General features: G+C 63.2%; 41 protein-coding genes, 3 tRNA genes and 1 pseudogene. 24 read left to right on the forward strand and 21 right to left on the reverse strand.

Features of this window, described 5'->3' with window-relative positions:
- Nucleotides 1–422: 422 nt before the first annotated feature.
- The 9 genes from ACXDF8_RS22760 to ACXDF8_RS22800 all read left to right on the forward strand — a co-directional run bounded on the left by ACXDF8_RS22760 (nucleotide 423) and on the right by ACXDF8_RS22800 (nucleotide 10,960).
- Nucleotides 423–908, forward strand: coding sequence for a hypothetical protein (locus ACXDF8_RS22760; protein ID WP_457225542.1), 486 nt, complete (start codon nucleotides 423–425; stop codon nucleotides 906–908).
- Nucleotides 909–1,166: 258 nt separating this feature from the next.
- Entirely contained in the window at nucleotides 1,167–2,879 is a 1,713-nt protein-coding gene (locus tag ACXDF8_RS22765; protein ID WP_457225543.1) for a DUF4012 domain-containing protein, read from the forward strand.
- Nucleotides 2,880–3,117: 238 nt separating this feature from the next.
- Nucleotides 3,118–4,647: a tyrosine-protein kinase domain-containing protein gene (locus ACXDF8_RS22770; protein ID WP_457225578.1), complete on the forward strand. Its 1,530-nt coding sequence runs from the start codon at nucleotides 3,118–3,120 to the stop codon at nucleotides 4,645–4,647.
- Between the two features lie 17 nt (nucleotides 4,648–4,664).
- The gene (locus ACXDF8_RS22775) at nucleotides 4,665–5,621 is read left to right on the forward strand and encodes a glycosyltransferase family 2 protein (RefSeq protein WP_457225544.1); all 957 of its coding nucleotides are present in this window, start codon (nucleotides 4,665–4,667) and stop codon (nucleotides 5,619–5,621) included.
- A 19-nt stretch (nucleotides 5,622–5,640) separates the two neighbouring features.
- A complete protein-coding gene (locus tag ACXDF8_RS22780) occupies nucleotides 5,641–6,315 on the forward strand; it encodes an acylneuraminate cytidylyltransferase family protein (RefSeq protein ID WP_457225545.1) in 675 nt (224 codons plus the stop codon).
- Entirely contained in the window at nucleotides 6,312–7,244 is a 933-nt protein-coding gene (locus ACXDF8_RS22785; protein WP_457225546.1) for a phosphoglycerate dehydrogenase, read from the forward strand. The genes ACXDF8_RS22780 and ACXDF8_RS22785 overlap by 4 nt, the downstream gene beginning before the upstream one ends.
- The gene (locus ACXDF8_RS22790) at nucleotides 7,241–7,966 is read left to right on the forward strand and encodes an SDR family NAD(P)-dependent oxidoreductase (RefSeq protein WP_457225547.1); all 726 of its coding nucleotides are present in this window, start codon (nucleotides 7,241–7,243) and stop codon (nucleotides 7,964–7,966) included. Before ACXDF8_RS22785 ends, ACXDF8_RS22790 begins: the two co-directional genes overlap by 4 nt.
- A gap of 64 nt (nucleotides 7,967–8,030) precedes the next feature.
- The gene (locus tag ACXDF8_RS22795) at nucleotides 8,031–9,437 is read left to right on the forward strand and encodes a lipopolysaccharide biosynthesis protein (protein ID WP_457225548.1); all 1,407 of its coding nucleotides are present in this window, start codon (nucleotides 8,031–8,033) and stop codon (nucleotides 9,435–9,437) included.
- A 29-nt stretch (nucleotides 9,438–9,466) separates the two neighbouring features.
- Nucleotides 9,467–10,960, forward strand: a complete 1,494-nt coding sequence (locus ACXDF8_RS22800; protein ID WP_457225549.1) for an O-antigen ligase family protein — start codon at nucleotides 9,467–9,469, stop codon at nucleotides 10,958–10,960.
- A gap of 35 nt (nucleotides 10,961–10,995) precedes the next feature.
- On the opposite strand, the gene ACXDF8_RS22805 is transcribed toward ACXDF8_RS22800, so the two are convergent.
- Both ACXDF8_RS22805 and ACXDF8_RS22810 read right to left on the reverse strand, forming a co-directional pair.
- Nucleotides 10,996–12,198, reverse strand: coding sequence for a hypothetical protein (locus ACXDF8_RS22805; protein ID WP_457225550.1), 1,203 nt, complete (start codon nucleotides 12,196–12,198; stop codon nucleotides 10,996–10,998).
- An 82-nt stretch (nucleotides 12,199–12,280) separates the two neighbouring features.
- Complete coding sequence (locus tag ACXDF8_RS22810) at nucleotides 12,281–13,054, reverse strand: FkbM family methyltransferase (protein WP_457225551.1); 774 nt, start codon at nucleotides 13,052–13,054, stop codon at nucleotides 12,281–12,283.
- A gap of 303 nt (nucleotides 13,055–13,357) precedes the next feature.
- Here ACXDF8_RS22810 and ACXDF8_RS22815 point away from each other — a divergent pair, with 303 nt between their 5' ends.
- On the forward strand, nucleotides 13,358–14,233 hold the full coding sequence (locus ACXDF8_RS22815; protein WP_457225579.1) for an SMP-30/gluconolactonase/LRE family protein: 876 nt from the start codon (nucleotides 13,358–13,360) through the stop codon (nucleotides 14,231–14,233).
- 57 nt (nucleotides 14,234–14,290) lie between these two features.
- On the opposite strand, the gene ACXDF8_RS22820 is transcribed toward ACXDF8_RS22815, so the two are convergent.
- The 4 genes from ACXDF8_RS22820 to ACXDF8_RS22835 all read right to left on the reverse strand — a co-directional run bounded on the left by ACXDF8_RS22820 (nucleotide 14,291) and on the right by ACXDF8_RS22835 (nucleotide 19,166).
- Nucleotides 14,291–15,667 (reverse strand): right-handed parallel beta-helix repeat-containing protein, encoded by a 1,377-nt coding sequence (locus tag ACXDF8_RS22820; protein ID WP_457225552.1) that lies wholly within the window; start codon nucleotides 15,665–15,667, stop codon nucleotides 14,291–14,293.
- A 320-nt stretch (nucleotides 15,668–15,987) separates the two neighbouring features.
- Nucleotides 15,988–17,139 carry a glycosyltransferase family 4 protein gene (locus ACXDF8_RS22825; RefSeq protein WP_457225553.1) on the reverse strand — a complete coding sequence of 384 codons (1,152 nt, stop codon included), beginning with the start codon at nucleotides 17,137–17,139 and terminating at the stop codon, nucleotides 15,988–15,990.
- 51 nt (nucleotides 17,140–17,190) lie between these two features.
- Nucleotides 17,191–18,144: a glycosyltransferase family 2 protein gene (locus ACXDF8_RS22830; RefSeq protein ID WP_457225554.1), complete on the reverse strand. Its 954-nt coding sequence runs from the start codon at nucleotides 18,142–18,144 to the stop codon at nucleotides 17,191–17,193.
- Between the two features lie 23 nt (nucleotides 18,145–18,167).
- On the reverse strand, nucleotides 18,168–19,166 hold the full coding sequence (locus ACXDF8_RS22835) for a glycosyltransferase (RefSeq protein WP_457225555.1): 999 nt from the start codon (nucleotides 19,164–19,166) through the stop codon (nucleotides 18,168–18,170).
- Nucleotides 19,167–19,321: 155 nt separating this feature from the next.
- Between ACXDF8_RS22835 and ACXDF8_RS22840 the strand changes: the two genes are divergently transcribed.
- From ACXDF8_RS22840 to ACXDF8_RS22875, 8 genes are all read left to right on the forward strand, one after another.
- Nucleotides 19,322–19,903, forward strand: coding sequence for a D-sedoheptulose 7-phosphate isomerase (locus tag ACXDF8_RS22840; protein WP_457225556.1), 582 nt, complete (start codon nucleotides 19,322–19,324; stop codon nucleotides 19,901–19,903).
- Nucleotides 19,904–19,906: 3 nt separating this feature from the next.
- Nucleotides 19,907–20,512 carry an HAD family hydrolase gene (locus ACXDF8_RS22845; protein WP_457225557.1) on the forward strand — a complete coding sequence of 202 codons (606 nt, stop codon included), beginning with the start codon at nucleotides 19,907–19,909 and terminating at the stop codon, nucleotides 20,510–20,512.
- On the forward strand, nucleotides 20,509–21,579 hold the full coding sequence (locus ACXDF8_RS22850) for a GHMP family kinase ATP-binding protein (protein WP_457225558.1): 1,071 nt from the start codon (nucleotides 20,509–20,511) through the stop codon (nucleotides 21,577–21,579). Before ACXDF8_RS22845 ends, ACXDF8_RS22850 begins: the two co-directional genes overlap by 4 nt.
- A gap of 38 nt (nucleotides 21,580–21,617) precedes the next feature.
- Nucleotides 21,618–22,304 (forward strand): sugar phosphate nucleotidyltransferase, encoded by a 687-nt coding sequence (locus ACXDF8_RS22855; protein ID WP_457225559.1) that lies wholly within the window; start codon nucleotides 21,618–21,620, stop codon nucleotides 22,302–22,304.
- 238 nt (nucleotides 22,305–22,542) lie between these two features.
- Complete coding sequence (locus ACXDF8_RS22860) at nucleotides 22,543–23,658, forward strand: DUF1972 domain-containing protein (protein WP_457225560.1); 1,116 nt, start codon at nucleotides 22,543–22,545, stop codon at nucleotides 23,656–23,658.
- A gap of 123 nt (nucleotides 23,659–23,781) precedes the next feature.
- The gene (locus ACXDF8_RS22865; RefSeq protein ID WP_457225580.1) at nucleotides 23,782–24,312 is read left to right on the forward strand and encodes an arsenate reductase/protein-tyrosine-phosphatase family protein; all 531 of its coding nucleotides are present in this window, start codon (nucleotides 23,782–23,784) and stop codon (nucleotides 24,310–24,312) included.
- 137 nt (nucleotides 24,313–24,449) lie between these two features.
- Entirely contained in the window at nucleotides 24,450–25,943 is a 1,494-nt protein-coding gene (locus tag ACXDF8_RS22870; RefSeq protein WP_457225581.1) for a sugar transferase, read from the forward strand.
- Nucleotides 25,944–26,094: 151 nt separating this feature from the next.
- Complete coding sequence (locus tag ACXDF8_RS22875; protein WP_457225561.1) at nucleotides 26,095–27,090, forward strand: endonuclease/exonuclease/phosphatase family protein; 996 nt, start codon at nucleotides 26,095–26,097, stop codon at nucleotides 27,088–27,090.
- Nucleotides 27,091–27,140: 50 nt separating this feature from the next.
- Here the strand turns inward: ACXDF8_RS22875 and rplA are convergent, their stop codons facing one another.
- From rplA to ACXDF8_RS22930, 11 genes are all read right to left on the reverse strand, one after another.
- Complete coding sequence (gene rplA / locus ACXDF8_RS22880) at nucleotides 27,141–27,851, reverse strand: 50S ribosomal protein L1 (RefSeq protein WP_457225562.1); 711 nt, start codon at nucleotides 27,849–27,851, stop codon at nucleotides 27,141–27,143.
- Nucleotides 27,852–27,949: 98 nt separating this feature from the next.
- Nucleotides 27,950–28,378, reverse strand: coding sequence for a 50S ribosomal protein L11 (gene rplK, locus ACXDF8_RS22885; RefSeq protein WP_457225563.1), 429 nt, complete (start codon nucleotides 28,376–28,378; stop codon nucleotides 27,950–27,952).
- A 37-nt stretch (nucleotides 28,379–28,415) separates the two neighbouring features.
- The gene (gene nusG / locus ACXDF8_RS22890; protein WP_457225564.1) at nucleotides 28,416–29,210 is read right to left on the reverse strand and encodes a transcription termination/antitermination protein NusG; all 795 of its coding nucleotides are present in this window, start codon (nucleotides 29,208–29,210) and stop codon (nucleotides 28,416–28,418) included.
- Between the two features lie 33 nt (nucleotides 29,211–29,243).
- The gene (secE, locus tag ACXDF8_RS22895) at nucleotides 29,244–29,675 is read right to left on the reverse strand and encodes a preprotein translocase subunit SecE (protein ID WP_457225565.1); all 432 of its coding nucleotides are present in this window, start codon (nucleotides 29,673–29,675) and stop codon (nucleotides 29,244–29,246) included.
- An 88-nt stretch (nucleotides 29,676–29,763) separates the two neighbouring features.
- Nucleotides 29,764–29,836: transfer RNA gene (locus tag ACXDF8_RS22900), tRNA-Trp, on the reverse strand.
- 143 nt (nucleotides 29,837–29,979) lie between these two features.
- Nucleotides 29,980–30,498 carry a (3R)-hydroxyacyl-ACP dehydratase subunit HadC gene (gene hadC, locus ACXDF8_RS22905; protein ID WP_457225566.1) on the reverse strand — a complete coding sequence of 173 codons (519 nt, stop codon included), beginning with the start codon at nucleotides 30,496–30,498 and terminating at the stop codon, nucleotides 29,980–29,982.
- A 2-nt stretch (nucleotides 30,499–30,500) separates the two neighbouring features.
- Complete coding sequence (gene hadB / locus ACXDF8_RS22910; protein ID WP_457225582.1) at nucleotides 30,501–30,929, reverse strand: (3R)-hydroxyacyl-ACP dehydratase subunit HadB; 429 nt, start codon at nucleotides 30,927–30,929, stop codon at nucleotides 30,501–30,503.
- Nucleotides 30,916–31,395, reverse strand: a complete 480-nt coding sequence (gene hadA / locus ACXDF8_RS22915) for a (3R)-hydroxyacyl-ACP dehydratase subunit HadA (protein WP_457225567.1) — start codon at nucleotides 31,393–31,395, stop codon at nucleotides 30,916–30,918. Before hadA ends, hadB begins: the two co-directional genes overlap by 14 nt.
- A gap of 66 nt (nucleotides 31,396–31,461) precedes the next feature.
- The gene (rpmG, locus tag ACXDF8_RS22920; protein WP_023985310.1) at nucleotides 31,462–31,629 is read right to left on the reverse strand and encodes a 50S ribosomal protein L33; all 168 of its coding nucleotides are present in this window, start codon (nucleotides 31,627–31,629) and stop codon (nucleotides 31,462–31,464) included.
- Nucleotides 31,630–31,669: 40 nt separating this feature from the next.
- A tRNA-Met gene (locus tag ACXDF8_RS22925) sits at nucleotides 31,670–31,743 on the reverse strand.
- 62 nt (nucleotides 31,744–31,805) lie between these two features.
- Nucleotides 31,806–31,878, reverse strand: a tRNA-Thr gene (locus tag ACXDF8_RS22930).
- A 121-nt stretch (nucleotides 31,879–31,999) separates the two neighbouring features.
- Between ACXDF8_RS22930 and ACXDF8_RS22935 the strand changes: the two genes are divergently transcribed.
- The 3 genes from ACXDF8_RS22935 to ACXDF8_RS22945 all read left to right on the forward strand — a co-directional run bounded on the left by ACXDF8_RS22935 (nucleotide 32,000) and on the right by ACXDF8_RS22945 (nucleotide 34,147).
- Entirely contained in the window at nucleotides 32,000–32,716 is a 717-nt protein-coding gene (locus ACXDF8_RS22935) for an MBL fold metallo-hydrolase (protein WP_457225568.1), read from the forward strand.
- Nucleotides 32,717–32,854: 138 nt separating this feature from the next.
- On the forward strand, nucleotides 32,855–33,553 hold the full coding sequence (locus tag ACXDF8_RS22940; protein ID WP_457225569.1) for a crotonase/enoyl-CoA hydratase family protein: 699 nt from the start codon (nucleotides 32,855–32,857) through the stop codon (nucleotides 33,551–33,553).
- 3 nt (nucleotides 33,554–33,556) lie between these two features.
- Nucleotides 33,557–34,147: a TetR/AcrR family transcriptional regulator gene (locus ACXDF8_RS22945; protein WP_457225570.1), complete on the forward strand. Its 591-nt coding sequence runs from the start codon at nucleotides 33,557–33,559 to the stop codon at nucleotides 34,145–34,147.
- A 9-nt stretch (nucleotides 34,148–34,156) separates the two neighbouring features.
- Here ACXDF8_RS22945 and ACXDF8_RS22950 read toward each other — a convergent pair whose 3' ends face one another.
- Nucleotides 34,157–34,387: a deoxyribodipyrimidine photolyase gene (locus tag ACXDF8_RS22950; RefSeq protein ID WP_457225571.1), complete on the reverse strand. Its 231-nt coding sequence runs from the start codon at nucleotides 34,385–34,387 to the stop codon at nucleotides 34,157–34,159.
- A gap of 337 nt (nucleotides 34,388–34,724) precedes the next feature.
- Between ACXDF8_RS22950 and ACXDF8_RS22955 the strand changes: the two genes are divergently transcribed.
- Nucleotides 34,725–35,465, forward strand: a complete 741-nt coding sequence (locus ACXDF8_RS22955) for a glucose 1-dehydrogenase (protein WP_457225583.1) — start codon at nucleotides 34,725–34,727, stop codon at nucleotides 35,463–35,465.
- A gap of 77 nt (nucleotides 35,466–35,542) precedes the next feature.
- Here the strand turns inward: ACXDF8_RS22955 and ACXDF8_RS22960 are convergent, their stop codons facing one another.
- From ACXDF8_RS22960 to ACXDF8_RS22970, 3 genes are all read right to left on the reverse strand, one after another.
- On the reverse strand, nucleotides 35,543–38,173 hold the full coding sequence (locus ACXDF8_RS22960) for an IniB N-terminal domain-containing protein (RefSeq protein ID WP_457225572.1): 2,631 nt from the start codon (nucleotides 38,171–38,173) through the stop codon (nucleotides 35,543–35,545).
- A 391-nt stretch (nucleotides 38,174–38,564) separates the two neighbouring features.
- Nucleotides 38,565–39,833 carry a L,D-transpeptidase gene (locus tag ACXDF8_RS22965; RefSeq protein ID WP_457225573.1) on the reverse strand — a complete coding sequence of 423 codons (1,269 nt, stop codon included), beginning with the start codon at nucleotides 39,831–39,833 and terminating at the stop codon, nucleotides 38,565–38,567.
- Between the two features lie 265 nt (nucleotides 39,834–40,098).
- Complete coding sequence (locus tag ACXDF8_RS22970) at nucleotides 40,099–41,355, reverse strand: L,D-transpeptidase (RefSeq protein ID WP_457225574.1); 1,257 nt, start codon at nucleotides 41,353–41,355, stop codon at nucleotides 40,099–40,101.
- A gap of 148 nt (nucleotides 41,356–41,503) precedes the next feature.
- Between ACXDF8_RS22970 and ACXDF8_RS22975 the strand changes: the two are divergent.
- Nucleotides 41,504–41,782 (forward strand): annotated as a pseudogene (locus ACXDF8_RS22975) (NYN domain-containing protein); the annotation flags it as partial.
- A gap of 47 nt (nucleotides 41,783–41,829) precedes the next feature.
- Nucleotides 41,830–42,727, forward strand: a protein-coding gene (locus ACXDF8_RS22980) for an IS5 family transposase (protein WP_457225575.1) whose coding sequence is annotated in 2 segments (ribosomal slippage) — nucleotides 41,830–42,170 and nucleotides 42,169–42,727 — 900 coding nt in all. Because the reading frame shifts where the segments join, the coding sequence is not laid out codon by codon here.
- Nucleotide 42,728: the final 1 nt, after the last annotated feature.

Raw genomic sequence — 42,728 nt, forward strand, 5'->3', positions numbered from 1 at the left:
CGCCCAGCGCTGGCAACGAATTGTCGCTGCTCATCGGCTGACCGGACGAGGCCCAAGGCCCGCTGCCAGCAGTGATCCGCTTCCACGGCGGCACAATGGGCGGTGACCTGTTGTTTCCGGTCGTGATGCCGTAGGTATTCGGGGCCGCGGTCCGCGATGTCGGCTGGTTCGCGTGGTCGCCGGGACGGTGGGGCGCGGCGAAGGTTGTCGCGGTAACGCCGTCCACAGCAAATTCGCGACAAACGACTCAGGGTGACTACCGTTTCGTTACCGCCGCGTTTCCTTCGCATGCGCAACAAAAAGCCAGGCCGCGGGGTGTTTTTGGTGTTGACAAGCACTTGGGGCTGTGGGACTCTTATCACAATTCTCAGGCAGTGCCCAGGAACCGTTAGGCTCCGAAGCACGAACTAATAGGGGGTAAAGTGACCGCAGGAATCGCGCCGACCAGACTTTCGATGATGTCCACCAAGTTCCAGGTGGGCACTGCAGCGGTCGCGGTCGCGGCTGCGGCCAGCCTCACACCGGTGATCGCCCACGCGGCACCGAGCATCGCTTCCTTCACCGAGGGCCTCGGCAACTCTGCCGAGCAGCTGCTCCAGCCGGTCGTCGTGTCGGCTGCTGCCAGCGCGACGCCGGTCTGCACAACCTCTGACATCCCCTGCGTTCTGGCGCAGACACTGCAGGGCGTCGGCCAGGGGCTGACTTCCGTAGTCGTCGGTTTCGTCACCGTCGGCGGATCGGTCGTCTACGCCACCCTGGCCATCACGGGTGGTGTCATCAAGGCGGTGGGCGACGCACTTCCCGGGCCGATCGGTGACGCCATCTCGGCGGCCGGACAGGCCTTCATCACCGGTGCCGACAACGTCGCCAGAGTCATCCACATCGGGCCCTACTCGACGGCCTCCTAAGCCGCGATCTTCTGAGACGACTCGTCGGTTGTTGTCATCCAACAGCTGGCGGGTCGTTTCTTTTGCCCAGTCGTTGTCGCTGCCCTTGCCGCGCAGCCAGCAACCGAGTACGGGGATACCGACTAAGTGAGATTTTTTCCACGCCGGCAGTCGAATGATGACTTCGACGACGATGGTCTAGACGACCAAGACAACGAGTGGGACACCCCCTGGTACAGGCGACGCAGCGTCGCTTGGACCGCTATTGCGTTGCTCGTAATGGTCGTCGTCTTCGGCGGTTGGCTTGGCTGGCGCGCGCAAACGGCAAAGACGAACCTTGAGCAGGCGCGCACCAGTGCCCAGCAGGCCAAAGATGCCTTACTGCAAGGCAAGACCGCCGACGCCTCGCGTTTCGCGGCGACGGCCCAGTCTCATGCGCAGGCCGCTCGCGACGCCACGCATTCACTACCCTGGAATATCGCATCCGTCGTTCCTTGGGTGGGAAGCCCCTTCAAGACGGGTCAACAGATCTCAAACGTCGTGCTCGGACTAACCGCAGACGTGCTGAAGCCGACCGCAGAGGCTGGCACTAGCGTCGCGCCGAATCAGCTACTCGCCAACGGCAGGCTCGATGTGGCGGCGCTGCGCAAGGAAGAACCGGCGCTAAGCAAGATCGCGTCCGACGCTGCACGCCTCAACGCCGAAGCGAAAGCGATTCCGGATCCTGGGTATCTCACCTCGCTGGGTGATGCCCGGGCCCAACTGCAAGCGCAGACGTCCGATATTGCCCAGCTGATGGGCAACACGGCGCTCGCGGCCAGGTTGGCGCCATCGCTGATGGGTGCAGACGGTCCGCGCACCTACTTTATGGGCTTCCAGACCAACGCCGAAGCCCGCGGCACCGGCGGGCTGCTCGGTGGATTCGGCATTCTGCGGTTCGACAACGGTAAGCCGAGTGTGGACACGCTCGGGCCAAACACCGAACTCGACAAGAAGTTCACGCCGATCAGCCTCGGTCCGGAATTCGACGACCAGTACGGCTTCACCAATCCCACCACTGATTTCCGCAACAGCAATCAGAGTCCGCACTTCCCCTATGCGGCGCAGATCTGGAAGTCGCTGTGGGCACAGCAGACCGGCATGAATGTCGACGGAGCGATCGCGATCGACCCGATCGCGTTGAGCTACATCCTCGGAGCCACCGGCCCGGTCGTGATGCCCGACGGCGAGACGGTCACGGAGAAGAACGTCGTCGAGCTCACCGAATCGACTCTGTACATCCGCTTTCCCACCGATCAAGTGGCCCGCAAGCGCTATCTGCAGGACATCGCCACCGAGGTGGTCAAGAAGATCACCAAGCCGGTGGAGTCGCCACGCAAGCTGCTCGACGCGTTGGGCAGAGCGGTAAGCGAGCGGCGAATCTCGGTGTGGAGCACCTCGCCCGAAGACCAAAAGCTTCTGGAGCAGACGCCGCTGGCCCATGTTGTTCCCGACGATCCGGCACCGTACGCCGAGGTGATCGTCAACAACCTGGGCGGCAACAAGATCGACTACTACCTGGACCGCCAGATCGAGTACGTCGCCGACGGTTGTGACGGTGATACGCGCATGTCGACGGTCACGGTTCGGTTGACCAATACCCTGACCGATCCGGGCCCGTTGCCCGACTACGTCGCGGGGCGATTGGGGTTCTTCCCGAACCTCCTCTCCGATACCCCTAGAGGCACGATGATCACGTCGGTCCGTCTAATCGCCACCAAGGACGCGAAGGTGATCAGCGTTGTGTCCAACGGACAGCGGACCCGAGTATTCCAAGCCGCGGAGCGCGGCCATCCGAGCTGGGAAGCGCAGGTGGCCATACCACCGGGCCAGACGGCTGAATTGACCTTCCGGCTCTCCGAGCCGACGGCCCCAGGCAAGGCACGAGTTCCGATTCAGCCGCTGATCGGAAACGTCACTCCGAAGATTTCGGTGCCCGAGTGCACTCGTTGAACCGCACACATCGCGGTCAGGCTCCCGAAGGCAACCGTTCCTGCCGTCAGACCGTCGCGACAGCTCATGCGTTGATAGGCTGCAGCCCTGACAACGAGGTCGACCAGGCTGAGTTCTTGCACCGCGCGCGACAACTGCGGCCGGCGGAGACGTCGGCCCGGGCAAGTCTGCTTCCGGGGGGCCGCAGCGGCTGGCAGCGGGGTCGTAGCCGGTTGATGTCGGTGCCAAGGGGGTCATGGTGAATCTTCAAGACTTTGTGAGACTGCTTCGCACCCGGTGGATCACCGTGTGCGCCACCATGCTCGTGACTGTCTTGGGTGCCCTGGCTTACACATTGGTGACCACGCCGCAGTACCAGGCCTCGACCAGACTGTTCGTCTCCACGAACTCGGGCTCGTCACTGAGTGACCTCTACCAGGGCAACCGGCTTTCCCAGGAACGCGTGCTCTCCTACACCGAATTGCTCATGGGCGAGACCTTGGCGCAGCGCACGATCGACAAGCTCGACCTCGACATGTCCGCAGAACAGCTGAAAGAAAAGGTCAAGGCGACGGCCAAGCCCGACACCGTCCTCATTGACGTCGCGGTGCTCGATCCCTCGCCGGTGCGAGCACGCGATATCGCGAATGCGCTGTCTGACGAGTTCGTCGTGCTGGTCGGCGAGCTGGAGACGCCCCCCAAGCCCGGGGTTCAGCCGGACGCACGCGTCGTCGTCGAACAGCGTGCGTCGATCCCGAAGGCCCCGGTGGTCCCGAATCGGCGCCGCAACATCGCGCTGGGCCTGGCGGCGGGACTGATGCTCGGAGTGGGGTTGGCGATATTGCGCGACCGGCTGGACAACACCGTCAAGGATCGGGAGAACCTCGAAGAGATCACCGGTGTGGGCGTGGTCGGCAGCATTCCGCTGGATAAGGATCGCCGCAAGGAACCGGCCATCTCATTCGAGAACGACAACTCGAGCATCGCTGAGGCGTTCCGCAAGCTACGGACAAACCTGCAGTTCCTGGCCGTGGACAACCCGCCTCGCGTCATCCTGGTCACGAGCTCGGCCCCCAACGAAGGCAAATCCACCACGGCGATCAACATCGCGTTGGCTCTGGCGGAGGCCGAGCACAATGTCGTACTGGTTGACGGCGACATGCGCAGGCCCTCCGTCGACAGATACCTCGGCTTGGTGGGAACCGTAGGTTTCAGCACGGTGCTCAGCGGCGGAGCCGCCCTCTCCGAGGTCCTGCAGCCCACGAAGTTCTCGCGGTTGACCGCACTCACCTCCGGTGCCACGCCGCCGAACCCCAGCGAGCTCCTCGGATCGTTGGCCGCCAAGAACGTGCTCGCCGAGCTGCGTCAGAAATTCGACTACGTCATCGTAGATTCATCTCCGCTGCTCGCGGTCACCGACGGCGCGATTCTGGCAGCCAACGCCGACGGTGCACTCGTCATGGCGCGATTCGGGCACACCAAGCGCGAGCTCCTTGCTCACGCGATCGGAAGCCTGCGCGACGTGGGGGCCACGGTGCTGGGCGCGGTGTTCACCATGGCTCCCGCCCGCGGTGGATCCAGTTACAGCTACAACTACGGCTACTACGGCGAAGACCGGCGTGAGGCGGTCAGTGATCCCGAGGCCGGGGCTACCTCCCCTGCCATGGATGTAGGCGCCGAGGTGGCCGATCACGGTTCGGTCAATGGCAACGGCGTCGCTGATCCGAAAAGCGTTGGCTCCGTGAGTGTTGCGGAGCCGGCGGGTAGGAAGTCAGAGTCCTCCGACTAACCCAGGGCCATCCACGCATGAGCGAGAGCAAGCCACGCCGGGTATCCGCGGTCATCCGCGCGTACAACGAAAGCAAGCACATCGGACGGTTGCTGAAGGGGTTGGAACAGCAGACCGTCGCACCCGACGAGATCGTCCTCGTCGACTCCGGCTCCACCGACGACACCGTTGCCATCGCCGAGGCTGCCGGTTGCCGGATCGTGCACATCGCCAAGGAGGAATTCTCCTTCGGCCGTGCATTGAACCGCGGTTGCGCCGCGGCCAGCGGTGAAGTCTTGCTGTTCGCGTCGGCCCACGTCTACCCGGTCTACAACACCTACGTCGAGCACATCGTGAAAGCGTTCGATCGGCGCGGTGTCGCGATCGCCTACGGCCGTCAGGTCGGTGACGAGCGCACGAAGTTCTCCGAATCGCGGGTCATGTTGAAGTGGTTCCCGAACCAGAACATCTGGGATCAGGGACACCCGTTCAGCAACAATGCCAATGCTGCGGTTCTCAAATCGGTCTGGGAAGAGTCGCCCTACGACGAGTCGCTCACCGGCCTGGAAGACCTTGACTTCGCGAAGAAGGCATTGGGTCGCGGTTACAAGATCTCCTACGTCGCCGACGCTCCGGTGGTGCACGTGCACGAAGAGAGCTGGAGCATCATCCGAAACCGTTACCGTCGAGAAGCCATGGCGTATGCCCGCATTATGGAGGGTGCCAAGATGTCCCTTCCTGATGCCGTGGGACTGGCCGTGACGAACATCGCCAGCGACTACAAGGAGGCGGTCAAACTGAATCGGCTGCGCGGCAACGTCTTGAGCATCCCCCAGTTCCGTTTGGCCCAGTTCGTCGGCGCGTGGGAAGGGTTTCGTTCCCCGGACCATGTGTCGGCCCGGCTGCGGGAACGCTTCTACTATCCGGCTGATTCACGGAACGCCGACATCCCGGCGGAGCCAGGGCTGAAAATTCAGTACTCCGAAGACGTCTGACTCAGACCGGTAGGAAGTAATGACCACGACCGTCGCGATCATCCCCATGCGCCACAACAGTGAGCGGGTGCCGGGGAAGAACTACCGCCTACTGGCGGGCATCCCGCTCTATCACCACGTGGTGCGGACGTTGAGCGCTGTCAAGGAGATCGACTCGATCGTGATCGACACTGACAGCGACTTCATCATCGAGGACTGCGCGTCGCACTTTTCGCAAGTACAGGTACTGCTGCGACCTGAGCACCTTCGTGACGGCAACATCGCCATGAACGACGTCCTGCTCAACACGCTGGACCAGATCGATGCCGACACTGTGTTGCAGACGCACTCCACGAACCCGTTCCTCAAAGCGGACACGGTCGCTGCCGCGCTCCGGATGTTCGGTAGCGCGGACAGTGAGTTCGACTCCGTCTTCAGCGTCACCCGTCTGCAGGCTCGACTGTGGGATGCCGACACCCACCCGGTCAACCACGACCCGGCTGTCCTGCTGCGGACCCAGGACCTTGCGCCGCTGTTCATCGAGAATTCCTGTTTCTTCATCTTCACCCCGGAGTTGTTGCGCGAGCGCGGAAATCGCATCGGTAGCAAGCCGCTGATGTTCGAGATGTCGGCTGTGGAGGCGGTCGACATCGACACCGAAGACGACTTCGCGCTGGCATCGGCCATCGCCGAACGCAACCCGGTCACCACGTGAGCACGCCGTTGGTGCTTGTCACCTGCCGACAGATGCAGGTCGAACTTCCTCGCCACCGCGAACGCATCGAGAAGTTGGGTTATGAGGTCGTCGCGCCCGATCTCGGCGGTCGGCAACAGTTCACCGCCGCAGAACTTCTCGAGTACCGCTCCCGGCTGGTGGGCATCATCGCCGGCGACGACGAGCTGAGCCGGGACTTCTTCGCGGGCGCGCCCAACCTCCAGACCGTCATCCGCTGGGGAATCGGCATGGACTCCGTCGATCACGAGGCAGCACGCGAGCACAAGGTGAGCGTGCGCAACACTCCTGGAGTCTTCGGCCAGGAAGTCGCTGACTCGGCCTTCGGTTACATCCTGAACCTCGCCCGCGGCTACATCACGGTGGACAGCGCGGTCCGACGCGGTGAATGGCCCAAATGGGAGGGCATCACGCTGGCCGGCACGCGACTCGGAATCGTCGGGTTCGGAGCGATCGGTCGCGAAATCGCCAAGCGCGGCCACGGTTTCGACATGGATGTGGTTGCCTACGACCCCTTCGTGACGGCGGGACCGGCCGACGTCGCCATCATGGACCTCGACACCGTGTTGCGCACCAGTCGCTTCATCGTCTTGGCCTGTCCGCTGACGCCGGAGACAACTCACCTGATCAACGAAGAACGGTTGGCGCTCGTCCAACCCGACGCGTACCTGGTCAACGTCGCACGAGGCCCGGTCGTCGCCGAAGCTGCCCTGATCAACGCACTCACGACGAACCGCCTTGCCGGGGCAGCACTCGACGTGTTCGAAATTGAGCCGCTACCCATGGACAGCGCACTGCGGTCGCTTCCCAACGTCGTGCTGGGAGCCCACAACGGATCGAACACCCGCCAAGGCGTCGAGCGGGCCAGCGCGACCGCGGTCGATTTCCTTATTGAGGAATTGACACGGTGACCCAGGCCGTCATCATCACCGGCGCCGCGGGCGGAATCGGGGCTGCCCTGTGTGAACGCATGCGCGCCGACGGCTATCTTGCGATCGGCATTGACCGCAACCCCGCCCCGACGGCCGATATCGACCTCCAGCTCGACATGCGCGAGTCGGAAGAGCTTGTGGCGCTGGGACGCCGGCTGTCCTCCGAGTACCAGGTGAAAGCCGTCGTGCACAATGCGGCCGCCCAACCGATCGCACCGGCGGGCGAGACCTCTCTCGACACGTGGGTGGATACCCTACGTGTCAACGTGATCGCCGTCGATGCGTTGATTTCGGGAACCCGCGCCAGCCTGGCCACCAACGACGGCTCAGTGGTCGCTATCAGCAGTGCGCACGCCCGCGCCACCACGGGCGGGGTGACGGCGTACGCCACTACCAAAGCCGCGCTCGAAGGCTGGGTCCGCTCCGCCGCATTGGATCTCGGACCGGAGATCCGTGTCAATGCCGTCGCCCCCGGAGCGATCGACACGGCGAAACTTCGTGAAGGATTCGCCCGATGGGGCGATGAGTCGGCCGAGGAACGCAAGGCGATCCTGCGGCAGCGCACCGCGTTGCGTCGTATCGGCGAGCCGAGCGAAATTGCCGCAGCGGTCTCATTCCTCATCGGGGATGACGCCCGCTTCATCACGGGGACCGTTCTTGTTGTCGACGGCGGAGCGACGGCGCGGTTGGGGTCGGAATGACGCGTCCGAAGTCTGCTCGACTGGCGGGGTATCCGGTCACCGGCCAGTCGCGGATGCCGTAGCCATGGTCAAATTCGGCACGACGGGCCGTGCTGCTGCAACGTACGTCGTGCTCGCGGGTCTGCAACGCGGAATAGGGCTGATGATTCTGCCCTTCGTCACCCACGCCATGTTGCCCGACGAATACGGCGCCGCGTCGATGCTGTCGGCAGCCTCACTGTTGTTGACGGCGATCATCGCCGCCCCGCTCATCCAGTTGATCGTCCGGGCGGCGGCCAGGGGGGAAGACAATGGACCCCCATTGCTTCGGCTCATCGGGACGTATTGCTATGTCATTCTTCCGGTCGGCATCGGTCTCATCGCGGGAGCCTTCGCACTCTTCGTTCCGAGCTTGCTCGGTGTGAGCGGCCGCATCTGGGCTATAGAGCTTCTGGCGATCGGGTTCCAACCGGCCTCCTCGACATTCGCAATGTGGGTGGCCCAAGCACGCGAAGACCTCCGCCGGTTCGTTTGGCTTTCGGCATCGTCTGTTTTCGTCGCAGCGGCTTCGAAGATCGCCCTCGTCGTGGTGTTGAAGTTGGGCGTCCTCGGCTGGGTGGTCACCGACCTACTCGCCGCGGTGTTCTCCGCGGCACTCGCCCTCGCCCTCGTCCGACTGCCGCGGGCACGTGTCACGTCGGATCACGTTCGCTACGCACTCCAGTTCACTTTGCCCCTGGTCCCCCACAGCGCTTCCTTGTGGGCCCTGACATCGCTGAGCCGACCCGTTATGGCTGCTGTGTCAACGCTTGACCAGGTAGGCATGTTGTCGTTCGGGCTGAATCTCGCGATGGTCGCCAGCCTGGTTCTCGCCGAAACGAACCGAGCCGTCCTCCCCCGCTACTCACGCGAGGTTTTTCCGGCGCCGACCACTGAGACTCTTGGGCCGGTGAGGTGGCAGATATTGACCGCTTTCGCGATCCCCGCGCTAGTCGGCTGCGGAGTTGCCGTGGCGGGCCCTTGGCTCTTCGCCCAGGACTACTGGCCCGCGTTCTTTTTGACCGGAATACTGCTGGTCGGCCAAGCCGCCTACGGTCTGTACCTGATTCCGATGAATTACTTGACACAGTCTGCGGGATTGCCGCGATACAGCGCCTTGGCGTCGGGCGGCGGGTCCGCGGTGATTCTGCTGTCCATCCTTGCGTTAGGTCGCAGATTTGGTGCCGTTGGCGTGGCCTACGCAACGTCGATCGGATATCTGACGATGGCGATCGTGGCGATCGTCCTGACTCGCGCACTCACGGTAGATGTGGCATGGCGTTCCTGGGTCCGATACTGGCCCGAGGTCTCTTTGGCCGGCGCTGCACTTGCGTCGAGTGTCGCCGCCCTGGCCTCTGCGGTGCATTCGCCCGCGTCGTGGTTCTTCGCGTTTGCTTCGGTCGTGCTGCTGCTCTCATCGTTGTTCCGCACCACCCGCCGAGAGAGGTTGTGAGGCTTAAACGGCCACGAGGATCACGTCACATGCTGTTACAGTCAGGAATTGCACGAATTCAGGGAAGGGCACCGATGGCAGATCGTTGGGTCACCATCGCATGGCTTCCAATTGCCTTTCTGGCCGGCTTCGCAGTCGCAATCGACAACCGCGCTGGAATTGCCGCGTTGGCGATCGCAGTAATCGCGCTTCTCGTGCGATTTCGCCTTAGGCCTATCAACTTCGCAACTGTTCGCCCCACAAATAGCCTGCGCCCAGACTGGATTCTCGTGCTTGTTCCCACGGTCCTGGCGTTCCGGACGTTCAGCGAAAAATTCACTTTGGCCATGATGGCATTTCTCGTGGCGGCAGCGTTCTTACGCAAATCGGAATTCAAGTATACTTTGCATTTCGGCCCCATGCTCTGCCTACTTGCCGCATCCGCGATTGTTTACTCAAGGCCGGCCAATTACATACCCATCATAATTTTCGCGCTCGTCGTTTTATTGATTTTAAGGGTAGCTTCGACCGTCGATGGTCGCGCGATTGTTTCGTCGTTGATCGATGGATGTGGTCTCTATCTGGTCGCCAATGTGGTGGGTGTAGCGGCCGGCCTGCAGTCACCTGCGGCAGAGATGCGCATCGGCGGCCTCGTCGAGTCGACCGGCTTCGTTCGTACGATCTACCCGTTCACAACGACCCTCAACGCGCCACCGACGATTGCATCAATCTATGTGGTTGCGTTCGCTTTCGTGATCCTGGAACCCGGCCTGCTGCGGCGTATCGGACGATCTACATTTCTCATCGCCGCGTTGATCGTGCTCGCCGGGGCAGGCAGCAGGACACCGATCACCATCTCTGCGATCCTCTCGATCACGGTCATCTGCTTTCCCAAGATCATTAGGTGGCTGGGCCAGGCCACGACCATCTTCGCGGCCGTTTCGGTTTTACTGTTGCCCTGGATAGTCAATGCAATCTACTTTGTCATAGCACCAGCCCTGACATCATTGGCCCGCGGGCGCGTGAGTGACGCGGAATCCATCACCTCCATCGAGGGCCGCGAGATCATATGGCGCCGCTCTCTGGATTATTGGGGAAACTGGGTGAACGACCCGATGTCAATACTGCTCGGCTACGGCGTAAACGGGCAGTATCGCTCTGGAGCATCACTCGGCTATAAAGAATTCATCTCCTCTATTGTCCGCAATCCGGAACTGGCTTCAGTTCACAATTCCTTTCTTCAACAATTATTTGATGGCGGCATCATAGGGTGGCTACTGCTCACCGTTGCGATAGTCTGGGCTTCTACCCGACTGGCCCGTCAGCGCGCATGGGGTACGTGGGCTCTGGCCGGCACCGTCGGCCTGACTGTCTTGACGTTCAGCGGAATGACTGAAGTGTCGGTGTCGCCAGGACCATCGCAGGACACCTTCTGGATCCTGACAATGCTCGTCGGGATCAGCTGCCAGGCTGCAGGCAAGCTTCTGCAATCAAAACCGACCGCCGATGTGCAAAACCAAGGTGACTTATCACCAGCGAGGTGAATCACCTGCTCGCTATCGAGGGGGACCGACCGGCGCTAGCTGGCTCCGTCGTGTCGCTTCTGCAGTGTCGGAGTCCACGACTGGTGCAGCATCCGAAAAGTGAAGCCTCGACCCTCTGCTTCGCTGAGACGTTCATCGAGAAGGTCTCCGTGTACTGAATTCACATACTTGATTTCGTTGCCCGCAGGAATCGAATCCGAGAAGAACGCCGGATGCGCATCTCGGATGGACTGCATGAGTTCGGGGTAACTGTGCCGGTCAGAGTTCGCCCAGAAGCCGGTGTCCTGGGGCGCCCGGCCATCGAAGCCCCACAGCCTCACATCTCTGCTCAGAGTGCACCCGAGCGGTAGTAGCGAATTGTTCAACACGTTTCCCAAATGAGGCAGTTCGAAATTTTCCGTGAGATTTACGCTGATATCCGTGTGCTCCCCGTACGGGATAGGAATGAGCAGCTGTCGGACATCACGGAATTCCGACCGCACGATGACATCAAACTGAGCGGGATAGACGAACAACGTTCGGCCGTTCGATTCTTCGAGCCGACGTAGGGCGTCAGCGCGGAAAGCGCGGGCATGCGCATTGTGGCCGAAATGGTAGATCGCATCACCGGCTGTCAGGAAATGAGGGTTCAGGTGGTTCCACAGATCGACGTCGCGGACGATCGTGTTGCACACGACGACAGTTCCATCGGAGAACGAGCGGTCAGCGGCCAGTTGCAATGACGGGCCAGTGCCGAAGAGATAGACCGGCCGCGAGCCCTCGGCTCGGATCTTCTCGACACGGTCGCTAAAGGTGCGGCGCGCTGCGCTTGCCCACCTTCGACGGGCCCGTCGGCGCGTCAAAGAAACGCCAAGGTCCATGAGATCCCATCCGTCGGTTGGATTTGTCTCGTAGTCGAGATCGACGACCCAATTCAACCGATGGTGCGCGAAGGTTGCGAGTGCCTTGGAGTCAGCGCTCGCGACGGCAGCGCTTCGGACATAGTCTGCCGCGGGTGCCACCGCCACGTGCCGGACGTCGAGGCCGCGATCGAGGTGATCGAGCAAGAACCGGATACGTGCTTCAACTTCGGCACTCTTTGCGGCCGAGGCCCCACCAGTGACGAGTAGGACTTCAGGTCGGCGAAGGGGCACTCGGAGGACGTCTACAGCCTCGTTGAAGCCTCGCCAGAACGCCGACTTCAACCGTCGATCCAACAAGGGAAACCGACTACGCGCAGAACTGGTGGCGGAAGCCATCCAGCGTCACCCCCAAGGCCAGCAGCAGACCGTGATCTGCACGTCCGATAGAGCCTGATCCACTTGGCGGCGAACCGACGGCTCAGCCATCCACGAACGAGCCGAGGACGCGCCGCAGCCTCGAACCATAGCGGCGGAGGCACCGGGTTGCGTCGTCGCGCTCGCGGAAAGCGAGCACATTGCCCCAACACTTGTCGACGTCTGCCGGAGGGGCGGTGTACAACCCCCGCCACCGATGTGCCGTGCCGTACTCGACGATGGGTTCCCAAACCGAGTAGACAAGGTGATACCCGAGCGCTTCGACATACGAACTGCTGTCGGTCAGAGAGTAACCCAAGGGCACCGTCTTGCGGTCTTCGAATTCGTAGAGAACGAAGCGTGGAGAGTAACTCCAATCAAATCCCTTGAGCGCAAAGTAATCGAATCCCTCTATATCAACCTTGAGGAAATCGACGTTCTCGACTTTCCGGGCGCGCAGATCCTCCGCAAGGGTCACCAGATCGACGTGTGCCGTGGCCTCATGTGAATCGTGAAACGGCGACAGCGTACTCACCCCAGTCGATACCGATGACGTGAACAGCGACACCTGATTGGCAGGCTTGTCTGACACGCCGGAGGTAGACAGCTGAACGCGAGGATTGTCGCCGATTCGACGTTCGAATTCTCGGCGGTTCGAAGGGTCGGGTTCGTACGCCACGACCGACCAGCCTTTGTCGAGAAACTCCGCCGTCACCGTGCCGACATGTGCGCCGACATCAACTAGGACGCATCGTGAGGAATCCGAGCGGGTCGACGCCAGGTTCGCGATCATCTCCGGCTCATCGATCCAGTTCCAGTGAGCCAGTTCTCGCTTCACAGCCCGGAGCCGTCGGGCCAACGGCGCTGGAAGCCGCCCGACAATAGCTGATCTCGTCTTCCCCACGCACGAAACCTAACACGGCGCGTGCCGACCTGAGATGTTCAGAGAAGCCGCACATCAACCAATACGCGGGGACCTCGCAGGCAGTGTTGGCTGGTCTTGACCCATCCCGACCCTCCGATGTTCACCGTCCGAACCGGGGGCCTGCATTCGCCCACCTGTCCAAACCTCTGTCGCCCACGACCGCCGCGGGCAGATACTAGTTACGATTACAACGATGCCGACGCTCGAGACACGCCGATGACAGTCTCCTCCCGGCTGACACCGCCGGTGACACACCATGGGGAAGGTCCATTCTGGGATCTGCGCCGCAACCGACTGATGTGCATGGATGTGTTGGCGGCCGCTGTCGTGACGATCGAAACAGACGGCAGCATCGATCGGCACCCGGTACCAAGCCGAGCGGCAACGGCGATCAGAGCCTGCCGCGACCACGGATTCGTCATATCGACCGAGCGGGGGGTGGTCCTTGCTGACGACGACCTGGTTACTTTCGAGCACTTTGCGACGGTGACCGACGACCCGACCGTGCGCACCAACGACGGCGGATGTGACCCACTCGGGGCCTTCATCATCGGCACGATGCCCTACGACGAAAGTCCCGGACGCGGCGCCGTCTACCGCGTCACTCCCGACCGGAAAGTGACCGAAATCCTTGCACCGGTTTCCATTTCAAACGGTGTGCAGTGGCCGGAAGACGACCGCGCACGCGTCTATTACGTAGATACGCCAACCCGACGAGTCGATACTTTCGATGTCGACCTCGACACCGGCGCGTGGTCGGGCCGGCGAACCCACATAGCTGTCGAAGACGTGCCGGGTGTACCGGATGGCATGGCCATCGACGAGGAAGGCGGCTTATGGGTAGCTTTCTGGGGCGGCGGAGCCGTCAACCACTACGACAGCTCCGGCCGGCTGGTCGAGACGGTCGAAGTACCCGGTGTCAGCCAGGTGAGCTCCTGCACCTTCGGCGGGGAGGACCACAGTGTCCTCTACATAACGACATCGAGGCAGGGACTGGCCCCGGACCAAGAACCCGATGCCGGCGCTGTGTTCGTGTGGCACACGACAGTTCGCGGCGCCAACCAGCACGAGTTCGCCTACACGCGATCATGAGCGATCAGGGTTCGGCGATCGATGCCGCCCGCTGCTGCCAGTGACGGGACCGGTGAATTAGACGATCTCGAAAACGGAGCCGGCTTCGCGGCCCGTTTCAGCTTGCCAGTCCACGTAGTCCTCGACAGTCTCGGGGCGTTGAAACTCGATCTTCTGCCCAGCCTTCAACCGGATCGAATTGTCGTAGGTCGCATAACCCACCGGCTCGTGGGAATGGTAACTGTAGGCGACATACGCGTTATCGAAAACATTGTTTCGTATGGTGATGTCGGCGGGTGTATCCCACACATAGGTGAGCAGATGGACACGCACATTCTGATCCGGGCGAACGTCTGAAAATGCGGAATAGCCCGCACGCTCGCAGTTATTTCCCTCGATCAGGATGCGCTGAAACCCCGAAGCGGACTCACTGCCCTTCGACCAGAATTCGAAAGACTGGCTGCAATCGTGGATGTAGTTGCCCCGAACAGTGATGTCTTCCCAACCACTCGCAGACCCGGCGTCGCCCTGGGCGCTCCACGCGACGTCGTAGACCTGCGCGATCTCATTGTTCTCGACGTTCCAGCGCTTGGCTCCCACCCAGGACTGAATCCCATTTCCGTAGCGCCGATTTGTCCCATCCTGCAGGAGCGAACCGCCAATATAGTCAACCGTGCAGTCCTTAATGTTCACGTCTTCTGCGGAGCCATGGATACCGCAGCCTCCCGTGCCGGTGATGTGCACATCGTGAATATTGTTCGACCCCGCCATACAAGAGATGACGCAGCCAGTTGCACCACCTGCATTACCGTTCGGCGCCGCCTTGATGTCCGCTGCCAACGTCGTGGGGTTCGCCGGAGCCGCGACAAACAAGGTGTGGCCGGGAATATCGCAATAAAAGTCCCAGGGCTCACTCAGTTCGGAGTAGTCCAGCTTCAATGCGGGCTTCACAGTTCCGTCGACGACCAGATAGCCGATATTGGCGTCATTGGACCATGTATAACCGTCGTGCGTATTGGGCGCACCGAGGTCGATTTTCCAGACGTTGTCAGTGTCTTTGACCCACCCATCGGGACGATTCAGTAGCTTCTCCATCGTCAGGACCGGTCGCTCACCGGCCCCGTACGCCCCGACTTCGCATCCGAACGGCAGCTTCAGTTCACCGTAGAAGGTATCGCCCCGGCGGAAGAGCACTGTCGACCCTTTGTCGGGCAGGGCCGCATTCACCTTCTGAATGGTTGCCCAGGCCGTCTCGGGAGTCAGGCCGTCCGCATCATCGCTGCCGGTCTTCGCGACGAAGAACGTCGGCCGCGAAGGGGCGTCACCGGCCGTCGAGGCTGCGGCAAACGGAGCCTCGGTCAGTTCCAGAATCGGCAACGCTGCGGCCGCAGTGGTGATCCAGACTGCGTTTCGCAGTAACACACGACGGGAAAGAGACCGGCCCATCTGCGGCACAACCCTCTCGCTTGCGTCATCAGTTCGACATCCTGCTCGGCTCTTGCCGAGCGGCCCCCTTTGATCACAGTCTACGAACGCCGCGAAGTGGTCGCAGCTGCGACACAAATGGGTATCAGGTCGCCAGCCCGTGCGGCAGCCTGTCGAATACCTCGGACACTACGCGGCTCAATCCCCTGCGACCTGGCACGACGGCCCATATCGCGGACTAGGAGAGGGTTGCGGAATCCACGCTCCGACGAGTGCTCGTCCACATTGTTGCGTTGGTCACTGCGGCGCCGCTTACGCCTACGGGAGGCGCCACATGACCACACGCTGCCTCACGTTGATCGCTTGAGTAGCTGATCCCATACACTCAGGTAAGTATCGACCGTGCGGTCCCAGCTGAAGTGCGAGCGGATTAGCTCCTTCGCTGCTTGGCCGAGGTCGCTAGCGCGTGCGGGGTCACGCATCAGCTCGATCACGCGAACAGCCAGTTCTGCGGGGTTCTCTCCGATCAGCGCATGCTCACCGTTTTGCAGCCCGACGATCGGTTCGGCACTCTGCGGGTTCAGCACGACAGGGCACCCCATGGCCATCGCTCGGATCGCCTTCATGAGGATTCCGGCTTCCACCATCGCCGGCGCCAGCGTGACCGCCGCATGCCGGAACTCATCGTCATAGTCGGCAACCTCGCCGATAACCGTCACGCCCGGGCTGGACTCCAGGTCGAGCACACGGGGACCGGGTCGTGCACCGAAGATACGGAGCGAGGCGTCGGGTAACTCAGCGCGCACCAGCGGCCAGACCTCCCTGGCCAGATAGAGCGCGGTCATCTCGTTCTCCAAGCGCCACATGGCGCCGCCGAAGCACGCAACGTACGCCCGATCCCCCGCCCACCCTGCCGGCGGTGGATCGACTCCCAGCGGTGCAACCTCGACGATTCGGCCCGCTCCGGCGATCTTCCGTCGGTCGCGATCGTTGAAAACGAACAGCGCGTCGATCTGCTCGAGAATCGCGTCTCTCAAGCGCAGGGTCTTCGCCCGCTCCAGCCGCTGCAACCAGAAACGCAGCATGGAGAGTTCCGATCTCGGCTGCACAGCGACCTCGCCTGGCAGATCATGCAGCGTCAGGCTGGTCGGTGCGAGCCGACTGGCTCGCAGCAGGGGTTCGGCAGTCTGGACGTATTCGGCATGCAGTATGTCGGGGTTGACGACCTCGGCGATCGCGATCGCTTCGTCGGTCGACGTTCGCGACCACGAACCGCGCGCCGCATAGGGATAACGGTGCAACCGGTCGATCTGTCGCGGACACACCTTCGAGCCCGCGTGGTACGTAACCCCGTCCATACGCCAGCTTTCCTTGCCACTGCACTGTTGACCAGGTGCATAAACGTGTAGATCCGTGTGTCGGGCGAGGGCAGTCACCAGCGGCAGCGCAATGTCATTCGCCGCATGATCGTGAGGTATCAACGGCGAATAAGGCGTGAGCATAAGAACTCTCATCGCGCACTCACGCACCCTCGGTGTTGATCATGTGCGTTGTCATTCAACCTGCTCGGCGCCTGGGGCAGCCTGGATCTGCGACTGCCTGAGTCCGTCAAAAGTTCCCCTGACGACTGCCCTGGCCTTCCTTAGCCGTTCACTTCGTTCGCGAAGAAGCGCCCACCCGAGGGGGCGAAGCGACTCGACACCGCCTCGTCCGACGACCAGCCGCCGAGGAGACATCCCGATGTCCCTGGCGAAGGTAAATCGGTTACGCGCCGTCCAGTAATAGAAGGTCGTGCTCCTGCCGGACCCCGACGAACCACCGACTTCGTGCCACAACCGCGCGGCGGGAACCACGCCTAGCCGCACGCCTAATTGCCCGGCACGCCAGCACAAGTACGTGTCTTCCCAGTAGAGGAAGTAATGGCGCGGAAAGCCGCCGACCGCACGGAAGGTGGACGCCTGCATCATCGGCGACGTGCCTGTGATGAACTCGGTAGTGAAGGGACGCTCGGGTGCTTCTTCCAAACGCGCCCCGTGCAGCTGATGACGCACACGCAGCTCTCGCGTGCTGATCGTCCCACCGCAGTACCAGATCGCCTCATCGTCGCCCCCGCCGCTGAAGATCAGCGGAGACACGACGTCGAAGCCCCCCTTGTCGAGTTCCTCCTCGAGGAGCCGCAGGCAGTGCGCGTTCGGCCTGGTGTCCGAGTTCAGGAACCACAGGACATCCCGGTCATCGATGTCGTCTCGGTCGGCTAAGAGGTTGTTTCCAACACCGAACCCCAGGTTGACATCACTGAGCTGGAGTGTGACACCGGGCAAACCGTCCAGCCCGGCCTGCAGCGCACGCCGGTTCTCCGGAGTAGAGCCGTTGTCCAGAACGTGCACGGTAATGACGCGCCCGCCCGGCGTCTGCCGCGGAAACAGACGGACAAGACGAGACGTCAGCTCCGGAGTGTTGTAGTGAACCGTCAAAACCCGGAGCGCACCAGCTTCGTTGCTGCTCATCAGATTAGCGCCGTCCGCGTGGACTACCGTTCGAGCAGCTTTCGCCATTCTTGCGTCCCCCGAATCGAATAGGCTGCCGCGGATGACAATTGGTCAGAGGTGGCATTGACGGCAGCCTCGACCGCCGCCAGCCAGGAACTAGGGTCGTCCCACTCGTCAACACCGCCGGGAAACGCCACGCCCAGGACCGACTCCAGGAAGCCCGTTCGGCGGCCGACCACAGGTACACCTGCTTCCAGCGCACGCAACGCCACCCCACTTTGGAAGTAGTACCGATACGGCAAGAGGACAACCGCGGCAGACCCTAACAACTCGCCGAACTCTTGCTCACTCATGAATCGATCGATCACGCGCCAACCGGGTATCGCCGGCCATCCGCGCCCTGCCACGGTTGGTTGCCACCCGCCGGCGCTCAGCACTGGGGCGATCGCCGCCATCGCGTCGAGATCGCGGGCGGGCTTGTACTGACCCAACACCAGGACCGTCTCGCTCGAGAGCCGATTGGCGTGCACATCGGGCGCTCTCATCGGGTGTGGCGCGAGGTGCACCCGCTCGGGGCTGAAATACCTCGCGGTGATCGACTGCGCCTCGGGACTCATGGTAACGAGGTGAGGTGACGCCGAGCCGGAAAGCCGGGCCGCCCGCAGCGCCGCTCGAGGCGTCAAGCCATTCTGCCGTACGAGCGGTTCCGGGTCGTGCATTGCGATCAAGGTTCGATGATGCTCATGACGCCACAGCGGCATCTCCCACCAGCCCAGGAGCGGCCAGGCAACGACGTTGGGGCCACCGGCAGCGACGTAACGCCGAGCATTCCACACGTGAGCCCCAAGCGCGCAAACCTTAGCGAGCTTGTCGCCGCCAACCTCGCCGTCACGCGACCGCAGCCGTTCGGTGGTGACACCACCTCCCTCCAAGGACTCGACGAGCCGTTCAACGAAATGCTCGGATACCTTGTGCAAAGGGCTATAGATCCGTACGGGAGATGCCGCTGGCGGGCTCGGGTTGCCCTTGGCGCCGTTCACCGTAGTGTTTCGTGCATCCATTCGTTTCCGTCTTAGAGGAGCGGACGTCTCAGCAGGCGTCTAATATGAGACTAACATCTGGCTTCCATTGCTACCGACTAAGTGCGTCCGTGGTGAACGACTCCAATCCGCGCCGATATCGAAAGGGATTGAGCATGAGAACTCTGGAGGAGATCTTCACGGAGACGATCGCCGTGAAGAATCGGATCTTGAATGAGCCAGGACTGCTGGAAACAGCCCGCGCAGTCGGGGACCGACTGATCGCCGGCTATCGTTCTGGAGCTCGGGTGTTCATGTGCGGCAACGGCGGGAGTGCGGCGGACGCTCAGCATTTTGCCGCCGAGCTAACCGGCCATTTCATTTTCGATCGGCCCCCCTTGGGTGCTGAAGCGCTGCACGGCAATTCGTCGCACGTGACGGCAGTTGCTAACGACTACGACTACGACACCGTGTTTGCGCGCGCACTGCAGGCATCCGCCCGTCCCGGCGACACTCTTGTCGCGATCAGCACGTCGGGCAACTCGCCCAATGTACTACGTGCGGCAACCGCAGCCCGCGAGTTGGGAGTGACGGTGGTCGCCATGACGGGTGAGAGCGGCGGCAAACTCGCAGAATTGGCCGACTATTTGATCAATGTTCCCTCGCGCGACACCGGGAGAATTCAAGAATCGCATATTGTGTTTATCCATGCAATTTCCGAACATGTTGAATACGCAATGTTCGCGCCGCAGGACTAACCATTGCCGGTTAGAAATTGCATTAACGATCTTATTGCCGATCGCACCCATCGGGAATGGTGTCTTTTTGTCGATCGCGACGGCGTAATCAATCGACAGATCGTAGGCGACTATGTGCGTAGTTTGTCGGACTTCGAATGGCTACCTGGAGCACGGCAGGCCTTGGGCATCCTCAAGGCCTGGGCGCCGCATCTAGTCGTCGTCACCAACCAGCAGGGGGTCGGCAAAGGCCTGATGAGCCTGGACGACGTCGCCGACATTCACCGGCACATCCAGGAAGACTTGAGCCAAGACGGCGTGGCGCTCGACGACTTTCAGGTATGCCCTCATCTCGAATCAGAACGGTGTCGGTGCCGCAAGCCGCAACCGGGACTCATCCTGGATTGGCTGGCGAAGCATCCAGGTGTCGAGCCGTCGCTGAGCATCGTGGTGGGCGACAGCCCGAGCGACATGGAATTGGGGCAGAACGTCGCGACTGCTGCTCACCGTTGTGTCAGTATTGCAATCGGGGGGCGAGCAGGTCTTAGGGAGTTCGCCGACGCATCATTTGTTTCCCTCTGGGACTTCGCAGTCGCAGTCGGACGTGCGAGGGAGGAACTGGGCGCATGACCGTTGTTCGGGGGCGAGCCCCTTTGAGGCTCGGACTTGGTGGTGGCGGCACCGATGTCGACCCATATTCGAAAGAATTTGGCGGACGAATTCTGAACGCGACGATCGACCGCTATGCCTACGCGTTCGCCGAGCGCGCCGAGGTCGGTGAGGTTGCCTTTCGATCACCCGACCGCGATCGTGCCGGCAAAGCAGGCACCGACGAATTGGCATCGCTTGAGGGCGACTTCCCCCTGCATGTCGCGGTGTACCGCCGTGTCGTGAAGGAGTTCAACGGTGGGAGACCGTTCCCCCTGAAACTGGCCACCCAGGTCGATGCGCCGCCAGGGTCCGGCTTGGGCTCGTCGTCTGCATTGGTGGTGGCAATGCTGGTGACGACATGCGAACTGATCGGCTCGACTCCCGGGCCCTATGAGCTCGCGCGGTTGGCGTGGGAGATAGAACGCGTCGATCTCGGGATGGCAGGCGGCTGGCAGGACCACTATGCGGCCGCATTCGGCGGCTTCAACTACATGGAATCACGCCCGGACGGTGACGGCGATGTAGTGGTCAACCCCTTGCGGATCAGGCGCGAGGTGATCGCGGAGTTGGAGGCCTCACTCCTTCTCTACTTCGGCGGAGTGTCCAGGCTGTCGTCGGAAGTCATTGCGGAGCAACAACGTAACGTGGAACGCCGCGACGAGGACGCGCTCGAGGCCACCCACGCGCTTCGTGCGGAGGCGCTGGAGATGAAGGATCTCCTGGTGGTGGGTGACATACCCGGCTTCGCCGAATCACTCCTACGGGGGTGGGAGGCAAAGAAGCGGCTGGCATCGCGAATTTCGAACCCGACAATCGAGCGGGCCTACCAGGTGGCGCAGTCGAGCGGCATGGTGGCCGGCAAGGTCTCCGGTGCAGGCGGAGGTGGCTTCCTAATGATGATTGTCGATCCACGACGTCGTATTGAGGTTGTCCGCAACCTCGAACAGCAGTGCGGCGGCTCCGTGGCACCGTGCTTGTTCACCAAGAACGGCGCGGCGACATGGCGCCTGCCGTCTCGGCCGGCCAAACGCCCTGCCGGCAGCTGACCGCCGTCATCCGAGGGAGAGGCTGCCCGATGCAACTGGTGGTGCTCGCCGGCGGTTTCGGTACCAGGTTGCGCGGATCGATTCCCGACGGACTACCGAAGCCCATGGCGCCAATCGGCGGCCGACCATTTCTCGAACATCTACTCGATCGATCAATTGATCAGGGAATCAACCGAATTCACCTCCTCGTAGGCTACGCCGGGCATGTCATCAGCGGGCATTTCGGAGTCTCCTATCGCGACGTTCCGATCACCTATAGCACAGAGGACACCCCCCTCGGCACCGGCGGAGCGCTCAAGGCCGCCGTCGAACACCTCCAGAAGGAGTTCGTCCTTGCCAACGGTGACACATTCGCCGACGTCGACTTCGGGGCGCTTCTCTCGCTGCTAGGCCCTGGGCCGCTGAGCATGACCGTTGCACCGATCGAAGACGCGTCCCGCTACGGCAGCGTTGTCACCGACGGCAACGTGGCGATCGGCTTTCGAGAGAAGGGACGGACCGGCCCTGGATTGGTGAACGCGGGTACTTACGGGTGCCGCCGCGACCTGATCGACTGGCTGCCCGATCGCCCCTCGTTCTCGTTCGAGACGGACTTCCTCGACAAAGAACTCGCCGCGTTGCGTCCGCGATTTCAGACTGTCCAGTCGGGGATCGTCGACATCGGCACACCGGAAGCGTACGAACTGGCCAACACAAGGGCGGACCACGACCCAGGAGGCCGGTGATATCGGCTCAATCGAAGGCGGCGATGTGGCCACTGCCGACTCGGCAAGCACCCTCGCAATCGGATCACTACAGATTAGGCCTGACGATCCGCGATCAACCGAATGGCGTTGTTGTGCAACCACGAAGCGTGGGAGTCGTGAATCCAACGGAGGCGCCGCCAAGACCGCGCCTATGGTGTAATCGCTGCACACCACGACGGGGGCCCAACAGATTGGAGAAGTGGTGCCATCAGTAGCTGTGATCGGAACACGCGGTTATCCGAGTTATTACGGCGGATTTGAGACGGCAGTCCGCAAACTCGCCCCCTACCTAGCCGACAAGGGCTGGGACGTCACTGTGTATTGCCGCCATGGCGCCACACGGCTTGACGATCCGGACCTGGACACCAGGATCTCCACAAGATTGACCCGCGGCTTCGAGACCAAGAGCTTGAGCACACTGTCGTATGGACTCACCTCGAGCCTCGACGCCGCGATCCGCGGCCATGACGTGGCCCTTGTGTTCAACGTGGGCAACGGGTATTTCCTGCCGTTCCTCAAAGCCCGTGGAATCCCCACACTGGTCAATGTCGATGGCATCGAATGGGAACGCGCCAAGTGGAACCCCCTCGCGAAACTCGTGTTCCGCGCCGGCGCGGGATGCACCGCAAAGTGGGCTGACGGGCTGGTTTACGACGCTCGCGCCATCGAAACGTACTGGCAGCAAAAGTTCGGACTCGACGGGGCGTTCATTCCGTACGGCTCGGAGGTGCCACCTCCGCTGCCGGTGCCGGACGGCTTGGAGCACCGCGGCTACGTACTGAGTGTGTGCAGACTCGTGCCCGAGAACAGCATCCCCGAGTTCTTTGCAGCGGTTCCCGAGATCGCTTCCAAGTACCCCGTGGTCATCGTGGGAAGCTCGGGTTACGCCGACGGATGGGACGCAGCGGCACGGCAACTCGCCGACGATCATCCGTCGGTCCGGTGGCTGGGGCATATCAGCGACTACTCGCTGCTTCTCGCGCTGTGGCAACACGCCGGGGTGTACTTTCACGGCCACACTGTTGGCGGAACCAATCCGACACTGGTACAGGCAATGGCTGCTGGGGCACCGATTCTTGCTCGCGACACTATCTACAGCCGTGAGGTTCTCGGTTCGGCAGGTCAGTTCGTGACGCCCGACCCGAGCGAGATCGCCGCGACCATTCTCGCGATGATGGCAAGCCCTGAGAACTTGGATGAGGCTTGCCGGGCAAATGTCAAGCGCGCAACTGAGCACTACTCGTGGGAGCAGGTCTGCGCCGACTATGAACAGAACCTTCGGGAACTCGCCACCGGCGCCCGTCGTAGGCGTGCCGCCCGGAAAGGGCGATGACGGGGCTCGACCAACCGTGGCCCAGTTCAACGTCAACGCCGCAAGCCTGTCGAAGTCCTAGGATTGGGCGAACCAGCACATCACCTCGGGGCGCGGCCAGTCAGTAAGGAAGGTGGCATAGTCCTGCACGTTCTTTTCGTTTGCACCGGAAATATCTGCCGATCGCCGATCGCCGAGCGTCTGGCTGCCGCCCAAGCCGAAAGACTCGGAATCTCTGGCTTCACCGCGTCCAGCGCGGGTACCCGCGCAGTGGTCTCCCACCCGATTCAACGCGAAGCGGCCGGAGTGCTCAAGGCGCTTGGGGGCGATCCGTCAAACTTTGCCGCCCGCCAGCTCACGACGAGAATCGCACGCGAGGCGGATCTCGTCCTGACCATGACACGCGCCCATCGTGACGTCGTTTTGGAGCTCGCGCCGCGGCAGCTGCACAAGACCTTCACACTCACCGAAGCAGCCCGACTGACCTCGGAATATCAGCCGATCACCATCGCTGACCTGGCTGTGCTTCGACCCCGAGTCCCCGTACGAGACCTACCAGACATTCCCGACCCCATCGGAGGGCCACCGGAGTTCTTCACCATTGTCGGCGCCCAGATCGCCGATGCTCTGCAGCCCGTTATACAACTTTGCCGTCGTGCGTCGACCCAGACATAGAGATCCTTGCGGTCGAGAATGAACAGCTCCGTCGGGGTTTTAAGGGCGTCCATTCGCTTTGCGCGACTCCGCCGTCCATGAGATGCTCATCACGGGTCGATAACGTCTCTGCTGGGAGGCAGGCGTTCGGGGGGGATATGACTGCAGTAAACGATCCGCTGGTAACGCCAGTAGTCAGCGGCGGCTCGGCGCCGGATTCTGTTCAATCCTGGCAGCTGCGATATTCACACCGGCTCGCCGTTGTCGACCTGCTGGCTGTCGTGTCGGCGGTCGGCTTGGCCCAGTGGCTGCGCTTCGGCGCTATCCCCGGTACCGACTACAGCGTCAGGTACTCCAACTACCTGGTGGTGTCCGTCGCCATCGCCATCGCGTGGATGGCGGCGCTATCGATCAATCACTCTCGCTCACCGCGGATCGTCGGCTCAGGAGCTGAGGAATATCGCCGCGTCTGGGTGGGCACCCTGGCGGTGTTCGGCGGTATTGCGATCATCTCCATGCTGTTCAAGCTCGAGATCGCCCGAGGCTATCTGACCATCGCGCTCCCAGCCGGGATCATCCTCCTCGGGATGTTCCGGTGGGCGGCGCGGCGCGTCGTCGTGCACGCGAGGCAGAAACATGGCCATTGCATCACCCGCGTCGTCGTCGTCGGCAGTGCACCCGCGGTCCGCGACCTGACGCAGTCGCTGGCACGCGAGCAGTGGTCGGAGTATCAGGTGGTGGGCGCGTGCATCCCCGGATCTCGCAGCGGCACCAAGCTCGATGTGCCCGGTGTCCGAGCAATACCGACCTTCGGGGACGAATCGAACGTCGTCGGCGCAGTCACCGCGACCAACAGCCACGCCGTCGCGATTACCGCCACCGAACGGCTTGACGGACGTGGGATCCGGGATCTGTCCTGGGACCTCGAAAAGCTCAATATCGACCTGCTCGTTTCCCCAGGCGTCGTCGACGTCGCGGGACCCCGGTTGCAAATGCGGCCGATCGCAGGCCTGCCACTGATCCACGTCGAGAAGCCGCAGTACCACGGCGCCAAACGGTTCCAGAAGCGGATGTTCGACGTTGTCTTCTCCGGCTTGGTTCTTCTTTGCGGCCTTCCGGTGCTGGTCGCGATAGCTATCGCCATCAAGCTGACCAGCAAGGGCCCTGTCTTCTACCGCCAAGAGCGGATCGGAATGGACGGTCAGGCGTTCGAGATGATCAAGTTCCGCACGATGGTCGATGGCGCGGACAAGATGGTCGACGGGCTGGCGGATATGAACGAATGCGAAGGCGGCATCCTGTTCAAGATCCGCGCCGATCCCCGCGTCACACCGGTCGGCCGATTCCTCCGCAAGTACAGTCTTGACGAGATCCCACAGTTCATCAACGTCTTCAAGCGAGACATGAGCGTTGTGGGGCCGCGCCCGCCGCTGGCCAACGAGGTGAAGTCCTACGATGACTACGCCAGGCGCCGCCTGCTGGTCCGCCCGGGAATAACTGGACTCTGGCAAGTCAGCGGCCGTTCTGACCTGTCCTGGGAGGATTCGGTCCGGTTGGATCTGTTCTATGTGGAGAACTGGTCCATGGTGTCCGACCTACTGATCGCCGTGAAGACTGTCCGCGCAGTCCTCGGCCACAGCGGCGCATACTGAGCCGCACCTAACCCTGGACAACGTCGTCCGCTGATAGCCTGCCGACATCCGCAGGCGCCCAGGGAGACGTGCGCCTGTGTCCGGCAGGCGCCGGCCCAAATGCCAGCCTGCCGTCGACCATCACGATCGGCGAAGGGCGGGCGCCTACCACATGCAGCGTCGGACTCGCCTGAGCCTGCTGTCGGTTCTCGCCGTCGCCGTGCTGGTCTTCACCGCGGCAGCCCTCATCGCCCGCGCGCGGCCGATATCGACCATTCCCGAGCTGATCTTGGCCGTAGGGTCGCCGTACGTGTTTCTGGCCGCCCTGGCTGGACTGGTCATCGCCGTCACCTGCCGCCGAGTCCTCCTGTCGGTTGTCGCCGTCACCGTGCTGACGGCCGCGCTGACAGTGCAGCTTTCGTGGTATTACCTGGGCCAGCCGCTTAATATGGGTGCTTACAAGGACATTCGGATGCTCTCTTCGAATCTGCGGCACGGGCACGCCGACGCGGGCTTCCTCGTCACGCTTGCGGAGCACAACGCCGACGTCATCACCGTGGCCGAGCTGACGCCCGAGTCCGCGCTACGCCTGACCAAAGCGGGTATAGACAAAGCCTTCCCGTACTCACACCTGCTCCCCGCACCCAAAGCCGGCGGCATCGGCATGTGGAGCCGTTACCCGCTGAGCGTGCTGTCCGTGCCCCGGCACCGCGGGGTGCAAATGCCCGCCGCCCGCGTGCAGGTGCCCGGACTGCGGTTCGAGCCGCTACTCGCCAGCGTCCACGTCTACTCCCCAGTCGCCGGCGAGAACAACACCGTCGGCGAGTGGCGGGGCGGAATGGCCGGCGCCAAAGTGCAATTGGACAACTTCGCCCGCATCGCTGGACCTGCCGCGGTCATCATCGGTGGTGACTACAACAGCACCCCGGACATGCGGCAGTTCCGGGACCTCTTGACCGGCGGATACCGCGACGCCGTCCAACAAACGGGAGCGGGGTTCTCCCCGACCTTCCCATCAAACGAGTTCTATCCCCCGTTGATCACAATCGACCACGTGCTGACCCGTAATGCCACCGCCACCTCGGTGCGGACCATCACCGTCCCCGGCTCCGATCACCGGGCACTGCTGGTCACCGTCCGAGTGCCCCTCGACCCCACCGCTTCCTGAAGCGACGAATGGCCACCTACCGAAGTAGGTGGCCATTCGAGCGAAGTGCGTTATGCCTCTTCGGTGAAGTTCCGGATGACGGCCGGGTCGACCGGGATGCCCGGTCCCGTGGTCGTCGACACGGTGATCTTCTTCAGGTAGCGGCCCTTCGACGACGACGGCTTGGCCCGAAGCACCTCGTCGAGCGCGGCGCCGTAGTTCTCGACGAGCTTCTTCTCGTCGAACGAGGCCTTACCGATGACGAAGTGCAGGTTGGCCTGCTTGTCGACACGGAAGTTGATCTTGCCGCCCTTGATATCGGTGACGGCCTTGGCCACGTCCGGGGTGACGGTGCCGGTCTTGGGGTTCGGCATCAGACCACGCGGGCCCAGCACGCGGGCGATGCGTCCCACCTTGGCCATCTGATCGGGAGTGGCGATCGCGGCGTCGAAGTCGAGCATGCCGCCCTGGATCGCCTCGATCAGGTCGTCGCTACCGACGATGTCGGCGCCGGCTTCCTTGGCCTGCTCGGCCTTCTCGCCCACCGCGAACACCGCGACGCGTGCGGTCTTGCCGGTGCCGTTGGGCAGGTTGACGGTGCCACGCACCATCTGGTCAGCCTTGCGCGGGTCGACGCCCAGGCGGATTGCCACCTCGACGGTCGCATCCTGCTTCTTCGACGACGTCTCCTTGGCGAGCTTGGCCGCCTCGAGCGGGCTGTACAGCTTGCTCTTGTCCACCTTCTCGGCGGCTTCGCGGTATGCCTTGCTTGTCTTGCTCATTGCAGATTCCAATCTGTTTCGTTGGAGTCGTGGTCACTACGGGCCGATGCCAGCCCTGCCACGGATCGACGCTGTCTATTCGGCGCCGAACTACTTACTTATTCGACAGTGATGCCCATCGACCGGGCGGTGCCGGCGATGATCTTGGCAGCCTGGTCGATGTCGTTGGCGTTGAGATCTTCCTTCTTGGTCTCGGCGATCTCGCGCACCTGATCCCAGCTGACCTTCGCCACCTTGGTCTTGTGCGGCTCGGCCGAGCCCTTCTGGATGCCGGCAGCCTTGAGCAGCAGCCGGGCAGCTGGCGGAGTCTTCAGCGCGAAGGTGAAGCTGCGGTCCTCGTAGACGGTGATCTCCACGGGGATGACGTTGCCGCGCTGGCTTTCCGTCGCGGCGTTGTACGCCTTGCAGAACTCCATGATGTTGACGCCATGCTGGCCGAGCGCAGGGCCGACCGGCGGGGCGGGGTTGGCCTGCCCGGCCTGGATCTGCAGCTTGATCAGCCCGGCGACCTTTTTCTTGGGGGCCATTCGGGGTTCTTTCCTTTCTAGTGATCGCCGGAAGCGATCAGATCTTGGCGACCTGGTTGAAGGTCAGTTCGACGGGCGTCTCGCGACCGAAGATGGACACCAGCACCTTGAGCTTCTGCTGCTCGGCGTTGACCTCGCTGATGGATGCGGGCAGCGTCGCGAACGGCCCGTCCATGACCGTGACCGATTCGCCGACCTCGAAATCGACCAGGATCTCCGGCCGCTCCAGCGTGGCCTCGGAGGAGGATGCCGATGCAGCGGTTGATGCGGCCTTGCCCGGCTTCTTCGCCGCACCCTGCGGCAGCAGGAACTTCACCACGTCGTTGAGTGACAGCGCCGTGGGACGCGAGGTCGCGCCGACGAAGCCGGTCACACCGGGGGTGTTGCGGACCGCGGCCCAGGAGTCGTCGGTGAGTTCCATGCGTACCAGGATGTAGCCCGGCAACACCTTGCGGTTGACCTGCTTGCGCTGGCCGTTCTTGATCTCGGTGACCTCTTCGGTCGGCACCTCGACCTGGAAGATGTAGTCGCCCACGTCGAGGTTCTGCACGCGGGTCTCGAGGTTGGCCTTCACCTTGTTCTCGTAGCCGGCGTACGAGTGGATGACGTACCAGTCGCCCGGCTTGCTGCGCAGCTCAGCCTTGAGCGCGGCGGCCGGGTCGAGTTCCTCCTCGGCGGCCTCGCCGGCGGCTTCCGTCGGCTCAGCGTCAGGCGCAGCCTCGAGCTCAGGCTCGGCGGTGTCGGTCTCCGATGTCACCGCAGATGCGGCTTCGTCATCGATCACGTCGACAATCGCCTCACCCGTGGGCGTATCGCCTTCGGGGGTTGTCACGGTAGTCAGTCCTCTCTAAAACGTCAGCGTTCGCTAGCCGAACACCCACAGCACCAGCTTGGCCAGCCCCAGATCCACGCCACCGATCAGCGCGACCATGAAGGCCAGGAACAGCAACACCACGGTGGTGTAGCTGACCATCTGCTTGCGGTTGGGCCAGATCACCTTGCGCAGTTCGGCGACGACCTGCTTGAGGTAGTTCCACACGAACGCGATCGGGTTGCGCGACGGACCGGTACGGGTCTTCTTCTTCTTCGCCTTGCGCTTCTTCTCGGACTTCTCCTCGACGCCGAGTTCCTCGGCGGTCGATTCGAGTTCCTCGGGCTCAGCCAACGCAGTGGCTCCGGCACGACGGGACCGCTTGCCGGTGGGACGCGCGGGCCGGGTCACGACGACGGTCTGCCCGCCGGTGGCGTCCTCGCTGACGTCGCCTGCGGCGTCAGCACTATCGCGCTCGTCGCTCACCGCATGCTCCTTCGTGTCGAGTCCTGTGGGCTGAGTACCCCAACCCGGTGTCCACCTCCCAGTGTCCACCATTGCCTATTCAGTTGAGCAGGGGCGACAGGACTTGAACCTGCAACCTGCGGTTTTGGAGACCGCTGCTCTGCCAGTTGAGCTACGCCCCTCTGCACTTCCACGGCGGGTTGTCCCCCCACATGATTCGCGCGCTCCCCGCTCGGTCAACCCGAACCGACGGACAGCGCGCTTACGTGGGAAAACCCCGAGGTCCGAGTGTACAACGACGCGCCGAGCAGGTGTTAATCCGCCGTTAGTCGTCGTGACGGACCGGCTTGCGCAGCACCTGACCGGTTTCGGGGTCCCAACCTGCCGAGATCGAGTTGTCGCCCTCGTGGCCCATCAGCGTGGTGTAGGCGACCAACACGGGCTCGCCAGTCTTCTCGTCGGTGAGCACGTTGCGGGAGGTCACAATGTCCGCCCCGAACCGCTCGTTGACAGAGTCGATGTACATCGTGGCGCGAACCGTATCGCCCTCGACGATCGGCCGAAGGTACTGGAACTTCTGATCCACCTGGACGATCTGCATGGTCTCGAAGCCCACGTCGACGTGCTGGAAGAAGTGCCGTTGAGTCATGACCGCGATGATCGAGACGAAGGTCAACGGCGCGACCAGGCCGTCGTATCCCATGGCGGCCGCCGCTTCCGTGTCGACGCTGGCCGGGTCGTGAGCCTTGACCGAGTTGGCGTACTGGCGGATCTGTTCACGACCCACCACAAAGGCGTCCGGATACTCCCAGACCATGCCCCGGATATCAGTCTTGAGCGCCATCGTTACGCCAACTTCGCAATCGCCACGGCGCGCCCGAAGATCTTCTTCCCTCCGGTGGTGGCGGTCAGAGCGATCGTCACGGTCTTCGTCTCGGGTTCAGCCGACTTCACCCTGCCGCTGAAGACGATCTCGGCCCCGACGCCGTCATTGGGAACCGGCACGATGGCGGTGAAGCGCACGTTGTATTCGGTCACCGCTCCAGGATCACCGATCCACGAGGTGAGGTAACCGCCGCCGAGACCCATGGTGAGCATGCCGTGGGCGATCGCGGTGTCCAGGCCGACCTGCTTGGCGATCTCGTCGTCCCAGTGGATGGGGTTGAGGTCACCGGAAACACCGGCGTAGTTGACCAGGTCCGCGCGGGTCAAGGTGATCACCCGTTCGGGCAGTTCCTCGCCCACCTTGACCGAACTGAACTCACGCAATGCCATCGTTGAAGCCACTCTCTCCGTCTTCTTCACTACGCCCGGCCAGCGTCGTGTAGGTCTCCTGTACTACGTCGCCATCCTGGTTGCTGATGACGTTCTTCGTGACAATGATGTCGGTGCCGTGTGCCTGCCTGACGGCATGCACGTAGACGTCACAAAAGATCTTGTCGCCGGCCTTGATGGGCTTGAGAAACTTCAACACCTGGTCGACCTGCACGATCTGCCTGTCAGTGATGCCGATGTTGGAGTCGGCGAAGAACGCCGTCTGCGCGGCGTAGCTGAAGATGCTAATGAAGGTCAGGGGCGCCAGGACAGCGTCATAGCCGAGTTCGGCAGCCGCCGCATCGGAGAAGAAGGACAGATCCTCGTTCTTGACTGCCGTGGCATGCTCGCGGATCTTTTCCCGCTCGACCAAGTAATAGTCGGGATAACGGTAATGAGTCCCGACCAAACCTTCGGACAAAGCCACAGGCTAGAACCTATCTAGTCAACCTCAGCACTTCTAGACGAACGTCGAAGCGACGATCGGCTGAGATCAGCGCGACTCTTTGTGCGGCTGGTGATGGCCGCAGTTCGGACAGAACTTCTTGATCTCGAGTCGGTCGGGGTCGTTGCGACGGTTCTTCTTGGTGATGTAGTTGCGGTGCTTGCACACCTCGCAGGCCAAAGTGATCTTCGGCCGTACGTCAGTACTGGAGGCCACGTTCGTTGCCTTCTTTCACGATCTCGTTTGTATCTGCCTGTAGCGGTGGGGAGGCTCGATCTCCCGACCTCACGATTATGAGTCGTGCGCTCTAACCAGCTGAGCTACACCGCCCCGATAGCCACCGTGCGGAACTCGGGCCCAGTTGTCGGCCAAGAGGTCCGAAGTGTCCACCGAGCCCCCTAACGGAATCGAACCGTTGACCTTTTCCTTACCATGGAAACGCTCTACCGACTGAGCTAAGGGGGCCTGACCCGCAGCGTGAAGCGCTCGCACCGTGGGCCTTAAAGAGGGTACAGCCTGCCGCGGGACTGAGCCAAACCGCTGGTCTTCGACCTGCTCACCGAGCGTCACACCTTACTGTTGGACCATGTCATCGAGTGACCGCCTGTATTTCCGCCAGCTGCTCTCCGGCCGGGACTTCGCCGCCGGGGACATCATGGCCCAGCAGATGCGCAACTTCGCCTACCTGATCGGTGACCGGGAAACCGGCGAGGCGGTCGTCGTGGACCCGGCCTACGCCGCCGGCGATCTGCTCGACGCACTCGAGGCCGACGGCATGCGGTTGTCCGGCGTGCTGGTCACCCACCACCATCCCGATCATGTCGGCGGCACCATGATGGGCTACACCCTCAAGGGTCTGGCCGAGCTGCTCGAGCGGGTCGAGGTGCCCGTCCACGTCAACACCCACGAAGCGCCGTGGGTGTCGCGGGTTACCGATATCCCGATGAGCGACCTGACCGCCCACGAGCACGGCGACAAGGTAGCCGTCGGGTCGATCGAGATCGAGTTGCTGCACACCCCCGGCCACACCCCGGGCAGCCAGTGCTTCCTGCTCGACGGACGCCTGGTCGCCGGCGACACCCTGTTCCTCGACGGCTGCGGGCGCACCGACTTCCCCGGCGGTGATGTCGACGAGATGTTCCGCAGTCTGCAGCAGCTGGCGGCGCTGTCCGGCGACCCGACCGTGTTTCCCGGACACTGGTATTCGATCCAGCCCAGCGCTCACCTGTCGGAAGTCAAACGCACGAACTACGTCTACAAGGCGTCCAACCTGGATCAGTGGCGCACGCTGATGGGTACCTGACTGTCACGGCCTTCCAGCAGTGTGCCGCCGTCTGCGGCATCTCGACCGTTCGCGTGTTGCCACATCTGGCCACTTCACAATCGGAACTTTGTTACGTAACGTCGATACGAAAGTAGCCGCTGCGAAAAAGGAGCACCCATGAGCGGGCCGGTCAGTTACCGCAAAGATGACGCCATCGCCGTCATCACCATGGACGATGGCAAGGTCAACGTCCTCGGCCCCGGCATGCTTGCCGAGATCAACAGTGCCCTGGACCGCGCCGAGGCCGACGAGGCCGGCGCGGTGGTGATCGCGGGCAATCACCGGGTGTTCAGCGGCGGCTTCGACCTCAAAGTGTTCCGCTCAGGTGATATCCAGGCGTCCATCGATATGCTGCAGGCCGGTTTCAACCTGTCCCATCGGCTGCTGTCATTCCCCAAGCCCGTCGTCGCGGCCATCACCGGCCACGCGATCGCCATGGGTTCATTCCTGGCATGCAGCGTCGATCACCGAATTACCGGTCCGACCAACAACTTTCAGGCGAATGAGGTGGCCATCGGCATGGTGCTGCCGTACCCGGCGCTGGAAGTGATGCGGCTGCGGCTCACCCCATCGGCCTACCAGCAGGCAGTGGGGCTGGCACATACGTTCCTGGGCGAGACCGCGCTGGCAGGCGGCTGGGTCGACGAGATCGTCATGAACGATCTGGTGTTCTCCCGCGCCCTGGAGGCCGCCAGGGACTTCACTGCGCTCAGCGCCGGGGCACATCTGGCCAGCAAACTGCGCGCACGTCAGGCCACCCTGGATGCGATGCGTACGGGCATCGACGACATCGCCTCCGAGTTCGGGCTGTCCTAGTCCGTGGCCAGGGTCAAGCAGCGCACTCCCGAGCTGCGCGACCGGGTGGTCGACGTGGCGGTGAGCACGCTGTGCCAGGACGGTATGTCCGGGTTCACCACCCGACGGGTGGCAGAACGTGCCGGTACCTCGGTGCCCGCGGTCTATGAGCTGTTCTCGGACAAGGACGGGCTTCTGCGGGCAGTGTTTTTCGAGGGATTCCGGCGGCTGGGTCGTGAACTCACCGCACTGCCCGACACCGAGGACCAACTGGGCGACGTGCGGGCATTGATCCCGGTCTTCCGTGATTTCTGCCTGAGCTACCCGGCACTGGCACGGGTGATGTTCAGCCGTCCTTTCCGGGACCTCGACCCCGACCCCGATGAGCTGGCGGCCGCACCCACGGTCCGCGAGGTGCTGGTGGGCAAGGTGCAGCGGTGCGTGTCGGCCGGCTTGCTTCGTGGTGACCCGGTCGACATCGCGCACGTATTGCTCGCGCTCGCACAGGGTTTGGCCGTTCAGGAAGCCGGACGCTGGCTAGGCACCACGGCGGACTCGGTGAATCGCCGCTGGGATGTCGGGGTCCGAGCCGTATTGGATGGGTTCCGCGCCTGAGCCCCCCGCTTAGGACTTCTTACTCGGTATCACGATCACCACGATCAGCGTCAGGATGCTGAAGAACAGGCCGAGAATTCCCCAGCCGAACGGGTTACGACCCTTCATCCCCGCGATGACGGCGCAGACGATCGCCGCGATGATGCTGCCGATGGCGACGAAGATTCCCTTGATGCCGCGCAGGATGAACCCGGCCGCCTCGATGTTGTCGCTAGCAGCGAGCACGACGCCGTGCAGCATGTAAGCCTCCTGAATAATTGATGGGGAAGGGCATTCCCGTTCGGTTCCGCCGCTACACCCATCCACCGCGCGGGCTACCGTTTGGTTCCTGCACCCGTTGGTTTACCCCTCGTGGGCCGCGTCCGTCGACCGACCCCGGATGCAGGTGGTTTGTGATTTGGCTCTTGCGGCCAACGGCACCGCTGGTCGGACACGGTCGCCCTCGTCGGAGATACCCGACGAGCTCTGGGTGCTGCTGCTCGGCGGCGGGACGGTTGCCATGCTGTTGTTCACCTACGTGTTCGCCTCGCCCGACGTGGTGGTGCACGGCGTGCTGTCGGCCGGTACCGTGCGGCCCATGGGACGCCTTGCCGGCAAAGTTGCGCTGATCAGCGGTGCCGCTCGGGGCATGGGAGCCTCGCACGCCCGGATGCTCGTCGCCGAAGGGGCGCGGGTGGTGCTCGGCGACGTCCTCGACGACGAGGGCGCCGCTGTGGCCGCTGAACTCGGTGATGCCGCGCGGTACGCCCATCTCGATGTCACCGAGCCCGGGGACTGGTCGGCCGCGGTCAGTCTGGCGGTGACCGAGTTCGGCAGCCTGACCGTCTTGGTGAACAACGCCGGAATCGTCTATCGACGCACGCTACGCAACCTGGAGCGGGAACGCTGGCAACGGGTTATCGATGTCAACCTCACCGGCGCCCTGCTCGGGATCCAGTCAGTGATCGATCCGATGACGTCCGCCGGAGGCGGATCCATCATCAACATGTCCTCGATCCAGGCGATGCGGGGCACTCCCGGCAACCACGGTTACGTCGCCTCCAAATGGGCGATCCGAGGGCTGACCAAGTCGGCAGCTTTGGAGTTGGCGCCCAACAACATTCGGGTCAACTCGCTGCATCCGGGCATGATCAGGACGCCGATGACCGCCCACATGCCCGATGATCTGGTTGCGGCTCCCCTGGGCCGCATCGGCGAACCGCCGGAGGTCTCGACGTTCGTGGTGTTCCTGGCCAGTGACGAGTCGTCGTTCACCACCGGCGCGGAGCTCGTCATGGACGGTGGGCTGATCGCCGACGTGCCGCATCGGATCCCGTAGCGACGAAACGCCCTGTCTCACAGACACGTCGGCGGGGACCATACGGTCCCCGCCGATCTGTGTCGGGTCTTCGTGACTCAGAAGCCCATGTGGTGATCCACCTGGTTGTGCGACGAGAGATCGGTGCTCGCCTGAGCGTGCGAGGCGGACGCATCGCTGCTGGAGTCGAACACCGAGTGGCTCGAGTAGCCCGTGGCCGCATGGGCCGAGGAGTCGTCGGCCGAGTGATCGGGCGTCACCGTCGCCGCCGCGTGCGTCGACGAATCGACGGTCGAGTGCTGCTCGACTGTCGCCGGCGTGTGGGTGGTGGCGCCCACCGACGTCGCCGACCCGGCGGTTCCGCTGCCTTGCATGCCGGTGATCACCGAGCTTCCATGCGAACCGGTGCTGACGTCACCACTGGCGGTGGCGCTGGCGCCGGTGTTGATGACACCGCTATGCGTCGGGCTGGTCGTCGTCGAACTGTGCTCGGGCGTGGTGGCCACCGTGCCGCTTGCGCCCGTGTTGATGGTGGTGTGCCCAGCGAGTGCCGCGGTGTCGTGGCCAATGATGTCGCCCTGGCTACCGAAACCGCTCTGGAAACCGGTGTTTCCGTCCGCGGCGGCATGGCCGACGGACACTGCACCAGTGGTGGCACTGGCCGCCTGAACGCCACTGTGGACACCCAGAGCGGCGGCGTCGTTGTTGAGGAAGTTGGCGCCTGCACCTGACGTGCTAACACCTGCACCTGCACCTGCACCTGCACCTGCACTGATGTTGGTGTGGGCGCCCAGAGTCGCGTCTGCGACCGGGGAAGCAACCGCAGCGCTGGTTTGCCCGCCGAAGGACCCACCGATGTTCGTGTGGCCGCCGAGCGCAGCACCGTCGTCGTGCAGGAAGCTCACGGCGGCAGTGTTGCTCGCCGCGGTCTGTGCGCTCAGCGCCGCATTGCTGCTCGCCGCGGTCTGTGCAGTCAAAGCCGCATTGGTACTCGCCGCGGTCTGCGCGCTCAGCGCCGCCCCACCCAGCGGGCTGCTCAGTCCGACAGCTGTCGCACTCGTCATCGCCGTGTTGCCCGCTGCGGTCAGTCCGCCGCCACCGAGACCGATCGCACCCCCGCCCGCCGCGGCGGTCTGGCTGCCGATGCCGACAGCACCGACCGGGCTACTCAGGCCGGCATTCGCCGTGCTGGTGAAGTTCGCGTTCTCCTGGGCGCTCACTCCGCTCGGGACGGCCGAAGCGCCTGCGCTGCCGGCGCTTACCGCACCATTGGCAGTTGCACGCCGGTCGGTGTCGAGTTCGGCCGAGTCGGCGATCCGGGCCCGGTCGCTCAGCTGAGCTCCGCCACCGAATTGGCTGCCGAACTGGGGCCCGCCCTGCGCACCGAATCCACTGTGGGCAGCCGCGCCGGCGGCACCACCGAAGTGAACCCCGGCAGCAGTCGCAGCCCCTGCACCGCCCGCGGCGCCGAGTCCGGCGTTGAAGCCGCCACCGAGTTCAGCGCCACCCTCGACAGCAGCGCCGCCGCCCAGACCGGCACCAGCCCCCAGACCCGCGCCGGCGTTACCGCCCAGCTCGGCACCCAGGCCCGCATTGAACCCGCCGCCAACCTCAGCACCACCACCGACGCCACCACCAAAACCAGTCCCTAGACCGGCACCAGCATTACCACCCAGCTCCGCACCCAGGCCCGCATTGAACCCGCCGCCAACCTCAGCACCACCACCAAAACCAGTGCCCAGACCAACCCCGCTCTGACCGTCCAACGCACCACCGGCACCAACCTCGCCACCGAGCCCAACCTCGAACCCACCACCAACCTCAGCACCACCACCGACGCCACCACCAAAACCAGTCCCTAGACCGGCACCAGCATTACCACCCAGCTCCGCACCAAGACCCGCATTGAACCCGCCGCCAACCTCAGCACCACCACCAAAACCAGTGCCCAGACCAACCCCGCTCTGACCACCCAACGCACCACCGGCACCAACCTCGCCACCGAGCCCAACCTCGAACCCACCACCAACCTCAGCACCACCACCGACGCCACCACCAAAACCAGTCCCTAGACCGGCACCGGCATTACCACCCAGCTCCGCACCAAGACCCGCATTGAACCCGCCGCCAACCTCAGCACCACCACCAAAACCAGTGCCCAGACCAACCCCGCTCTGACCGCCCAACGCACCACCGGCACCAACCTCGCCACCGAGCCCAACCTCGAACCCGCCACCAACCTCAGCACCACCACCGACGCCAAATCCACCGCCCAAACCGGTGCCCAGACCGACGCCGGTTTGCCCCGCCAATTCGGCTCCACCGCCAAGGGAGGCGCCGAGCCCGGCGCCGAGACTCTCGCCCAGTCCGACTCCGATGCCATTGGCCAGGCCGGCAGCAATGGCGGAGCCTCCATCGACGCCGAGGCCGAGGGCTTGGTCGCTGATCACGTTCGCCGCCACACCGGAGTCCGAGAACGCCGTCGGCACAATGCTTTCCACGGGGGCGAAGCCGTACTGATTGGACACGGCCTGCGCCAGTCCGGACACCGGATCGCCACCGAGCAGTTCGAGACCCGGCACCGCCGACGCAGCGACCGACTGAATCTGCTCGGGGCTGACGCCAGCCAGGCCGGCGTTGGCCAGGGCCGCGTTCGGGTCCGCCACGAAGTTCTGCGCCGCGGACTCGTTATTGAACAGATCAAGGATGAATTGCAGCAGGGAGTCCATCAGGAGTCCTTCCTAGGTTCTCGGGTTCTCGGAACGCTCGATCTCCGGGTCGTCCGGTGATTACTGATCACGCTATGGAGCACCCCCGGCCCCCGAAACGGGGCGCGGTCCCCTACCCGATGCCTACGGTGCAGGGATAGTCCAGCAACCCCCATTAGGGGATTAGGGGATCGCTGGAAAATGCGTTGCGCTTCTGCGGAAACTAACTGGTCAAATCACAATCGATACTGGTCACGGGCATCGCCAAACGCAACGAGGAGATGTGAACTGATTCACAACCGTGACCGGCGGATATTGACATCCAGGAAAGTTTCAGCAAATCGTGCGGGTTCCAATCACCCGGTGAGGACAGCCGGCGTCGATCGAACCAGCCCAGCGCCTGGAGCTTGACCTACGGCTTCGGTGTCAGCGCGCTCCCTCTGAGCCAGTCGCCCCACGGCAGGCTCCAGTCGCCGTTCTGCCAGATCTCCAGACGTGGCCCGCCGGTATTACGCACCTCGACGACGTCTCCCGGCTGGGAGAAATCGTAGAACCATGCGGCGTTCTCGCCGTTGAGGTTCAGGCACCCGTGGGAGGTGTTGGTCCTGCCCTGCGCCCACACCGTCGCGTTGAGCTGGTGCAAGTAGATTCCGTCGGTGCTGATCCGTGTGGCGTAGGGGATCTTCAGTTTGTAGCCCATCGACGACGCTACCGGCAGCCCGTAGGTCGACGAGTCCATCGTGACGGACTCGGCCTTGTCGATCACCGTGTACACCCCTGGTGGCGTCCAGAACGAGAACTGCCGTCCCGCAATGGTCTCGTAGCCGCCCATCCCCATCGAGGTCGGCATCGCGCGAACCAGCTTGCCGTTGTCGAACACGCTGACCGTTTTGGTCCTGTCGTCGGCGATGGAGATGTGCGCGTCACCGATGGTGAAGGTGGCGTTGGCGTTCTCGTCGCCATACAGCCCCTCACCGAGGCGAACACCAAAGATGTTGGCCGCCACGCTCACCGTCGTCCCGGGCGAGTAGTACTTCTCCGGGCGCCAGTGCGCGGTCCGATCATCGACCCAGTACCAGGCTCCGGTGACCGGTGGGTTCGTAGTCACCACCAGATTGCGCTCGGCGGCGGCCTTGTCGGTGATCGACTCGTCGAACCTGGCCGAGATGATGGTGCCGACGCCGTAGCGGATGTCGTCGTGGATCGGCAGGCCGCCGGGGGTCTCCAGATAGACCTCCGTCAGGTTCTCTGGCGACGCCGTTTCAAACGTGGTGGTCCGCGCCAACGGCAATCCACCCGAGCCCTGACTGGCGACCCGCATGGTGTAAGTGCGCCCGTACTTCAGCTGCTCGGTCGGCTGCCACGACGTCCGGTCCGGCGACAACGCCCCGGCAACGGTGTTGCCATAGTCGTCGACCAACGACACCGCGGTCAGACTGCCGTCCACAACTCGCGCCTCGACCCGGCTCAGCGGGCTGAGGTCCGACGCGCCGTCGGCTGGCGCGACACCCAGCAGCGGCGGCATCGGCGGCGACGGCGGCAGCGGGGCGGCTGCCGTGGCCGTAGCCGTCTTACAACCGCCCTGGCACCCGGGCAGACCAGCGACGTCGCTGACCAGCACCCCCAGGAGTAGCACCGCCACCACCAGGCCTGCTGTGCGGGCCGGACGGGAAAAAGCCACCGAAAATCACTCCAGAACTGGTCGACGATGAACTGTCGGCGTCACCATTGACGCCTGAATCATAGACGCCGCGCAGAGGTGACATCACCCATTGCCGATTGAGCGAACAACCGGGGCCAGCAAAGACTCGCCCATTAGCGATCTAACATCGTCCGAGCCGCGCTGGAAACCCCATCTGCGCATGTCGGGGCACACAAGTCCATCGACGACGAGCCGCAACGGACCGGGCGCTGCCGAAGATCGACGCAATGATGCGACGACACCCTCACCGCAGTGCACTGCCCTTGAGCCAGTCGCTCCACGACAGGGTCCAGTCGCCGTTCTGCGTCACTTTGAGCGGCGGGCCACCGGTGTTGCGGACCTCGACGACGTCACCGGGAACGGAGAAGTCGTAGAACCAGGCGGCGTTCTCACCGCTGAGGTTCAGGCAGCCGTGCGAGGTGTCGGTGTTGCCCTGCGCCCACACGGTCGCGTTGAGCTGATGGAGATAGATGCCGTCGGTGCTGATGCGGGTGGCGTACGGGATGGTTTCGCGGTAGCCCAGCCGGGAGTTGATCGGCAGCCCGTAGGTCGACGAGTCCATGATCACGGGGTTGGCCTTGTCCATCACGGTGTAGACGCCCGGCGGAGTCCAGAACGACAGGGTCTGCCCGTCGATGGTCTCGGTGCCGCCCATACCCATGGAGGTCGGCATGGTGCGCACCAGCTTGCCGTTGTCGAAGACACTGACCTGCTTGGTGGTGTCATCGGCGACCGAGACGTGCGAGTCACCGATGGTGAACGACGCGGTCGAGTCCTCTTCGCCGTACAGGCCCTCACCCAGTGGCACACCGTAGATGTTGGCGCGCACGCTCACCGAAGTGCCTGGGGTGTAGTACTTTTCCGGCCGCCAGTGCGCATTTTGATCGTCCACCCAGTACCAGGATCCCCGCACCGGCGGGTTGGTGGTGACCGACAGGCGACGCTCCGCGGCGGCCCGATCGGCGATCGGCTCGTCGAAGTGGGCGACGACGACGGCACCGATGCCAAGTGTCGCGCCGTCGAGCGGCTGCCCGCCCGGGGCGGTCAGGTATACCTCGGTCTGGTCGCTGGGGACCAGGGTCTGGAACGTCGACTCGACCGTGGACGCAACGCCGCCGGGGCCGCGAGCCTCCACCGTCAGGGTGTAGGTCCGCCCGTAGCCCAGCGGAACGGTCGGCTTCCATGTCTTGAAGTCCGGGGTGACGACGCCGGGCACAGACTTGCCGGCGTCGTTGACGAGCGTGACATGGGTCAGCAGGCCGCTCTGGGCGACGGCTGTGATGCCGGTCAGCGGATCGACGTCGTCTGCCCCGTCGATGGGCGTCACGGTGACCTGCGCCGGATCCTTGGACGGCGCCGGCTGGGGGTTGCGTGCAGCGGCCTCGGTGGTGCACTGCTCCGGGCAGCGCGGCGCCGTGGAGATGACGACACCGCCAAGGACGGCGAGCACCGCCAAAACGACACCGAGGTAGGCGCCACGGGCACGACGACTGAAGCTCACCTAGTCACTCCGTAAGAAATTGCGAGGTCGGCCACTGCTGCCGGAACTCCGGCGATCCGCCGGGCCCTCGAAGCATAGACGCCTCGACGCGCCGCCGCGTTCGGGCAAAGATGCGCGCCGCGTCACAACATGGACAAGACTCGGGCACATGACCGAACCCGGTGCTGCCCGTGTCGCGGTGTACCTCGACTTCGACAACATTGTCATCTCCCGCTACGACCAAGTGAACGGCCGCAACTCTTTTCAGCGCGACAAGGCAAAGGGGTTGGAGGCCGAGCGGCTGGCCCGGGCGCGGGTCGACGTCGGCGCGATCCTCGACTTCGCGTCGTCGTTCGGGACGGTAGTGCTCACCCGGGCCTACGCCGACTGGTCGGCGGAGGTCAATGCCGAATACCGCGAACAACTGGTGGGTCGGGCGGTGGATCTAGGGCGTGTCTAACAAATGTTTCGGGTTTTGTGCTTGAGGCTTAGGGCATGTCCCGTTTCCAGTTGCTTTCCGATTCGCAGTGGGAGTTGATCGCCGGGCTGTTGCCGGTGCGTACGGGTAAGAAGGGCAGGCCTTTTCGGGATGCCCGCCAAATGGTGGAGGGGATCATCTACCGGTACCGGTGTGGGATTGCCTGGCGTGATGTGCCCGAGGTGTTCGGGCCGTGGCAGACGATCTGGTGTTGGCATCGGCGGATGAGTGCTGATGGCACCTGGGATGCGGTGTTGGCTCGGTTGCTGGCTACTGCTGAGCAGGCGGGGGTCATCGATTGGGCGGTGGCGGTGGATTCCACGATCGCTCGTGCGCATCAACATGCCACGAACGTCACGCGTGACACAGGGGGCTGGGTCGAATTACACGAATCCGGGCATCGAGCCGCCTGACCACGGGATTGGCCGTTCTCGGGGTGGCTTGACCAGCAAGATTCATCACCTTGTCGATGGTGGCGGACGGCCGCTGGTGGTGCTGGTCTCGCCGGGTCAGGCCAACGACGCCCCCGTTTTTGAGCATTTGCTGGCCCATCTGCGTGTGGATCGGCCTGGCCGGGGGCGACCCCGCACCCGGCCGAGTCGCGTGCGCGCCGATAAGGCCTATTCCAGCCGGGCTATTCGTGCTGAGCTGCGCCGGCGTGGGATCACCGCGGTGATTCCCCAACCCTCCGATCAGATCGCCCACCGCGAACGTAGAGGTTCACGCGGCGGACGACCGCCGGCTTTCGACGCCGCGGACTACAAGAGCCGCAACGTGATTGAGCGTGGCTTCAACACCACTAAGCAATGGCGCGGACTGGCCACCCGCTATGACAAACTCGCCCTCGTCTACCGCGGCGGCGCCGTTCTACGAGCCATCACCCTCTGGCTGCCACATTTGTTAGACACGCCCTAGT

The sequence above is a fragment of the Mycolicibacterium sp. CBM1 genome (assembly GCF_054073305.1).

What these genes read in the sequence shown, in the direction of transcription:
- ACXDF8_RS22765 (WP_457225543.1), top strand. Translation starts at nt 1,167, where the DNA reads ATGGTCGTCGTCTTCGGCGGTTGGCTTGGCTGGCGCGCGCAAACGGCA.
- ACXDF8_RS22775 (WP_457225544.1), top strand. Translation starts at nt 4,665, where the DNA reads ATGAGCGAGAGCAAGCCACGCCGGGTATCCGCGGTCATCCGCGCGTAC.
- ACXDF8_RS22780 (WP_457225545.1), top strand. Translation starts at nt 5,641, where the DNA reads ATGACCACGACCGTCGCGATCATCCCCATGCGCCACAACAGTGAGCGG.
- ACXDF8_RS22795 (WP_457225548.1), top strand. Translation starts at nt 8,031, where the DNA reads ATGGTCAAATTCGGCACGACGGGCCGTGCTGCTGCAACGTACGTCGTG.
- ACXDF8_RS22800 (WP_457225549.1), top strand. Translation starts at nt 9,467, where the DNA reads ATGCTGTTACAGTCAGGAATTGCACGAATTCAGGGAAGGGCACCGATG.
- ACXDF8_RS22805 (WP_457225550.1), bottom strand. Translation starts at nt 12,198, where the DNA reads ATGGCTTCCGCCACCAGTTCTGCGCGTAGTCGGTTTCCCTTGTTGGAT.
- ACXDF8_RS22815 (WP_457225579.1), top strand. Translation starts at nt 13,358, where the DNA reads ATGACAGTCTCCTCCCGGCTGACACCGCCGGTGACACACCATGGGGAA.
- ACXDF8_RS22825 (WP_457225553.1), bottom strand. Translation starts at nt 17,139, where the DNA reads ATGCTCACGCCTTATTCGCCGTTGATACCTCACGATCATGCGGCGAAT.
- ACXDF8_RS22830 (WP_457225554.1), bottom strand. Translation starts at nt 18,144, where the DNA reads ATGAGCAGCAACGAAGCTGGTGCGCTCCGGGTTTTGACGGTTCACTAC.
- ACXDF8_RS22840 (WP_457225556.1), top strand. Translation starts at nt 19,322, where the DNA reads ATGAGAACTCTGGAGGAGATCTTCACGGAGACGATCGCCGTGAAGAAT.
- ACXDF8_RS22850 (WP_457225558.1), top strand. Translation starts at nt 20,509, where the DNA reads ATGACCGTTGTTCGGGGGCGAGCCCCTTTGAGGCTCGGACTTGGTGGT.
- ACXDF8_RS22870 (WP_457225581.1), top strand. Translation starts at nt 24,450, where the DNA reads ATGACTGCAGTAAACGATCCGCTGGTAACGCCAGTAGTCAGCGGCGGC.
- ACXDF8_RS22875 (WP_457225561.1), top strand. Translation starts at nt 26,095, where the DNA reads ATGCAGCGTCGGACTCGCCTGAGCCTGCTGTCGGTTCTCGCCGTCGCC.
- rplA (WP_457225562.1), bottom strand. Translation starts at nt 27,851, where the DNA reads ATGAGCAAGACAAGCAAGGCATACCGCGAAGCCGCCGAGAAGGTGGAC.
- rplK (WP_457225563.1), bottom strand. Translation starts at nt 28,378, where the DNA reads ATGGCCCCCAAGAAAAAGGTCGCCGGGCTGATCAAGCTGCAGATCCAG.
- hadC (WP_457225566.1), bottom strand. Translation starts at nt 30,498, where the DNA reads ATGGCGCTCAAGACTGATATCCGGGGCATGGTCTGGGAGTATCCGGAC.
- hadB (WP_457225582.1), bottom strand. Translation starts at nt 30,929, where the DNA reads ATGGCATTGCGTGAGTTCAGTTCGGTCAAGGTGGGCGAGGAACTGCCC.
- ACXDF8_RS22935 (WP_457225568.1), top strand. Translation starts at nt 32,000, where the DNA reads ATGTCATCGAGTGACCGCCTGTATTTCCGCCAGCTGCTCTCCGGCCGG.
- ACXDF8_RS22940 (WP_457225569.1), top strand. Translation starts at nt 32,855, where the DNA reads ATGAGCGGGCCGGTCAGTTACCGCAAAGATGACGCCATCGCCGTCATC.
- ACXDF8_RS22950 (WP_457225571.1), bottom strand. Translation starts at nt 34,387, where the DNA reads ATGCTGCACGGCGTCGTGCTCGCTGCTAGCGACAACATCGAGGCGGCC.
- ACXDF8_RS22955 (WP_457225583.1), top strand. Translation starts at nt 34,725, where the DNA reads ATGGGACGCCTTGCCGGCAAAGTTGCGCTGATCAGCGGTGCCGCTCGG.
- ACXDF8_RS22960 (WP_457225572.1), bottom strand. Translation starts at nt 38,173, where the DNA reads ATGGACTCCCTGCTGCAATTCATCCTTGATCTGTTCAATAACGAGTCC.